The sequence below is a fragment of the Wolbachia endosymbiont (group A) of Cephus spinipes genome (assembly GCF_964026895.1).
In the GTDB taxonomy this organism is placed as follows: Bacteria; Pseudomonadota; Alphaproteobacteria; order Rickettsiales; family Anaplasmataceae; genus Wolbachia; species Wolbachia pipientis.
The window spans coordinates 1,268,773-1,326,443 of sequence record NZ_OZ034713.1; the positions used below are offsets into that span (position 1 = coordinate 1,268,773).

General features: G+C 36.0%; 43 protein-coding genes, 2 tRNA genes and 2 pseudogenes (2 of these 47 only partly in view). 23 read left to right on the forward strand and 24 right to left on the reverse strand.

What is annotated here, in order from left to right; genetic code table 11:
- The 4 genes from dnaK to AAGD59_RS06075 all read left to right on the forward strand — a co-directional run.
- Nucleotides 1-977, forward strand: the 3' portion of a protein-coding gene (gene dnaK, locus AAGD59_RS06060) for a molecular chaperone DnaK (protein ID WP_012673300.1). Its footprint begins 946 nt before the window's first position; only the last 977 of its 1,923 coding nucleotides appear in the window; its start codon lies beyond the left edge, outside the window; its stop codon occupies nucleotides 975-977.
- 70 nt (nucleotides 978-1,047) lie between these two features.
- Nucleotides 1,048-1,332 carry a BolA family protein gene (locus tag AAGD59_RS06065; RefSeq protein WP_341812916.1) on the forward strand — a complete coding sequence of 95 codons (285 nt, stop codon included), beginning with the start codon at nucleotides 1,048-1,050 and terminating at the stop codon, nucleotides 1,330-1,332.
- Between the two features lie 7 nt (nucleotides 1,333-1,339).
- Nucleotides 1,340-2,581: a cystathionine beta-lyase gene (gene metC / locus AAGD59_RS06070; protein WP_012673299.1), complete on the forward strand. Its 1,242-nt coding sequence runs from the start codon at nucleotides 1,340-1,342 to the stop codon at nucleotides 2,579-2,581.
- Nucleotides 2,556-4,001, forward strand: coding sequence for a Mur ligase family protein (locus AAGD59_RS06075; protein WP_265027887.1), 1,446 nt, complete (start codon nucleotides 2,556-2,558; stop codon nucleotides 3,999-4,001). The genes metC and AAGD59_RS06075 overlap by 26 nt, the downstream gene beginning before the upstream one ends.
- Here AAGD59_RS06075 and AAGD59_RS06080 read toward each other — a convergent pair.
- The 5 genes from AAGD59_RS06080 to AAGD59_RS06100 form a co-directional block, all read right to left on the reverse strand.
- Nucleotides 3,972-4,682: a ComF family protein gene (locus AAGD59_RS06080; RefSeq protein WP_015589276.1), complete on the reverse strand. Its 711-nt coding sequence runs from the start codon at nucleotides 4,680-4,682 to the stop codon at nucleotides 3,972-3,974. The two genes, AAGD59_RS06075 and AAGD59_RS06080, sit on opposite strands and share 30 nt — an antisense overlap.
- Before the next feature lie 115 nt (nucleotides 4,683-4,797).
- Complete coding sequence (locus AAGD59_RS06085; RefSeq protein ID WP_141457257.1) at nucleotides 4,798-5,442, reverse strand: hypothetical protein; 645 nt, start codon at nucleotides 5,440-5,442, stop codon at nucleotides 4,798-4,800.
- 54 nt (nucleotides 5,443-5,496) lie between these two features.
- Nucleotides 5,497-8,292, reverse strand: a complete 2,796-nt coding sequence (uvrA, locus tag AAGD59_RS06090) for an excinuclease ABC subunit UvrA (protein ID WP_341812917.1) — start codon at nucleotides 8,290-8,292, stop codon at nucleotides 5,497-5,499.
- A gap of 634 nt (nucleotides 8,293-8,926) precedes the next feature.
- On the reverse strand, nucleotides 8,927-9,439 hold the full coding sequence (locus tag AAGD59_RS06095; protein ID WP_015589273.1) for a hypothetical protein: 513 nt from the start codon (nucleotides 9,437-9,439) through the stop codon (nucleotides 8,927-8,929).
- Between the two features lie 95 nt (nucleotides 9,440-9,534).
- Nucleotides 9,535-12,549 (reverse strand): AIR synthase-related protein, encoded by a 3,015-nt coding sequence (locus tag AAGD59_RS06100; protein WP_265027886.1) that lies wholly within the window; start codon nucleotides 12,547-12,549, stop codon nucleotides 9,535-9,537.
- A gap of 99 nt (nucleotides 12,550-12,648) precedes the next feature.
- On the opposite strand from AAGD59_RS06100, the gene AAGD59_RS06105 reads away from it, so the two are divergent.
- Nucleotides 12,649-15,312: a PD-(D/E)XK nuclease family protein gene (locus AAGD59_RS06105; RefSeq protein ID WP_174516936.1), complete on the forward strand. Its 2,664-nt coding sequence runs from the start codon at nucleotides 12,649-12,651 to the stop codon at nucleotides 15,310-15,312.
- A 290-nt stretch (nucleotides 15,313-15,602) separates the two neighbouring features.
- Here AAGD59_RS06105 and AAGD59_RS06110 read toward each other — a convergent pair.
- Both AAGD59_RS06110 and AAGD59_RS06115 read right to left on the reverse strand, forming a co-directional pair.
- Nucleotides 15,603-16,483 (reverse strand): annotated as a pseudogene (locus tag AAGD59_RS06110) (IS110 family transposase).
- An 829-nt stretch (nucleotides 16,484-17,312) separates the two neighbouring features.
- Nucleotides 17,313-17,385 (reverse strand) — tRNA-Gly (locus AAGD59_RS06115).
- Nucleotides 17,386-17,558: 173 nt separating this feature from the next.
- On the opposite strand from AAGD59_RS06115, the gene AAGD59_RS06120 reads away from it, so the two are divergent.
- From AAGD59_RS06120 to radA, 10 genes and pseudogenes are all read left to right on the forward strand, one after another.
- On the forward strand, nucleotides 17,559-18,179 hold the full coding sequence (locus tag AAGD59_RS06120; RefSeq protein ID WP_015589270.1) for a ribonuclease D: 621 nt from the start codon (nucleotides 17,559-17,561) through the stop codon (nucleotides 18,177-18,179).
- A 116-nt stretch (nucleotides 18,180-18,295) separates the two neighbouring features.
- Nucleotides 18,296-18,619 (forward strand): thioredoxin, encoded by a 324-nt coding sequence (gene trxA / locus AAGD59_RS06125; RefSeq protein ID WP_006279168.1) that lies wholly within the window; start codon nucleotides 18,296-18,298, stop codon nucleotides 18,617-18,619.
- Between the two features lie 42 nt (nucleotides 18,620-18,661).
- Nucleotides 18,662-18,738: transfer RNA gene (locus tag AAGD59_RS06130), tRNA-Ile, on the forward strand.
- A 70-nt stretch (nucleotides 18,739-18,808) separates the two neighbouring features.
- Complete coding sequence (locus AAGD59_RS06135) at nucleotides 18,809-19,465, forward strand: CADD family putative folate metabolism protein (RefSeq protein ID WP_141457380.1); 657 nt, start codon at nucleotides 18,809-18,811, stop codon at nucleotides 19,463-19,465.
- A gap of 39 nt (nucleotides 19,466-19,504) precedes the next feature.
- Nucleotides 19,505-19,891 (forward strand): dihydroneopterin aldolase, encoded by a 387-nt coding sequence (locus tag AAGD59_RS06140; protein WP_007548841.1) that lies wholly within the window; start codon nucleotides 19,505-19,507, stop codon nucleotides 19,889-19,891.
- Nucleotides 19,888-21,168, forward strand: coding sequence for a dihydropteroate synthase (gene folP, locus AAGD59_RS06145; RefSeq protein ID WP_141457249.1), 1,281 nt, complete (start codon nucleotides 19,888-19,890; stop codon nucleotides 21,166-21,168). The genes AAGD59_RS06140 and folP overlap by 4 nt, the downstream gene beginning before the upstream one ends.
- Complete coding sequence (locus AAGD59_RS06150; RefSeq protein ID WP_015589265.1) at nucleotides 21,165-21,644, forward strand: dihydrofolate reductase; 480 nt, start codon at nucleotides 21,165-21,167, stop codon at nucleotides 21,642-21,644. Before folP ends, AAGD59_RS06150 begins: the two co-directional genes overlap by 4 nt.
- A 1-nt stretch (nucleotide 21,645) precedes the next feature.
- Nucleotides 21,646-22,383: a putative folate metabolism gamma-glutamate ligase gene (locus AAGD59_RS06155; protein WP_015589264.1), complete on the forward strand. Its 738-nt coding sequence runs from the start codon at nucleotides 21,646-21,648 to the stop codon at nucleotides 22,381-22,383.
- A gap of 116 nt (nucleotides 22,384-22,499) precedes the next feature.
- Nucleotides 22,500-23,488, forward strand: a pseudogene (locus AAGD59_RS06160) (IS630 family transposase).
- 1,049 nt (nucleotides 23,489-24,537) lie between these two features.
- Entirely contained in the window at nucleotides 24,538-25,881 is a 1,344-nt protein-coding gene (gene radA, locus AAGD59_RS06165; protein WP_141457221.1) for a DNA repair protein RadA, read from the forward strand.
- On the opposite strand, the gene ftsY is transcribed toward radA, so the two are convergent.
- Nucleotides 25,868-26,779, reverse strand: a complete 912-nt coding sequence (ftsY, locus tag AAGD59_RS06170) for a signal recognition particle-docking protein FtsY (RefSeq protein WP_015589234.1) — start codon at nucleotides 26,777-26,779, stop codon at nucleotides 25,868-25,870. The genes radA and ftsY overlap by 14 nt on opposite strands.
- A gap of 203 nt (nucleotides 26,780-26,982) precedes the next feature.
- On the opposite strand from ftsY, the gene iscU reads away from it, so the two are divergent.
- From iscU to hscA, 4 genes are read left to right on the forward strand one after another with little or no spacing between them, the layout of a single operon-like run.
- Nucleotides 26,983-27,366 carry a Fe-S cluster assembly scaffold IscU gene (iscU, locus tag AAGD59_RS06175; RefSeq protein ID WP_007548853.1) on the forward strand — a complete coding sequence of 128 codons (384 nt, stop codon included), beginning with the start codon at nucleotides 26,983-26,985 and terminating at the stop codon, nucleotides 27,364-27,366.
- A 5-nt stretch (nucleotides 27,367-27,371) separates the two neighbouring features.
- The gene (locus tag AAGD59_RS06180) at nucleotides 27,372-27,785 is read left to right on the forward strand and encodes a HesB/IscA family protein (protein WP_015589236.1); all 414 of its coding nucleotides are present in this window, start codon (nucleotides 27,372-27,374) and stop codon (nucleotides 27,783-27,785) included.
- Complete coding sequence (locus AAGD59_RS06185; protein ID WP_015589237.1) at nucleotides 27,778-28,236, forward strand: iron-sulfur cluster co-chaperone HscB C-terminal domain-containing protein; 459 nt, start codon at nucleotides 27,778-27,780, stop codon at nucleotides 28,234-28,236. Before AAGD59_RS06180 ends, AAGD59_RS06185 begins: the two co-directional genes overlap by 8 nt.
- Nucleotides 28,214-29,962: a Fe-S protein assembly chaperone HscA gene (gene hscA, locus AAGD59_RS06190; protein WP_141457223.1), complete on the forward strand. Its 1,749-nt coding sequence runs from the start codon at nucleotides 28,214-28,216 to the stop codon at nucleotides 29,960-29,962. Before AAGD59_RS06185 ends, hscA begins: the two co-directional genes overlap by 23 nt.
- A 7-nt stretch (nucleotides 29,963-29,969) precedes the next feature.
- Here the strand turns inward: hscA and lepB are convergent, their stop codons facing one another.
- The 6 genes from lepB to AAGD59_RS06220 form a co-directional block, all read right to left on the reverse strand.
- Complete coding sequence (gene lepB, locus AAGD59_RS06195; RefSeq protein ID WP_010962911.1) at nucleotides 29,970-30,716, reverse strand: signal peptidase I; 747 nt, start codon at nucleotides 30,714-30,716, stop codon at nucleotides 29,970-29,972.
- A 939-nt stretch (nucleotides 30,717-31,655) separates the two neighbouring features.
- Nucleotides 31,656-32,543, reverse strand: a complete 888-nt coding sequence (locus tag AAGD59_RS06200; RefSeq protein WP_015589239.1) for an aspartate carbamoyltransferase catalytic subunit — start codon at nucleotides 32,541-32,543, stop codon at nucleotides 31,656-31,658.
- Between the two features lie 220 nt (nucleotides 32,544-32,763).
- Nucleotides 32,764-33,789, reverse strand: a complete 1,026-nt coding sequence (locus AAGD59_RS06205; protein ID WP_341812918.1) for an extracellular solute-binding protein — start codon at nucleotides 33,787-33,789, stop codon at nucleotides 32,764-32,766.
- A 677-nt stretch (nucleotides 33,790-34,466) separates the two neighbouring features.
- A complete protein-coding gene (locus AAGD59_RS06210; RefSeq protein WP_007548764.1) occupies nucleotides 34,467-34,874 on the reverse strand; it encodes a transposase in 408 nt (135 codons plus the stop codon).
- A 19-nt stretch (nucleotides 34,875-34,893) separates the two neighbouring features.
- Nucleotides 34,894-35,094, reverse strand: coding sequence for a hypothetical protein (locus AAGD59_RS06215; RefSeq protein WP_010082383.1), 201 nt, complete (start codon nucleotides 35,092-35,094; stop codon nucleotides 34,894-34,896).
- Nucleotides 35,078-35,407 carry a transposase gene (locus tag AAGD59_RS06220; protein ID WP_007548762.1) on the reverse strand — a complete coding sequence of 110 codons (330 nt, stop codon included), beginning with the start codon at nucleotides 35,405-35,407 and terminating at the stop codon, nucleotides 35,078-35,080. Before AAGD59_RS06220 ends, AAGD59_RS06215 begins: the two co-directional genes overlap by 17 nt.
- Before the next feature lie 703 nt (nucleotides 35,408-36,110).
- Here AAGD59_RS06220 and AAGD59_RS06225 point away from each other — a divergent pair.
- Genes AAGD59_RS06225 through AAGD59_RS06235 form a run of 3 tightly spaced genes read left to right on the forward strand, consistent with a single transcriptional unit; the run spans nucleotide 36,111 to nucleotide 38,598 of the window.
- Complete coding sequence (locus AAGD59_RS06225) at nucleotides 36,111-37,664, forward strand: Mur ligase family protein (RefSeq protein WP_015589241.1); 1,554 nt, start codon at nucleotides 36,111-36,113, stop codon at nucleotides 37,662-37,664.
- Between the two features lie 6 nt (nucleotides 37,665-37,670).
- Complete coding sequence (locus AAGD59_RS06230; protein WP_010082414.1) at nucleotides 37,671-38,261, forward strand: COQ9 family protein; 591 nt, start codon at nucleotides 37,671-37,673, stop codon at nucleotides 38,259-38,261.
- Between the two features lie 4 nt (nucleotides 38,262-38,265).
- Nucleotides 38,266-38,598: a hypothetical protein gene (locus tag AAGD59_RS06235; protein ID WP_006279274.1), complete on the forward strand. Its 333-nt coding sequence runs from the start codon at nucleotides 38,266-38,268 to the stop codon at nucleotides 38,596-38,598.
- Here AAGD59_RS06235 and rsmD read toward each other — a convergent pair.
- The 8 genes from rsmD to AAGD59_RS06275 all read right to left on the reverse strand — a co-directional run bounded on the left by rsmD (nucleotide 38,556) and on the right by AAGD59_RS06275 (nucleotide 54,106).
- Nucleotides 38,556-39,104, reverse strand: coding sequence for a 16S rRNA (guanine(966)-N(2))-methyltransferase RsmD (gene rsmD / locus AAGD59_RS06240; RefSeq protein WP_141457227.1), 549 nt, complete (start codon nucleotides 39,102-39,104; stop codon nucleotides 38,556-38,558). The genes AAGD59_RS06235 and rsmD overlap by 43 nt on opposite strands.
- 122 nt (nucleotides 39,105-39,226) lie before the next feature.
- Nucleotides 39,227-39,859 (reverse strand): hypothetical protein, encoded by a 633-nt coding sequence (locus AAGD59_RS06245; protein ID WP_010082417.1) that lies wholly within the window; start codon nucleotides 39,857-39,859, stop codon nucleotides 39,227-39,229.
- Nucleotides 39,849-43,409 carry a type IV secretion system protein gene (locus AAGD59_RS06250; RefSeq protein ID WP_015589245.1) on the reverse strand — a complete coding sequence of 1,187 codons (3,561 nt, stop codon included), beginning with the start codon at nucleotides 43,407-43,409 and terminating at the stop codon, nucleotides 39,849-39,851. Before AAGD59_RS06250 ends, AAGD59_RS06245 begins: the two co-directional genes overlap by 11 nt.
- A gap of 89 nt (nucleotides 43,410-43,498) precedes the next feature.
- A complete protein-coding gene (locus AAGD59_RS06255; RefSeq protein WP_174516844.1) occupies nucleotides 43,499-46,444 on the reverse strand; it encodes a type IV secretion system protein in 2,946 nt (981 codons plus the stop codon).
- Nucleotides 46,441-48,828 carry a type IV secretion system protein gene (locus AAGD59_RS06260; protein ID WP_174516845.1) on the reverse strand — a complete coding sequence of 796 codons (2,388 nt, stop codon included), beginning with the start codon at nucleotides 48,826-48,828 and terminating at the stop codon, nucleotides 46,441-46,443. Before AAGD59_RS06260 ends, AAGD59_RS06255 begins: the two co-directional genes overlap by 4 nt.
- Nucleotides 48,829-48,837: 9 nt before the next feature.
- The gene (locus AAGD59_RS06265) at nucleotides 48,838-51,402 is read right to left on the reverse strand and encodes a type IV secretion system protein (protein ID WP_265027885.1); all 2,565 of its coding nucleotides are present in this window, start codon (nucleotides 51,400-51,402) and stop codon (nucleotides 48,838-48,840) included.
- On the reverse strand, nucleotides 51,395-53,800 hold the full coding sequence (locus tag AAGD59_RS06270) for a VirB4 family type IV secretion/conjugal transfer ATPase (RefSeq protein ID WP_265028067.1): 2,406 nt from the start codon (nucleotides 53,798-53,800) through the stop codon (nucleotides 51,395-51,397). Before AAGD59_RS06270 ends, AAGD59_RS06265 begins: the two co-directional genes overlap by 8 nt.
- 9 nt (nucleotides 53,801-53,809) lie before the next feature.
- Nucleotides 53,810-54,106: a type IV secretion system protein VirB3 gene (locus AAGD59_RS06275; RefSeq protein WP_007548615.1), complete on the reverse strand. Its 297-nt coding sequence runs from the start codon at nucleotides 54,104-54,106 to the stop codon at nucleotides 53,810-53,812.
- Nucleotides 54,107-54,214: 108 nt separating this feature from the next.
- Between AAGD59_RS06275 and AAGD59_RS06280 the strand changes: the two genes are divergently transcribed.
- Nucleotides 54,215-55,750 (forward strand): lysine--tRNA ligase, encoded by a 1,536-nt coding sequence (locus AAGD59_RS06280; protein WP_015589250.1) that lies wholly within the window; start codon nucleotides 54,215-54,217, stop codon nucleotides 55,748-55,750.
- A gap of 715 nt (nucleotides 55,751-56,465) precedes the next feature.
- Here the strand turns inward: AAGD59_RS06280 and AAGD59_RS06290 are convergent.
- Both AAGD59_RS06290 and alaS read right to left on the reverse strand, forming a co-directional pair.
- Nucleotides 56,466-56,609, reverse strand: coding sequence for a hypothetical protein (locus AAGD59_RS06290; protein ID WP_153801319.1), 144 nt, complete (start codon nucleotides 56,607-56,609; stop codon nucleotides 56,466-56,468).
- A 186-nt stretch (nucleotides 56,610-56,795) separates the two neighbouring features.
- Nucleotides 56,796-57,671, reverse strand: partial view of an alanine--tRNA ligase gene (alaS, locus tag AAGD59_RS06295; protein WP_141457239.1) — the end only. Its footprint extends 1,758 nt past the window's final position; the window shows 876 of its 2,634 coding nt (coding positions 1,759-2,634); its start codon lies beyond the right edge, outside the window; its stop codon occupies nucleotides 56,796-56,798.

The window sequence follows — 57,671 nt, forward strand, 5'->3', positions numbered from 1 at the left end:
AAGCTCTTGAGGATGCTGGTTTATCTGCTAGTCAAATTGGCGAAGTGGTTCTTGTTGGTGGCATGACTCGTATGCCAAAAGTCATAGAGAAAGTTAAAGAATTCTTTGGCAAAGATCCACATAGAGGAGTTAACCCTGATGAAGTTGTAGCAATTGGAGCTGCAATACAGGCGGGGATCATTCAAGGTGATGTAAGAGATGTGTTACTACTTGATGTGACCCCACTTTCTCTTGGTATTGAAACTCTAGGAGGAGTATTCACTCCACTTATTGAGCGTAATACTACAATTCCTACTAAAAAATCTCAGGTGTTTTCAACTGCAGAAGATAACCAAACAGCTGTTACAATTAAGGTGCATCAGGGTGAAAGAAAACTGGCAGTTGATAATAAGCTACTCGGTCAGTTTAGTTTGGAAGGGATACCTCCTGCTCCGCGCGGAAGGCCACAAATTGAAGTGACATTTGATATAGATGCAAATGGAATAGCACACGTTTCTGCAAAAGATAAAGCTACTGGAAAAGAGCAAAAAATACGCATTCAATCTTCAGGCGGTTTATCTGATGATGAAATAAATCGCATGGTAAAAGAAGCTGAAGAAAAAGCGCAAGAAGATGAAAAGCGCAAAAAGTTTATTGAAGTGAAGAATCAAGCGGATAGCTTAGTCCATTCTACAGAAAAGTCTCTGACAGAGTATGGTGATAAAGTTTCACCAGAAGATAGATCTGCTATTGAAAATGCAGTTAACGAATTAAAAGAAGTTAGTAAATCTGATAACATTGATGACGCTGATTCAATACAGCAGAAAGTCACTAATCTTTCTCAATTATCTATGAAACTTGGAGAAGCTATGTATCAAGCATCTCAACAAAATAGTGCTGAAAATGGCTTTTCATCAGAAGGAAATCCAAATGATAAAGAGGAAAAAGTAGTAGATTCTGATTATCAAGACATAGATAATAAAGAAGAGAATAAGTAATTGCGATTGTCATCCAAGTAGCTGATACTGGGATGACAAGAGGAGCATATTGTTGCTTAAAGAAACCATTATGAATATTATTAAAACGATAGAAGAAAAGATACACGATTCGATAGATGTAATTGATATCAACATTATCGATGAATCAGCAAAGCATGCTGATCATTATTTTGCTTCATCTTCAACACTACCTTCACATATCAAGCTAATATTGATATCTGACAGCTTTATCGGAATGAACACTCTCAAAAGGCATAAATTGATCTATGAATTATTAAAGAGTGAGATAGAGCTAATACATGCAATTTCTCTTCACTTGTATACGCAAAACGAGTACAATTTAAAAAATAAATAATAAAAATGTGAAGGAAGAGTCTTTATTAGTTAAAGCAGGAAGAAAATTTAAGGACTATAAAGGTTCTATGAACCCGCCAGTTTATCATTCTTCTACCATATTATTCCCTACTTACAAGGACTACTTAAATGCAGCAAATGGAGAAAGTATATACGATGTAATCAACGATGATGTTGCAAGAGATTACAGCTATAGTAATGTTGGTACTCCCACTGTTCATTATTTTTCAAATGCACTGGCTGAAATTGAAGGGAGTGGACAAGCGCTTATTTTTCCTTCCGGACTATTTGCACTTACTTTTGCTATTTTGACTTTCACTAAAGCAGGTTCTCATGTTTTAATTCAGGATAACAGTTATTACCGACTCAAGAGATTTGCCGAAAATGAGTTACCAAACAGGGGAATAGAAGTAACTTTTTATGATCCAACACAGGATATAACTGATTTAATTCAGAGTAATACTTCATTGATAATGATCGAGACTCCTGGTTCTGTAACGTTTGAGATTTCGAATATAGAGCATATAGTAAAAGTTGCTAAAGAACGTGGAATCGTAACCGTTTGCGACAATTCATGGGCCACTCCTTTGTTATTTAAGCCGCTTGATTATGGAATTGATGTTGCACTATATGCGGTAACAAAGTATCTAGCCGGTCACTCAGATTTATTGATGGGGACTATGATTGCTGAAGGTGAAATTTTTAAATTGCTTTATGAGAGCTATAAAAATTATGGAGTAACCATTCAATCGCACGACTGTTATCTTGCACATAGGGGACTAAGAACACTGCACACACGTATGAAAAAGTACCAAAATACAGCAATGGAAGTGGCAAAGTGGCTAGAAGCACAGCAAAAAGTTAGAAAGGTTTTATATCCAGCACTTCCCTCCCATCCTCAACACGAATTATGGAAAAGTTACTTTAAAGGAGCAAGCGGCGTATTCAGTATAGTATTGGGTAGAGAATATTCATGTGAAGAACTAAGCTGCATGGTTGATCACATGAAAATTTTTGGTATCGGTGCTTCTTGGGGAGGGTGCGACAGTTTGATATTACCAATAGATCGTAGATCTATGTCAAGATCTGTAATGAATTCAGATTATGGTGGAAGTTTTATACGGATATTTTGTGGACTGGAAGATCCTGAAGATTTAATCTTTGACCTTAATGACGCACTAAAAAGGTTACCATGTTTAGACTTTCAAAACGATGAAGTAGGACATGAAACTGAGAGAATTACTGCATAACATTATTGATGTTAACTTTGATATTGAAATCAAAGGCGTCACATGTAATCCCAAGAAAATCAAGGAAGGTTATCTTTTTGTTTGTGTGTCAGAAAGGGATAGGATTTACATAGATCAGATATTATCTTGTGGAGCTAAAGCGATAATTGCAAGTGATTGCATAACAGAAGCTTCAAGCCTTGGTATCATTCCAACGCGTGATGCTGGAATCTGTATCTTCCACCCAAACCCTCAAGAAATATACAGCGAAATAGTCAGCAGGTTTTATCAATTCAAACAGCCAAAATATGTTGCTGCTGTAACAGGCACAAATGGCAAGACTTCAGTAGTAGAATTTTGCCGCCAGATCTGGCAAAACTCTGGCTATAATGCTGCGTCTATTGGAACAATTGGAACATGCATCAATAATGGCAGAAAAGGTAATAGCAACAGCCTTACCACTCCAGGTGCAGAAGACCTTTACGCAACATTGCGTGGTATAAGTGTAGAACACTTAGTGTTGGAATCATCAAGTCATGGGATTGATCAATACAGAATCCATGGATTAAAGTTGAGTGCTGCAGCTTTTACTAATTTCTCGCAAGATCATTTAGATTACCATAAAAGTCTTGGTGGATATTTAGAAACTAAAAAAAGGTTATTTTACGAAGTATTACCAGAAGGAAAAACAGCGATTTTAAATGCGGATATAGATGAATACGGCGCATTGCTTAAAATAGCTGAAAAACGCAGTAATAAAGTTGTGACTTATGGAAAAAAAGGCTCTGATATTACTTTATTAGAGCAAATACCAACTCCAAGTGGTCAATACCTTACAGTAAAAGTTGATAACCAAATTTACAATACATTTTTCCCAGTTTTAGGAAAATTTCAAGCATATAATCTGCTATGTGCAATTGGTATATCTGGATTAAATTACAGAGAAATATGTGTGGATAAACTCATTTTCCCGTCAGGAAGAATGGAGAAAGTGAAACCTTTTGCATTCGTGGATTACGCTCATACTCCAAGTGCGCTTAAACAAGCCCTATTGTCTTTAAAATGGCACTTCAATAAAAAAATAGTTCTAGTTTTTGGATGCGGTGGCAATCGTGATCAAACAAAACGCGCAGAAATGGGTAAAGTAGCACAAATATATGCAGACAAAGTGATAATCACGGATGACAATCCGCGTGATGAGAATCCTGCAGAAATTCGTCGTGGTATTTTACTACATTGCCCTGATGCGCTAGAGATAGAAGATAGAAGAGAAGCTATAGAGAAAGGAGTAGATATTGCCTATAATGAGGGTATGATTCTGCTAGTTGCAGGAAAGGGGCATGAAGGATACCAAATCGTGAGCGGCCAAACTTTTGAATTCAGTGATGTTGAGGTTATTAAAAATCACGTTTTAACATGCTACCGTTCTTGCAAGCGATAGCACTCTCACTTCTCTTGCACCAGAATTTAAAATTTCTTGAGAGCAGGACCTTACAGTTGCTCCAGTTGTTACTACGTCGTCAACTAATATCACGATTTTATTTTCGATAATTTTCTTGTTGCTTATGCTAAAAGCCTTCTTTAAATTTTTTTCACGCTGCTTAAGTGAAAGACCAGCCTGAGGGATAGTATGGCGAGGACGTTTTATTGCAAATGGCGTATAGGATAAATTGGATAACTTAGTCAACTCTTTTGCAAGCAGTGCTGCTTGATTATATTTACGTTTAAACAAACGCATTTTATGTAACGGTATAGGAATTACGACCTCTGCGTTCTGAAACGTATCCTGATTAGCTTGGTGTATCCACTTTGCATAGATTTTTACGTAATTCAAATTATCAAAAAATTTGAAATTTATAATCATGTTTTTACTATGTTGATCATAAGCAAAAACTGATCTTAATACTTTAAACGGTGGAGGATTGATGATGCACTTACCACACGTATAAATATTGTCTGAGATTACTACGCCACAAACATTGCAGTAATGCTTAGTTAGAAAATTGATTTTTTTGTTGCATTCACTACACAGATTAAGATTTTCATCAATGATACATTCGCAACTTACGCATACGCTTGGAAATATGAGATTTGTAGCTTTTTTTAGTAAGAGAAGGTTCACAACTCATTAAATATATTATAAAATAATTTATATAGTATAGCTAAAGTAACTTAAGCTTACACTCTTTCACTTTTTATTCCATTTCAATATAGTTCATGCTGCTGAAAAGCAGAACTTATAACTCAGTTTGTGGTATACCATTGACTGAAGTAGTCTTTGAATTATCCTTAGATAAAAATTGATGTTTTTCTGGCTTCTGTACTTCACTCAACTTACTTTGCACTTTGTCACAAGCCCACACAAGTGGCGTTATGATTGACGCGGCAGCCCAAATGATAGCAGCGCAAGCATAACTTACAATCTTGTTAAATACTCTAGCTACTGCATTAGCACAATCTTGCCCCATTTCTAAAAATATGTTTGAATAATTAACGAATGATTTTGTATCCGTTTTAAAACAATAGTCCCCTGTTATTTTTGACAATAACTTGACTGGAAAGTATGACAAACATGCCACTATCAAAAATAAAGGTTGCAATATTATGTTGGCTGCTAAAATAGCACTCAGTGCACACAATGAATACACTTTCTCTGCTCTGTAACCCACGTATTCACAATTATCATTGTTTTTATAATACTTGTTATAATCATCTTTACTCTCAACTCCACAAATTACATCTTTCACAGGTCCTAGCACATTATCAACGTAATGTACGGACTTATAGAAACTACTTTCTGGAACTAGTGTGCAATCTTCTGCTCTCTTAGCAGGTACAACTCCATATTCAACGTACCTTTTAAAGTATCGATATACTGACATTACCCTCTCCAAATCATAAATATGCAACATAGTCAATAATGATTAAGAAATAGTTTATAATAAATATGTTTTAAGATACCTGCCTGTAACACTTTCTGGAATTTTTACCACTTCTTCTGGAGTTCCAGTAGCAATCACTTCTCCGCCTTTTATTCCGCCCTCTGGTCCGATGTCTATTATATAATCTGCAGTTTTTATAACGTGCAAATTGTGCTCGATAACTATAACAGTGTTTCCCAGATCGACTAATCTATGGAGTATTTTTAGTAAGTTATTTATATCTTCAAAGTGTAATCCAGTTGTTGGTTCATCAAGAATATACAATGTTCTTCCGGTAAATCGTTTTGATAGCTCTTTAGATAGCTTTATTCGTTGTGCTTCCCCCCCAGACAACGTTGTTGACGACTGTCCGAGTTTTATATAGCCAAGTCCCACTTCCTGCAAAGAAACCAACTTTTCTTTTACCATTGGAAGGTTTTCAAAAAAAACACAAGCTTGATCTATCGTCATATCAAGCACATCAGAGATTGATTTTTCTTTATAAGTAACTTCCAATGTTTCCCGATTATACCTTCGCCCTTTACATTGCTCACACTTCACATAAACGTCCGGTAGAAAATGCATCTCTATCTTTAAGTGCCCATCACCTTTACAAGCCTCACACCTTCCCCCTCTGGTATTAAATGAAAACCGGCCTATATTATATCCCCTTGCTTTTGACTCCGAAAGACCTGCAAACCAATTTCTTATATGAGTGAACATACCAACATATGTTGCTGGATTTGACGCAGGAGTTCTACCAATTGGCGACTGATCAACTTCTATAACTTTATCTATATATTCAAGGCCTTCTATTCTATCACACTGACCATACCTTGCAGACGAATGATGTATCTTATGTGCTGAATATTTATATAACGTTTCTATGACTAAACTTGATTTTCCCCCTCCTGATATTCCAGTAACACAAATAAGATTCCCTATAGGAAATTTAACGTTCACATTTTTTAAGTTATTTTCACATGCATTTATTACTTTTATGAACTGAGTTGCTTGCTTTCTTCTCCTTGGAATTAAAATTTTTTTCTCTCCACTCAAATATTGCCCTGTTATGCTCCCCGAATTTCTTTGCACCTGGTCTGGTGTTCCTTCTGCAACAACTTTTCCACCATTTACGCCAGCTCCAGGACCAATATCAATCGCATAATCAGCAGCCATTATTGTATCTTCATCATGCTCAACAACGATTACAGTGTTACCCATGTCTCTTAAGTTTTTTAGTGTGGCAATTAACCGATCATTATCACATTGATGAAGGCCAATCGAGGGTTCATCAAGAACATATAAAACCCCCGTTAATCCTGAGCCAATTTGCGAAGCAAGTCTGATCCTCTGACTCTCGCCGCCAGAGAGAGTGCTAGATTCTCGATCAAGCGTTAGGTAATTCAACCCTACATTCTTTAAAAATGTTAGCCTCTTGATTATTTCACTTAGTATTTTATTTGAGATTTGCTTCTGTTGTTCTGTGAGCTTGTCTGGCAAATTTTCAAACCACTTAAGGGATTCATCGATACTAAGCCCTGATATTTCACCTATATGTTTGCTATCAATTTTTACTGTAAGCGCTTCTTTTCTCAATCTATAGCCAGTGCATTCTCTGCAGTGAGTAACAGAGCAATATCGCTCAACAAGCGTTTCATCATAATCCATCTGGTTTTCTAAGATACTGACCAAACCTTGAAATTTACCGAAGCCAAAGAGTATCATATCTTTTACTTCTTGATCTATGTTCTTCCACGGAACATCAAGGCTAAATTTACAATTTTCAGCCAGTGATAGAATTGCACTTTTTAAAAATCCATAACCTGTGTGCACTTGACGGAACATTGATCCCACTGGCTTTAAAGCGCCTTCAGATATTGAAAGAGTTTCATCTGGCACTATCAGCTTCACATCAATAGCCAGCTTTTTACCAAGCCCATTACACGAACCACATGAACCGTAAGGGCTGTTAAAAGAAAATAATCTTGGTTCTATTTCCTCAAGAGTGAAACCAGACTCGGGGCATGCAAAATTCTCTGAAAAAGTCAGAATTTGACCATTTTTATACTCGGAATGATGGTTGTCAGGTAGGTTTACTATTTCTACATACATTAGACCATTACCAAGTTTTAGTGCGGATTCTATACTACTTGGCAGTCGATTTCCTATATCGCCCAATATTGATATTCTATCTGCAACCACAAAAATGTCGTGTTTCTTGTTCTTATCGAGTTTAGGCAAGTCATCTACATTGTACACTTCACCATCTATTTTGAACCTTACGTAACCTTGTCTTTTAATTTCCAATATCTCTTTAAGATGTTCTCCCTTTCTACCACGCACAACAGGGGCAAGTATATATATCTTAGTTTCTAAAGGTAACGCAATTATAGTATCTACAATTTGAGACACCGTTTGTTTTGTTATTGGTAATCCAGTTGCAGGTGAATAAGGAACTCCTATTCGTGCATATACTAAGCGCAAGTAATCGTAAATTTCGGTAACAGTTCCAACTGTTGACCTTGGATTTTTTGAGATCGATTTCTGGTTGATAGATATTGCAGGAGAGAGACCTGTAATCGACTCAACATCTGGTTTATCCTGAATGTTGAGAAATTGACGCGCGTAAGCTGACAGGCTTTCAACGTACCGGCGTTGGCCTTCTGCATAAATCGTATCAAATGCAAGGCTAGACTTGCCAGAACCACTTAGCCCAGTTATAACAACTAGCTTATTTTTCGGTATATTGACGTCTACACCTTGCAGATTATGTTCCCTTGCGCCCTTAACTCTGATAAAATCGTCCATATTATACCATATAGCGTATTAACCATTATAGCCTCAAAATACGTGAATTTATAGTGATATATTGATTTTCTATTGATTTTTTCAACTGTTACGGAGAATTAAGCAGCGTTTGATAAATCGTCATTCCGCTACTTGTTAGCGGCTGAGATACCGCGACGGTATGACGGTTAAGTAGGCCAGTGCCCCTATGATGTCATCCCAGTGTCAAGCACATAGCTGTACGAACGTTGTAGTTTAGGAGCAATTCCCACCAGTGGGCCAGTGCCCAGACACTGGTTCTATGCAACTTAATTAAAAACGTTTGTTTTAGCGTAAGACAACTACCTTTAGCTCATCAGCTCAGTTATAAGCAAAATTTCTGGATTCCAGACTGGAATGACACCATTTGCTGTGCAATTTACCTTCAAAAATGAATGTTCGTACAGCTATGTGTCAAGCACTGGGATGACACCATTCTTTTTTCTGGATTCCAGTGTCTGGGCACTGGAATGACACCCCCCTGATAGGCTCAAATCATAGTGTTTGTACAGTTGTGGGTTTAGGCTACCTATAAATTCTAAACTGTTGTTACGTATTAGGACCACCAAATACACCCCCAGGACCCAAAGTCAGTTTAGCTATATCAGAAAACAGGTTATGTGGAAATCTTAAAATACTTCTTGTTCGCCAAGCAAAATAAATACATTCCTACAAACAAGCAGATGCTCAATACTGACACATAAGAAAACTTAAAAATTAAATCTCTAATGTATATTGATAAGCATTTACCTGCAGAAAATTTGTATAGTAATCCAACACATACAACGGCACTATCAACCACTGATGCTATAATTAAAGTAATGAAATTTGCCATATGAAAATTCAACTTGGACTTCAATTTTTCAAAAATAATTATGCTTGAGAGAAGAGATACTAAAATTGCAGTATATGAAATCAATATCATCAAATTAAAACTTTGCCATTTAAAAACACAACATAGCGCTATACACACTATTAAGTTGTACGTAGCTTTGCTTCTGCCATAAAATTCAACCATTGAATTTACAACTAAAGCAGCTCCCACAAATAAGGCAGCACATATCATCAATTTATTTGAAGTGTTGAGTAAAGAAAGACTGATAAACAGGAGTATCGATAAAATAGACATAATTACCTACCCAAAATTAATAACATACATTCATTCTAAATAAACATTACATATAGTAAAAGAGTTATTTAGCATAATAAGAAAAATATTTTATATTAGCATGCCACATCTTTCAGATCTACTTTTAAAACATCCTTTATGTTTAGCACCTTTTTCTCTGTTACTTTGCCAATACATGAATAAACTGCACCTTCAAACAATTCTTCAAACCTCTTCTGATTTTGTGGTGCAATAGTAACCAAAATTCTACTTTGCGATTCAGAAAACATTATTATCTTGTTTATTATGTCTGTATTTTGTATTTTTCCTATTGGCACTAGTGAAAGATCGATTTCAGCACCAAGGTCTCCTGCAATTAGCGATTTTGCCAGAGCAATAACTAATCCGCCTAAGTTTGGTGCAATTGCAGAGGCAATTATGCCATCTTTTATTGCTTGGTTGTAACGCTCATACAACTTCCTAGCGCTCTTTGCATCAACTTTTGGTACGTTGTTATTACCTATTCCACTATATAACTGATATTCAGATCTACCAAGTTCATCAAGTGTTTCTCCAAGCACGTATATTAAGTCTCCCGGCATTTTCACATCAAGCGATACCGCATTTTCAATATTTTCTATAATTCCAATTGCTGAAATGAGTAATGAAGGTGGTGCAGATATCATCACTTTCTCGCCATTTTCATCATATCCCTTAAAGTCGTTAAACATACTATCTTTTCCGGATATGAATGGTGCTTTAAATGCGGTTGCGTAATCATAACAAGCCTCTGCAGCTCTCTTTAGCTGCCATAGCCTTTCTGGATTATAAGCGTCACACCAGCAAAAGTTATCGAGCAACGCTAGATGGTCTATATTTCCTCCTGCGGCTACATAGTTACGTATGGCAGTGTCGATCGCACATGCTGCCATATGGTAAGTGTCAATTTCCCCATAACTCGAGCCAAACCCTTGCGATTTTACAACACCTTTATTTGAAGAAAGGATTGGCCTTGAAACAATAGCTTCACTGCACACTCTTCCCTTGCCCTGCAGTGGTTTCAGCACTGACGACCCTTGAACCTCATGGTCATATTGCACCACTATGAACTCTTTACTGCATATGTTTGGTCTGCTCAGCATTTCTTTTAGTTCAACATCTATTGAACTAAGTGGGAGCTCAGAAGCTCGGTCTGGTGTCATGCAAGTAGCTATCCACTCTCCAGTCCACGGCTTTGTCTGTAAATGCATTTTAGGATTACCGTCATGCAGAAATTCAGTTTCGATGTCCATTATTACTTTCCCTTCAGGACATTTAACAACAGCTTTACCACTCTCATTGAACTCTCCAATCACACAAACCTCCACATCATGTTTTTTCATAATTTGCTTAAACATAGGAAGATTTTCTTCTGGCACTGCTAAGGTCATTCTCTCTTGTGATTCTGATATCCATATTTCCCACGAAGCCATACCATCGTTTTTAAGGAGAACCTTGCTCAAATCAACTTCAAATCCGTCTTTTCCCATTTCACCAATAGACGATGATAGACCACCTGCTCCGTTATCCGTTATTGCATTATAAAGACCAAGATCTCTTGCTCTTATGACGGCATTGGATAGTTTTTTTTGTGTTATGGGGTCACCAATTTGCACAATTGTTGAAGGGCTGTTTCCCGACAAAGCCTCTGAGGAAAACGTTGCGCCGTGAATTCCGTCCCTTCCAACTCTTCCACCAATAATTACGATTTTATCGCCATTTTTTGGTCCTTTAATGTGTGAAGGTGCGTTATTTATGTTGCGCGGAATAATTCCGACACTGCCAACAAAAACCAGCGGCTTGCCACAAAATCTATCGTCAAAATATACCGATCCAAGTTGTGTTGGAATACCAGAGCAATTACCAGCAACATTAACACCATGGATCACTTTTTTCATTATATATTTTGGCGGTAAGATCTCATCAGTGCGCTCTTTATCCCTATAAAATTTGCCTTTTGCTTCTTTGGCAAAGCAAAAGTAATAGGTATTCATTATAGGCTCCGCGCCTTTCCCGAAACCAACTACATCACGATTAACTCCAAGCACTCCGGTCATTGCTCCACCAAATGGATCAAGAGCTGAAGGGCTATTGTGGGTTTCAACTTTATCTACAATCAAGTAATCGTCATCAAAAATTATTCCTCCTGCGTTGTCAGAGAAAACTGACACACATATGTCAGAATTTATCTCACGCGTTGCACGCTTGATATAATGTGCGTATAGGCCATCTTTTATTTCATCAATGGGAGAGCAAAAGATATTGTGCTTACAATGTTCAGACCAAGTCTGTGCCAGAGACTCAAGTTCAATATCATATGGATTTCTATTAAGTTTTTTAAAGTAATCCTTTATAGCTTTCATTGCTGCCAGAGAGAGCCCTAAAGTGCCATTACCATCGATTCCATCTCTGCTGATTTTCTCAAGTTCTTGGTCACTTACATTTAGGTTAACAGACTTAGCCCCATTACTACTTGATATCACTCCAGTGCTCTCTTTTGTCATTCCTGTTTCCCCCTCTGTCATTCCAGTGCTTGACACTGGAATCCAGTTTTCATTATACAATTGCTTGAAATTTTCTGGATCCAAGTAGTCAAGCACTGGGATGACGCCTTTTAACTTACCGTAATGCCTCCAATAGTAATTGCCGTTTTCTTTATAAACAAGCGTGCAATACTCAGTGATAGGGTTGAATTCTTGCTTTATATCATCTTCAGTTGCTTGACTTAGAATCAATTTTGAACTTCTTGCTTTTATACAAACATTTTCATCAATGTAGTCCTTGTTTATTAAATATTCTCTAACAATTTGTTTCGCTGTGTTGCCTACATTATCGGTCATGCCAGGTAAGAAGCTTATTTCCAAGCCCCACTTTGCTTGTGGTTCTATGAAATCATACGGAACTTCTTCAAGGTTTTCATTGTAGGAATAATAACGGCAGTCTTGTATGACTTTATTATAAAATAGCCCGCAAATTTCTTCATATAATTTGGATGGTAATCCTTTGCGTATGTAAATCGAGTAAACGTTGACTAACCATCTGCATCCAATTTGCTCGCATTTATTTAAAACTTCTATTCTAATGTTTGCCATGTAATGTTATAAAAAATTTTAATATATAATAGCATACAAGCACGTTTATATTTTGAATAATTTCTATACAATAAAATATTGTATTAATTGTTACTGTTAGTGGGAAGAGTTTTTACCGTTAATGTGGATGAATCCCTTTTTGATGTGCTGGTTCAGCACATATTTTCTGAATATGAAAGAGAAAAAATTCCCGAGATAAAGGTCATACTTCCTTGCAAGAGGGATGTGATAGCGTTACTCAATGCATTCAAGAATTATAACGCTGAAAAATGCATAATTTTGCCAGAGATAGTTTCGCTAGAGAACATTGATGAGGAAGATTTAATATTAAATCTTGATAGAGTTAAAGTTATAAGTCCAATAAAAAGGACGCTGCTACTCATTCAATTCATATTGGAATGGAATAGAAAAAATAACGACAATTTCCCAGTTGATTTAGCTTATAGCCTGCCATCACTGCTTGATAAAATTCAATCTACCCAAACAACGGATTATGATCAATTTAATGAGCATTCAAAAAAAATAGAGAATTTCATAAGCTTACTCACTGAGACTTGGAGTAAAACTTTAAAAGGTTTAGAAGTAGTAGATATATTAAAACATAAGAGTGATTACATAAACAATATGATAATCTCTTTACAAAAAGACCAATATATAATCTTTGTTGGAATTGGAAAGGATAAGTCGTTAATTAAGGCTATATATGACCTGCCATTTGGAAAAATAATTTTGCCTAACCTGAATTTGAAAATTAAAGAGAAAGACTGGAAATTGCTTGATAAAAAACACTATCAATATTGTCTGAAAGATCTGCTCGATTATTTAAATGTAGATAGAAGGGATGTTAGCTGCTTGAACACTATAGAGAATGAAATAACTGACTATGTCTTTGATACAACTGCCGATCTAAGCAAAGTTAGTAGTGGACATGTTGGCAATATTGAAGTCATCACTTGTGATTCCAGAGAGGAAGAAGCACAAGTGACATCATTAATTATAGAAAATGAAGGTTATGAAAACATTTCTTTGGTCGTCTTTGATAAATTACTTGCAGCTCGTATAGCATGTTTATCAAGGCAACACAGTGCCATACCGGAAAATTACCCTTATATAACGCTTCTGCTTTATAGTATCGAAGTTTTGACCTCAAATTGGAGCAGTGTGTCATTACTTTCGCTCCTTAAACATAGGCTAGTGACTTTTGGTTACACTCAAGAAGAGTACACTCGGATTTTATCTGAATTTGAAATAGAGGTATTACGCAACTTTAGTACAAATGGCCTGAGCGATATTATAAATGCTATCAATGCCCATAAAAAGCTAAAACATAAAGAAGATATATTACTTATTATCAGTAAGTTAGAGGTTGTATTTAATCCTTTGCTTAACATTATAAATTGCCCTATTTCTGATGTGGTGGCAACTCATTTGCAGTGTGTTAATATGCTATCTGGTATAAATTTTTCAGAGCTAAATGGTGAAATAGGTAATTTCACCTGTAATTTCTTGAATGCATGTGAGGGTGTAGAAATTAAGTGCTCCTTAGAGTTATATAACCAAATTCTGACCTTATTTTTAGAGAAAGAGTTTTTCTCTGTAGCAAATGACTTAAATAAATTCAGCTTATATCACAACAAGGTTGTAATACTCGCTGGGTTTAATGAAGCGCCAAGCTTTCAAAGTCCGCTTTTGAATGCACTTACGAGAGAAAAATTTAGTCTTCCTTCTGCGCAAGAAGAGCAGGGGTATTTTTTTTATACTTTACACAATTTGTTTTGTGCAAGTAAGGTTTATATTACAAGATCGCTAAGCCATAGAAAACCAATTCTATTGCAGCGTTTGGAAATTATGTTACAGGGGTCAAAATATCCTTATCGTGATTGGCTAAGGATATTAAATACGCCTGAATGTACTGTTCCATGTACTCAGCCTATGCCAAAACCTCAAACCGAAGTTAGAAAAGAAAAAATGCAGGTGATGTCTTGCAGTGCAATAGAAAAGCTAATTCGTAATCCTTATTCATTTTACGTTGAATATATACTGGGCCTTAAACAATTAAGAGACTTGAATTTTAAGCCATCGATGTTGGAATTTGGCACTATGGTGCACAACATTCTTGCAAGATATTTACGCAACAAAAAGTCGCCAATGAGCATTGCACGAGAAACATTCTCGACTAGTCAGTTTAATTTTTCAAATATGTGGTGGATAAGACTACAGAGGGTAATTCAATCTTTTGTCGAACTTGATGAAACTCGAAGCAACTATGTTGAGTTGGAAAAGAGCTTTTCCTGTCCGATATTTCATATTCCAGTGCGTGATGCTGGTTCTTGTGATCAGTATGAAACTGCTGGGATGACAAATAGGCCACAAGAAATTTCACTGACAGCAAGATGTGATAGAGTTGAGTATCTACCAAGTGGGCAAGTGGCAATTATAGACTATAAGCTTGGTACACCACCTTCCAATGAAGAAGTAATGTCGGGATTTTTTCCGCAATTAATTTTACAAGCCTTAGCGGTAGAACATATAACAAAAAGAGAAGTCTCAGAACTTGCTTATTGGAAACTTGATTATGATAAAATAAAAGTTATTTCTATACAAAATTATAGATACAAAATGCAAGAATTAAAAAATGATCTGCCTGGTTTTTTATCTAATTATTTAAGTAATTCCACACCCTTTATTGCCTCTCCATATTTTGATAAATTCCTGAGATTTAACAGCTATAAACAGCTAGAAAGGGTAGGAGAGTGGTTGTAAATGGTGTCATCCGAGTAGCTGACACTGGGATCACCGCGAACCGTCATACCGCCACGAACCGTCATATCAACTATGTTTTTTTTAAATTTTTTGAATTTAGTTTTATTACAACTCTTGTTTATAATTTTGTATTTTTATTCAATTAGAAAATGCATTTTTGACAATAAACACCCTAATTTATCATAGAAAAATTTTATATCAAACAACAGTTACTGCTTAGATTTTATGGTTTGTGCTTTAAGTGTGTGTGGACGCACATATTCGTTAACTTATTTCCTATGCAGATTTTTTTAATTCATATTAACTGCTTCTTTAAGCCTGGCATTAGCAATAACCATAATTTTACGCATTAGAGCTTACCATCTTCTTCTTACCACTTTCAATGAGCTTGGAATAAAATGCACCAAGTGCAGATTTGAGCAGCCATTGCAGCCGTTAGTACGAACATTGCTTCTACCGCCTGTTATTCTTCGATAACCAATAGCTTTTCCACTTTCTTTTGGATGCGCCAGCAAGACTTGCTACTTCTTTTCTGTTTAAGTAGCCAAGCTCTGGCATTAAACACAGAAAGTCTTGAGATAACTTTTCCAGGAACTGTTTTAAGGATTTTTTGACGTTGTTGTAACTCACGGCTTTCATCAATAATTTTTTGTATAGTATTATTGAGTTCATCTATTTGACTATTAAAGAATCCGATAGTTTTTTGACAACTTTCTTTTATATGGTCGTTTTCAGGTGCTTCCAGTCTACATTTTTCCTGAGTTCTCATTTGCGTAATGTCATCACGACGTTGACAAAGTGCAACCAAGGTTGATTGTTTTTCAGAAGTGGGGAGAGAGAGTTCCATGACGCATATTGAGCAAGAGCCCTTGCATCTGATTTATCGGACTTTGCTAAAGTTCCGTGTGACAAGATGAAGCTTTTTACTTTACGGGTATTAGCTCGATGTACAGCGATATTCTTGTCAATAAGAAAATGCGATAAACCAATTTCCTGTATTTTCTAAAGTTACTAAAGAATTAGGTAAGATATCTGAAAACTTTTTAAACAATTGTTGCCAACCAGAAGCATTATTATCAAATTCGACAACACTCTTCTGTGTGTGAACCGCAATAACATTTTTAAATTTTCCGATGTCAATACCAATAAAATTTTGATAAGATGTAACCATATTAATAACCTCGATAGTTTATTGATTTAAGATTGTAAACGGGTGCATACATATGTCCCATGCAACTATTCAAACGTATCGAGGGATAGCCTTGATATAAACGGTTGTCAACGCCGCGTCGGTCGCACACGCCCGCTATTCCTATAGTGAGTAGTTCCCTCTTGTTTCTTTTATAACATATTTTTAACTTACAGCCGCCGCGGTATCTCTTAGCCGCTAACACGTAGCGGGATGACGAGCTTATCGTCACGCCGCCACGAACCGTCATACCGCGATTCATTCGCGGTATCTCGGCAATAGATCCCGCTAACACGTAGCGGGATGACGGTTGTCGTTTAGCCATAAATATTAAGAAATTTACCAAATAAAAAAAAAGGCAAAAGAAGCCCTGGGGTTATTATCTGCTTTAAAATATTGGCGTTTTTTATGTTTTAAACGCTTGACAAGCAAGATTTAGCTGCTTTTAATTGCAACTAACCTACGCTGCAAATGTTTAAGAAATTTACTAAGCAGAAAAAAAGACAAAGAATCCCCGAGTTAGCTAGTCTTTTACTATCTCTGTCGAGTATTGGCATTTTTTGATGTCTTGTAACGCTTTATAAGCGCGTTCAGCTTATTTAGATAAAAATCTAGATGTAGATGAAGTTTTGTAAAGACATACAGTATCTATATACTGCAAAAAATTGAACATAAGACGCCGATACATTAAGTAATCCTTACCTTTTAATCTGCAGATTGGCGAAAGCAAATACAATAGCTTCAGTTTCATGATAAGGGGGCTAGCGGAGTTTGTCAAGGGATTTTTGACGAAATGATTTTGAAAGTAAAGAGCGGGAGAAGGGGTTCGAACCCTCGACCTCAACCTTGGCAAGGTTGCGCTCTACCAACTGAGCTACTCCCGCAATTAAATTAACCTAAATTTACTTAATTATAGGCATATACAGCAATTTGTAAACCCCCGTGTACACGAAAAATGTGAGAGCCCATAAACTTGTGTGGTTCCTTCTATGATCTTTTCGTATACTTAAGGCTTATTTTTGATTATCATAAGTTTTTAATTATTCCACAAAGCTTTATGGGAATATTTTTATATAAAGACGACTTGCCAGCTAGTTCAATACCAGATGATGTAAGGTCTATAGCTGTTGATACCGAGGCAATGGGGCTACTTCATAGCAGAGATAGATTATGCCTTGTGCAGCTCTCTTTTAATGATGGCAACGCTCACTTAGTTCAACTCAAGAACGATTATACAGCGCCAAATTTGAGAAAAATATTAGAGGATAAAAATATAACTAAAATATTTCACTTCGCGCGATTTGATGTGAGCATAATACGTTATTACTTGGAAACTTGGGCACTTCCGTGCTATTGCACAAAAATAGCTTCACGTTTAGTTCGCACTTACACAGATAATCATAGCTTAAAAGAGTTGTGCTTAGAGCTGCTTGATACCAAACTAAATAAGCAGCAGCAATCTTCTGATTGGGGAAATGAAAATTTAACAGACAAACAAAAAAGTTATGCTGCATCTGATGTTTTGTATCTCCACAGGATAAAGGAAAAGCTAGACTTAATGCTGGAACGTGAAAATAGAAAAGAATTGGCCCAAAAGTGCTTTGAATTTCTTCCTACTCGTATTGAGTTAGACTTAATGGGTTGGGAAAACGTGGATATCTTTAACCACCAGATGTAATAGAAGTTTTTTGTTTGTGCAAAACACTTTAGGGCAATTTTTCAAGCTCTGCGGTAAGAATTTAGTTGATTAACTGCTAATAGATATGCTATATTTTACAAAAATTTAGGTATTTTATGAGTGATGATATTACATCGGTAAATGATCAAAATTTCAAATCTGAAGTCACTGACTATAAAGGGTTTGTTCTGATAGACTTTTGGGCAGAATGGTGTGGGCCATGTAAAAGTCTAATGCCACGTATCGAACAATTGGCTAAAGACAGAAAAGGCAAGATTAAGATCTGCAAATTCGACATAGATGAAGGGACTGAAGTGCCAAGTAAGTATGGAGTGCAATCTATACCCACTTTAATCATATTTCAAGATGGTAAGGAAATTGCACGCAAAATTGGTGCAACAAATGATTTGTCAAGTTGGGTTGATAGTGAAATAAGCTAATAGACAAATTTGCTTTTGTGTGTATTATAAATATTGATAAAAGGGATTGTAGCTCAGTCGGTTAGAGCAGTTCGCTCATAACGAATTGGCCGTAGGTTCGAGTCCTACCAATCCCACCATTGTTAGCATGATCGTAACAATGAGAAAGCTGTAGTATATGAACTATATGTTGATATAATGGAGGAAATAATGAAATTTACTAAGTCTCTAAATAACAAGTTAGATGAATTGCACTTACTAAATCATCCATTTTACCAGTCATGGAATACAGGAAGCTTAAGCTTGCAAGCTTTACAAACCTATGCTAAAGAATATTATCACCACGTTGCTGCGTTTCCTCGTTACATCAGTGGTATACATTTTTTGTGCCCAGATCTAAAAATGCGACAGGTTTTACTTGGTAATTTAATAGAAGAGGAACAAGGTGATGAAAATCATCCAGAATTATGGCAACGTTTTGCTGAAGGGCTTGGCGTTGCGCGATCTGATCTTCGTGAAAGTGCACAGATTAAAGAGACACAGGAGTTAGTTGATGGTTACTTTGATATTGTAAGATCAGGTTTTGCGGCAGGTCTTGGAGCCTTATACGCTTACGAACGTCAAACTCCAGAGGTTTCTAAGTCTAAAATTGAAGGTTTAAAAAAACACTATTCAATAAGTGATGAGTGTTCTCTTCAATTTTTTACGGTTCATATGGAAGCTGATGAGTGGCATTCTGAGGAGTGTGCAAATCTTATTGAAGATCTAGATGAAAAAGAGCAAGATAAAGTTATGCAGGGTGCTCAAAAGGGAGCAAAGCTCTTGTGGGGTTTTCTTGATGGGATGATAAATGCCAGTGTGTGTTAGTAGTTGTAAGTAGCTTAAACTCAGTGATGTTGGAATGCAATGTCTGCATGTAATCTTCTTATATCTGACTTACGGCTTTGGGTTCATTTAGGCTATAGTGCAGAAGAGAAGTATCATTCTCAATTAGTTAGTGTTAATATTGATTTTACCTTTAAATCCCCCCCTTTAGGACTTACAACTGACCGGCTTGAGGATACTATATGCTACTTGGAGGTAGTTCAGAGTATTCAATCTCTCGTTCAAAGCAAGCAATTCAACTTAATCGAGCATTTAACTCATGATATATACAGGACCATTAATAACCTTGTGATGCAAAAAAAGCTTATTATTTCTTCTATAGGCGTAACTATTCACAAAGTTGCACCACCTGTCCCCAGTGTGCATGGAGGTGTTTTCTTTACTTATCGTAATGCGTTGCAAGAATGATTTACATTTCTATTGGCTCAAATATGGGGAATCGCTTTTCCCATTTACAAAAGGCTGCTCAGTTACTGCAGGAACGCTATTTTAAAAATTTAAAATCTTCAATTATTCTGGAAACTAAGGCTATTTTACCAAATGATGCTCCACCTGGGTGGGACAGGCCATTTCTAAATATGGTTGTGTATGGAAGTTGTTCTTCTTCTCCTGAAGAGCTGTTAAAGGGCCTTAAACAAATTGAGTGTGACATTGGCCGCCCGCAGGTCTATGAAAAATGGGCACCTCGCGTTATTGATTTGGATATTTTGTTATGGGATAACCTGACACTTGATACATCCTACCTTAAGATTCCTCACCCAGAATTGATAAACAGACCATTTTTGCTTCACTTGATGGCAATGCTGAGTCCCATGGCAGTAGTTAACAAAACGTTTGGTACTATTAACCCTAACATTAAGGATTGCTTTTTAAGGAGTTTTACGCTTTCACCAGAGCTTGTAGGTATTGTTAATATTACTCCTGATTCATTTTCAGATGGTGGTCTTTATTATGATGCAGATCAAGCAACCAAGCAAGCACTGCAACTGGTATCAGACGGTGCAAGTATAGTTGATCTTGGTGCTCAATCAACAAGACCTGGCTCCTCAATACAAACTCCAAAAGCAGAATATGCACGCTTAAAACCAGTGCTTGATAATCTCAATCAGTATATGAAAGTTGGTGATATTAAAGTCAGCATTGATAGTTTCTGGCCAGACGTTATTTTAAATGTTTTGGAACACTACAACATTGCCTGGATAAACAATCAGAAGGGAGATCTAGATGATAATACCTTAAAAGCAGTTGCTAGTAATGGTTGCAGCATCGTTATTATGCATTCACTTTCAATACCACCACATAGAGACAACATTATTCCAGACGACACTGACCCAATTGATATCATAAATAATTGGGCAGAGAAGAGCATTAGCAGGTTACTTACCCTAGGTTTTGATCAAAGCTCGATAATTATTGATCCTGGTATTGGTTTTGGAAAATCTCTATATCAGAATATCTGGCTTTTATGCAATATAGAAGCATTGCAAAGTTTTGGCTGCAAAGTTCTGGTTGGCCATTCTAGAAAGTCATTTATTTCTTCTTTTTCTACAGAACCTGTCTTTAACCGAGATTTAGAAACAATTGCTTTATCATCTGCATTGCACAACAAGGTTGATTTCCTTCGAGTGCATAATGTGCGTGATCACATGCGATTCTTTGTAGCTCAAGCTGCTTTACAGGGATGATAGTTATCGGAATTATGGCTGTTGATCCCAAGGGGGTAATTGGAATAAATAATGGATTGCCCTGGCATTATCCAAGTGAGTTAGATCATTTTCGTCAGGTGACTGACAAACAAGTTATTGTTATGGGAAGAAAAACATTTGAAACTATGTCTCAAAACATATTAAAGGATCGTATCCCTGTTGTTTTTTCTCGTGACAAATTAAATTCTTGTTTTAACAGAGGAGTAAAATGCACTATTATTTCTTCTATGCAAGAGTTTTTGTCAATCCAAAGTAATTCTAAAGTCTTCATGATTGGTGGAGCACAAATAGCGCATCTTTTTTTGGAGTATGATCTAATCTCAGAATTTATCATAACAGAAATTCACAAACCCTATAAAGGTGATGTATATTTCAACTTAACACTTCTTGATGGATGGCATAAAACTATTCTCACCAAAACGAAAGATTATACTATATGTAGGCTAATACGTTAATATGCATGTTAAAGCAATTTATACCCACCGCATTGAATGTGGGGAAGTATTAGAGCAGGTTCTTGATCGCTATGTTTCAGAGTTGCTAGGAGAGGAAGTTGTTCTTGCTATCACATCAAAAATCATTTCTATTTGTCAAAAACAAGTGGTTTGCAAAACTGCTTGTTCTAAAGAAGAGCTAATCAAAAGAGAAGCTGATGCAATTGTTGATGTAGACCATAATTCTTACGGCATCTATTTAACAATCAAAGACAATATCTTAATTCCATCTGCTGGTATTGATGAATCAAATGGTAATGAAATGTATATTTTATACCCAAAGGATGTTCAGAAAACAGCTCTATCAATATGGAACTATCTCAAGACAAAACACTGCATAAAACATCTTGGTATTTTGATTACAGATAGTAACATAACACCTATGCGCCTTGGGGTTACGGGCGTTGCTCTTGGTTGGTGTGGATTTGAACCATTTTATTCCTATATAGGCAAGCCAGATCTTTATGATCAACCACTGCAAGTAACACAAGTCAATCTTCTTGATGCGCTGGCAACGTCTGCTGTTTTAGTTATGGGAGAAGGGGCGGAGCAAACACCAATGGCAATAATTAGTGGCGCACCAAAGATTCACTTTCTTACTCGTCTGCCAACTACAGAAGAAGAAAAAAGTGTGAAGATATCTATGGAAGAGGACCTTTACTCTCCTCTCCTCATGCGAGCCCGCTGGTTAAAGAGTTAAAGAGGAACTTAAAAATTTGCTATTAGACTTCTTATACCAATTCCTGCTACACAAGTAACGGATAGACAATAATAGAAAAAAAGCCATACTGAAGTAAGTAAAGTAGCGAGGTTTAAATGGCATTAAGATCAAAATTATTGGATGAAAAAGTGGTGGAATCAGCAAAAGAAATGCTGAAGAAAGTAAGAAATAACGCATATGTTGCAAAAAAACTAAATGCTGTAATTGCAGCAAAAAAGCACAGTATAACAGCCGTAGCAAAGATATGCTGCATTTCAAGAAAGGCACTTACTGCATGACCTAAAATTTGGCAGAGAAGAAAAATTATTTGCTCCGCCTCAACGCCGTAGAAAAACTATATTGAATCAAAGTCAACGTGAACAAGTTGAGGTGTGGATAGAGGAAAACCCCAATATTACTATAAAAGAAATGAAAATAAGAATTCAAGAAAAGTTTGGTTTGAATATCAGCAAATCTACAGTACACCGTAATATGCAAAGAATGAAATTCTCATATATCACACCAAGACCAGTGCATAACGGACAAGATAAAAGTAAACAAGAGGAATTTAAAAAAAAATCTTAATGAAACTATTGTCATGTATCCTGAAAAAGAGCTATTTTTCTTCGATGAATCGCGGTTTGGCACACATTCAAAGATTGGACACGGGTGGTTTAAAAAAGGCATTAGGACACAGGTTAAGGTAAAACTAGGTAGGCAAAATTTTTATCTCTATAGTGCAGTTAATCCCAGAAATGGAGAAAGTTCTAGCTCAAACGTCAATACTGATTGTATGAATATATTCCTTGAGCAGATGTCACAATATTTAGGAACAAGGGAGGCATTTCTTATCATGGATTGTGCTAGTTGGCATAAGTCAAAAAATTTAAAAGTACCTAAAAATATCGACATTATATACCTACCACCATACTCACCTGACCTCAATCCTGTTGAGAGGTTTTGGTTATATATAAAACAGAACATTTTGCGTAACAAAATCTACGACACAATTGCTTTGCTTGAGAGCGCTTTGTGCAAATTTATTACCTCTCTTTCTCACTCCACAATTAAAAAACTCTGCAATGCCGCTTATTTGATTCACTAGTAATGAGAATTGGTATTACATAACCATATAACATTGGGAATAGAAACAAAAAACTTGCTTGACACCCTTCGCCAGCCCCCTTATCATAAAACTGAAGCTATTGTATTTGCTTTCGCCGATCTGCAGATTAAAAGGTAAGGATTACTTAATGTATCGGCGTCTTATGTTCAATTTTTTGCAGTATATAGATACTGTATGTCTTTACAAAACTTCATCTACATCTAGATTTTTATCTAAATAAGCTGAACGCGCTTATAAAGCGTTACAAGACATCAAAAAATGCCAATACTCGACAGAGATAGTAAAAGACTAGCTAACTCGGGGATTCTTTGTCTTTTTTTCTGCTTAGTAAATTTCTTAAACATTTGCAGCGTAAGTTAGTTGCAATTAAAAGCGGCTGAATCTCGCTTGTCAAGCGTTTAAAACATAAAAAACGCCAATATTTTAAAGCGGATAATAACCCCAGGGTTTCTTTTGCCTTTTTTTTCATTTGGTAAATTTCTTAATGTTTATGGCTAAACGACAACCGTCATCCCGCTACGTGTTAGCGGCTAAGAGATACCGCGGCGGTATGACGGTTTGCGGCGGCATGACCTCGTCATTCCCCTACGTGTTAGCGGGATCTAGAGATACCGTGACGGTATGACGGTTCGCGCGGTGGCATGACCTCGTCATCCCGCTACGTGTTAGCGGGATCTAGAGATACCGCGGCGGTATGACGGTGTAGATGATGGTTAAGTATCCCGCTACGTGTTAGCGGGATCTAGAGATACCGTGACGGTATGACGGTTCGCGCGGTGGCATGACCTCGTCATCCCGCTACGTGTTAGCGGGATCTATGCTTTGAGATACCGCGAATGAATCGCGGTATGACGGTTCGCGGCGGCGTGACGATAAGCTCGTCATCCCGCTACTTGTTAGCGGGATCTAGAGATACCGCGAATGAATCGCGGTATGACATAGGGAACCCTTTCTTGGGTTAGCTATAGATTTACTTCGCATATTCAGCTAATTTTTATTACAATTACAACAAAATAATTTTGGCTTTGATGAAAACTGTATATGTATGTCAATCCTGTGGTCACAGCACTGGTAGGTGGGTAGGGAAGTGCATCGCATGTGACAATTGGGATACAATTGTTGAGGAAATAGCAGTAAAAACGGGCAAAAGAAGTATATCTGCACCAATTTTAATAAAGACGTTATCGGGTAGCGAAATTATCACTCCAAGTCGTTTTTTAACAGGAATAGAAGAATTAGATAGAGTTTTTGGTGGGGGTATCGTTCAAGGTGCTAGCATTTTAATTGGTGGCGAACCTGGTATTGGAAAATCCACCCTTTTGCTTAGAATTGCAGCTAATGTTGTGCAACTTTCCTCTTTTGAATGTCTTTATGTATCCGGCGAGGAGTCTTTAGAGCAGGTGAGTCTCAGAGCAAAGCGTCTTAAGATAAATGAACCTAAAATTAAGCTTTTATCTACAGTGTCTTTAACTGATGTAGTAGCAACAATAAAGGAAAACAAAAGTATTAAATTCTTAGTAATTGACTCTATACAAACAATGTATGATAGCAGAATTACATCGGCACCAGGAACTGTAACTCAGGTTCGTACTTGCGCACATGAATTAACTATTCTTGCGAAACAATATGGTGTTTCTCTTTTAATAGTTGGTCATATAACTAAGGATGGACAAATAGCTGGACCCAAAACTCTGGAGCATATGGTGGATACGGTATTATATTTTGAAGGTGAAAATAGCAATCAATATCGCATTTTGCGTACTATTAAAAATAGATTTGGCCCTGCAAATGAAATTGGTGTTTTTGAGATGTCTGAAGCAGGACTTGTGCCTGTTGATAATCCATCATCATTGTTTCTGATGGCCCATGACAGAGAAGTAGTTGGCAGCGCCGTATTTGCAGGAATTGAAGGTTCAAGACCAATTTTAATGGAAGTGCAAGCATTAATAGCAGGGACTAATATGGCAACCCCAAGAAGGGCAGTAGTTGGGTGGGATATTAATCGATTGGCTATGATCATTGCGGTGCTAAATGCTCGTTGCAAAATGTTTTTGCATGATAAAGAGGTATACCTAAACATTGCAGGGGGACTCAAAATACAGGAACCATCGGCTGATCTTGCTGTTGCTGCTTCCCTTATTTCAAGTGTAGTAAATTTACCGCTGCCAACTTCTTCAATAATCTGCGGTGAAGTTGCACTTTCAGGAGAAATTAGGAATGTCTCGCATGCTGATCTCAGACTAAAAGAAGCACAAAAGTTAGGATTCAAAAAAGCAATTATGCCTAAAAATGGCAATTATTCTTCTCATGATATTGAGATAATTAAGCTTGGTCATGTAAGGGAATTAAGAGAAGTCTTTAATTACAATTAAATAATGCTTCAGCAAATTCTTTACTAGTAAACTCCCTTAAGTCCTCTATATTTTCGCCAATTCCTATAGCATGTAACTTTACCTTATAAGCTTCTGCAAGTCCAATTACTACTCCGCCCTTAGCGGTGCCATCTAGCTTTGTTACGATTAGCCCGGTAACATGGACCATCTTACTAAATGCCTCTAATTGGCTATAAGCATTTTGGCCGGTAGTTGCGTCAAGAACTAAAATAACGTCATGAGGGGCAGTATCATCCAATTTCTTTATCGTTCTATATATTTTTGATAACTCCTCCATAAGGTTCACATTATTTTGCAGCCTTCCTGCTGTGTCAATTAGAACAACATCAACGTTATCTTTTATAGCTTGACTTACAGCTCTATATGCCACACTTGCAGAGTCGCTACCGTACTCTCCAGTAACAATCAAGCAATCAGAACGTTCTGCCCAAATGTTTAACTGCTCACTAGCAGCAGCTCTAAATGTGTCACACGCAACAAGCATAACGGATTTTCCCATCTCCTTATATTTATATGCAAGCTTACCTATAGTCGTGGTTTTACCATTACCGTTTACTCCGCATACCATTATTATATGTGGTTTTTTATTTAAAATTAACGGCTGTACAACTGGGCTCAATATAGCTTCTATTTCGTTCATTAACTGCTGCGAGATAATATTATGTTCAACTTCCTTGTCAAACTTGATGCTTGTGAGCCTATCGATAATCAACTTAGAAGTTTTATGACCAATGTCCATGCTAATTAGCAATTCCTCTAATTCATCTAAAAGCGACTGATCTAATTTTTTTTTGCCAGAAAAAATACTTTTCACCCCGTCGCTAAAGCGAGAAGAAGTTTTTAACAAGCCTTTATAAAGGTTACTAAACAAACTCAAGGGAATACTCCTTTTTAAATTATAAACTTAATGACAACATAGAGACGCTGATTGTAAAGAAATACACGTATTATGTGTATTTGTAAAGTTAAACAGTCGTTTTACGGGAATTTTGAAAGTAAAAATCACGTAAAACGATTGTTTTCCTTTAGTTTTTAACCTAAATATGTTATAATGTAAAATAGCAGTTTATAGGTAATTTTATGAGTTATAATGAGAAAATTTTAGATCATTATGAAAATCCAAGGAATGTTGGCTCTCTGGATAAAAATGATCCAAATGTTGGTACTGGTTTAGTTGGTGCACCATCGTGCGGTGATGTAATGAAATTGCAGATAAAGGTCAATGACAAAGGTGTTATTGAAGATGCAAAATTTAAAACTTTTGGTTGTGGTTCTGCCATTGCTTCAAGTTCCTTGTTAACAGAGATGATAAAGGGAAGAACCATCAGTGACGTTACACAGATAAAGAATACTCAAATAGTGGAAGAGTTGTCTTTACCTCCAGTGAAGATACACTGTTCGGTACTTGCTGAAGATGCTATAAAGGCTGCTATTCATGATTATCAAAGTAAGCAAAAGAATTAAGAAGCATGAGTGAATATCAAGAAGTAGGCGGAGGTGAAACTGTAAAAAAGAATAGAAAACTTATCACTATAACTGCGGAAGCAGTAGAAAGGATAAGGTATTTATTGGACCAAAAGAAGCATACTAACCTTGAGAAACCGGAAGAAGCAATAGGAATAAGAGTGCTAATTAAGCAAAAAGGATGTTCTGGTTTAAAATATGATATTGAATATGCGTATGATACTCGTCCTTTAGAGTCGATAATTGAGGAAAACTGCAGTGATGACCAAAAAGTTAAAGTGTTGATCGATCCAAAATCCGTCATGTTTATTCTTGGCTCTGAAATGGATTATGTAGAAGAAAAATTTTCATCGGGTTTTGTTTTCAAAAATCCTAATGAGAAAGGAAAATGTGGTTGTGGAGAGAGTTTTCATGTCTAGCAGCTATTTTACATTGTTTGAAATTGAACCAACTTTCAATATCAGCTTTGATGAGTTAGAGAAAAAATATATTGAGCTAAGCAAAACTGATATAAATGAAAGACAGTCCCAAAACATGGAAAATATTAACAGAGCTTATCAGATACTAAAGTCACCGCTAAAACGTGCCGAGCATTTGCTAGATTTTTTTGATGTGAAAAGCCAAAAGGACCACTTAAATTCTGAAATATTAAGTGAATCAATGGAAATAAGAGAATATTTGCTGGACTGCGATGATTTACAATTTGCAAGCAGGATGATTGATGAAAAAATAAAAGATTGCGTTAAAAACCTAATTAACACTTTTGCTATAAAGAATTTTGATGGAGCTGCTACACAAGTCTTAAGATTGAAATATTTATATAAGTCATTTGAGGAGGTGAAAAAGAATGCAACCAATTCAAATTTCTGAACCAAATTCAAGTGAAGTAATTTTTGGTATAGATCTTGGTACTACCAATTCTTTGATTGCTATGGTAAATAAAGCTGGTAACGTGGAGATATTTGAAGATGAACAAGGAAGAGAACTGCTGCCTTCTGCTCTTTCATATGAAAATAATACATTAAAAACTGGCTACGATGTCGGTCAAAATGCAATCTACTCAATAAAGCGTTTAATGGGTAAAAGTGTTGAAGAATTAAATAAAGAAGGCGTCAATTTTGAAATAGATCATGAAAGCGAAAAAGTTATTAGAATAAAATGCGCAGAGGAAAAGTATCTTACTCCTGTTGAGATTTCTGCTGAGATATTAAAAGCTTTATGTGAGAGGGTAAAAAAGTCTAAGGGACTGGAAGTAAAAAAAGCAGTGATTACTGTGCCAGCTTACTTTGACGATTCAGCACGTAACGCAACTAAATATGCGGCAAAATTAGCTGGAATAGAAGTTCTTCGCCTCGTTAACGAGCCAACCGCTGCAGCGCTTTCTTACTCCATTGAAAAGAACAATAGCAGTGGAATATATGCAGTGTATGACCTTGGTGGCGGAACGTTCGATATTTCGATATTGAAATTGCATCAAGGAGTGTTTCAAGTTCTTGCAGTTGGTGGTGACACCAAACTCGGCGGTGATGATTTTGATCATTTGCTGAGTTCAATTGTGATTGATAAGTATAGAGAAAAGACGGCCAAGCAACTAAATTCCTTACTTATCGAATCACGCTCTGTGAAGGAATATCTGAGCAAAAACACCTCAGGCATTTTTGAATTCAGCATTAACGGCAAGCCATTTGAATGTGAAATTACCAGAGAAGAATTCGAGCAGGCAATCAGTTCTTTGGTCAATAAGACTATCAATATAGTCACTCGTACTATAAGCGACATAGATCTTAAAATTGATAATATAAAAGGAGTAATTTTAGTTGGTGGTGCAACTAGAACACCATTGGTTCAAAATTCACTAGTCAAACTCTTTGGAAATAAAGTGCTGAATGACGTGGATCCAGATAAAGCAGTTGCCATTGGGGCAGCTCTGCAAGCTCATGATTTAACTTCGAGCTCAAAAGATAGGAATATTCTCCTGGATGTTCTACCTTTATCACTTGGCATAGAAACTATGGGAGGCATAGTTGAAAAAATCATACCAAGAAATACGCCACTACCAGTTTCAGAAACAAAAGAGTTTACAACTTATTTTGATGGGCAAACAGCAATGAAAATTCACGTTTGTCAGGGAGAACGTGAAATGATAGAGGATAACAAATCTCTAGCGCAGTTTGAACTAAAAGGTATACCGCCACTACCTGCAGGTTCTGCAAGAGTTGAAATAGAATTTACAGTTAACGTTGACGGAATCTTGACTGTTACTGCAAGAGAAAAAACTACTGGAATCGAGCAGACAGTTGAAGTAAATTCAAGTTTTGGCTTGAGTGAAGCTGATGTTCAAAATATGGTTAACCAGTCAATAAACAGCTTTGATGAAGATATGAAGGCTCGTTCCCTTGCAGGCGCTAAAATTAATGGAAATAAACTCATACACTTGGTTGAAAACAATAATAACCTTTCCACTGATCAAAAGTTGAAAAACCTATTACAAAATGCAAAAAACGCTTTACAAGGCAATGACTTGAATGAAATTAACAACACTATCGCCGAGTTAGAAAATTCTTCTTTAGAGTTGTGTGAATTAACAAATAGGTAGAAAAAGCTTACACAACCTTGTGCAATACCCTATTTAATCTCAAAGCAACAGGTAACCTGAAATTAAATGGTAACCAATCGACCTTCCCCAGTTTAAACGATAAACCAACTATACTTACACGCCCAATGATATTTTCCATTGGTACAAAACCAACTTCAGGAAACCTGCTATCCAAAGAATTATTTCTATTGTCTCCCATAACGAAAAATTGATCGTTAGGTACATAATAAACCGGAGTGTTATATGATAGCTTATTAGAAATGTCATCTACCAAAATCTCATGTTCCTTGCCACTTAAAAGCGTTTCTATATATCTTGGTATGTTACGATTTGACTCATAATCAAAAAAACTTTCAATTTGCCTTCGCTCTACTTTCTGATCATTTAGGTATAATTCTCCCTCTATCATTTGCACTTTGTCACCTGGTGTTCCTATTACTCGCTTAACAAACCTGATGCTGTCATTTCTTGTGGGTTTGAAAACTACTATGTCGCCACGCTTTGGAGGGGTATAAAAAATCCTGCCGCTAAAAATGTTTGGAGAAAATGGAAATGAGTGTTTACTGTAACCGTATGAATATTTACTAGTAAAAATGTAATCCCCTTCAAGTAGGGTGCTTTTCATTGAACCAGAAGGTATATGAAATGGCTCGAATAAAAAACTACGTATTGACAGCGCAATCAACAGTAAAAAAAACAATGAAGATAAAAATCTTCCCGTTCTTATCACCCAGTTTTTGCTTAGTTCTTCCAACTTTGTTTTTCTTATAGATTAAGCTTATTATAATACATAAATTAAAAAATGGTAATATGAAATTTTACTTGTGAATGTTATTCCTCTATTCAAAACGATTTTGAAAAGGCGGTTCATTTCTTTCAACGGTGTCATCCAAGTAGCGTGACACATAACTGTACGAACATTGCAATTTGCAGGTGGCAGATGAAAGTAGCTGATGCACATCTGTACGAACATTTGCTTTTGTTAAGGTAATATGGTGTTATGAAAGTAGCTGACACTGGAATGGCTTTGTTGCATCGCTACTTATGAAAGGCTAACTATAGTTAGGATTATAAGCAACTTATTGAAAATCTTGTTTTTTTGCAATCAATCTGATCAAATTTAAGAATAGTAATTTGTTATTTATATTAATAAATTTAATTCTATTGAAAATAGCTAAAGCATTGAAATTCTTGAATTTTAGCCGGATTGGTAAATGGTAGTGAAATTTCTTTTACTCAAATTTAGGTATTCATTGACCGTTCTTGTTATAAATACCAGAATAATAAGCTAATGATATTCCCTATCTTTTTTATCTTTAATCCATCATAGCTAGCGATGCAACAAAGCCCACTGGAATCCAGGTTGTAACCGTTCACGGATTGTGAGAATGAATAAAGAACTAAGCAGTCGTAACTTTTGGAAGGGATTTTGGCCATTGAGACGTGATGTCAAAAATATCGACAACATTCTTTCCACAAATCTTTCTCCATGTTCCGACCAGGTGAAAAAGCTGTTTTTACGATAGCCGTCTAATTTGCCGTTCTGCAAGGTTGTTGATTGACTTCAGGCTTTCGTAAAAACTTCCACACCATATCCTCGGCCTTAACATCTTAATGGCCATTCTCAAACCATTTACAAGCCTTGTCATTTCATGCCCCCCCTTTTGCATTAGTTGTGTAGCATCTTTTAATATTAGCAAGGCCTATAATAGTGCAACACTGCCTTACGTATTGCCAATCCAAATTCTACTTGCTGTAAAATAACACAATCTGCTACATCGCTGCTAATCTCAATCCCTCTATTTATTGGCCCTGGGTGCATAACAATCGCATCTGGTTTTGCGTATGATAGCTTTTGTAAATCAAGTCCATACAAATGAAAATATTCTTTCTCTGAAGAACTATTATTCATGCGCTCTTTCTGCAATCTCAAAAGCATAATTACGTCAGCATCCTTTATACCTTCAATTAATGAATAATGGACTGAATCTACTTCAGGAAAATGCTTACAAATCAAAGTTGGTGGTGCGACCAAGTTTATCTCTGCTCCAAACATTTTTAGCAATCTTATATTTGATCTTGCAACTCTACTGTGCAGAATATCTCCACATATCACAACTTTGAGGTCCTTTATTTGCTTTTTGTGATTGCTGATTACAAGATAGTCTGCAAGAGCTTGAGTTGGATGTTCACTACTTCCATCGCCTGCATTGATTAGCGAGCAGTTAACATACTTTGCCAGTGTATTAATGATACCACTACTTTTATGCCTGATTATTATGTAATCAGGATTCATTGCATTTAATGTTTTGATCATGTCTTTTAGATCTTCTCCCTTGTTAATAGAAGAAGATCTTATTGGCAAAGTTACAACATTTGCTCCAAGGCTTTTTGCTGCTATTTCAAAAGACGCAAGTGTACGCGTTGAATCTTCAAAGAATAAATTTATTACTGTCTTATTTTCCAAGATATGACTATTTGCAACTTCTTTTTTAAGGTACTGGTTGGCCAACTTAGTTATATTTTCTACATCATCGACTGTAAGGTCTGAGATGTTTAACAAATTCCTTCTCTTGTTCATAATTTCCTTTTAACATGCAATTGTTATCCAACTACTTGAACCAATTCTACTTTCTTATTATCGTTTTTCAATAGACCTCTTGTGCAGCAATTGTTTTGGTGGAAGAACGGAAAAAGATAGTAAAGTCAAAATTAAGTTAGAAGGAAGAAAAAGTTCAGCAAGTTAAGAGTAAGGTACATTAGCATAAATCTTTCATCCCAATGTTTAGTGGCACTGGAGATTACTTCCACTTACACTCATCTGCTATCATAACAGCCTCAAAAAGATGCTTCTCAAGTTCACTTAGAGGCAAATCACTTTGTGAATAATTTCCCCAAGATTTTAGTATATCGGAAGTTTCAACGCCTTCAATAATAGGATATTCTTGGTTTTTTTTAGCGTATAACTCTTGAGCCTGCTTGCTTACTAAAAATTCCAATAAGACTATAGCATTTTCCCTGTTTTTTGCGTTTTTTGTTACTGCTGCACCACTGATGTTTACCATTACACCGTGATCGTTGCGATTAGGAAAAAAAGCCCCTAGCTTGTCTGCAACATTCTTTTTATTTTCTGATGAAAGAATTCTCGCAAAGTAGTAGCTGTTTACTATTGCAACATCTCCCTCACCCGCTGCTACGGCGTAAATTTGATCAGTATCACCACCACTTGGTTTTCTTGCCATATTGCTCACAATTCCGCTTACCCATTCTTTCGTCTTTTCAAAACCATTATTTGCAATCATAAAAGCAATTAACGATCTGTTATATGGACTTGTAGAAGAACGCACTAATATTTTTCCTTTCCATTTTTCATTTGCTAAATCTTCATAAGTACTTAAGTCCTTAGGGTCTACTGACTCTTTATTGTAAACCAATATCCTAGCTCTTTTTGTAAGACCAAACCAATAATCTTCACTGTCTCTAAATCTTGCAGGTATAACACTTTTTAAAACCTCTGAATCTACTTGAGATAAAAGTCCTCTTTTTTTTGCTAGAATTAAGTTGATTGCATCAGCAGTCAAAAATAAGTCAGCTTCACCACCGTTTTCCATTCGTGAAAGTAGCTGAGAATAATCATCAATGATGTAACGTACTTTAATACCTGTATTTTTCGTGAATTCATCAAACAAAGTACGTACTAATTCTTCTTTGCGCGATGAATAAACATTTACCACTTGTGAGTCATTAGTTCCGTCGTTTCTGTATAAATAAGTAATAACTATCAATATAATTGCTATTAAGGATGTGGATATAAAGGCTTTTTTCATATTGGATAAAAAATAACTTCTTTCAGTTAAAGTTACCAAGATGGTACAACTTTAGCAAGTGTAAAGTTCGTTAGATAAATCATAAAAACTTCCTTGACAAGCTTCGCCAGCCCCCTTATTATAACACTGAAGCTATTTATTTATCTTCGCAATCTCTGCAGTGGATTAATGACAAAAAACTTAATGTATTTGGCGTAAATCATGCTTAATTTTTTGCATTATGTGCACCTTATGTCTTTATAAAATTTCTAGGTTTTTACCTATATAAGCCGAAACGCGCTTACAAAGCGTTTAAGACAGCAAAAAACGTCAAATTGACAAGGGAGAATTTGAATGCTAGCTACTACGGGGTTTCTTTGCCTTTTTTCCTGCTTAGTAAATTTCTTAAACACTTGCGGTGTAGGTTAGTTGCAAGTTAAAAGCAGCTAAATCGCTCTTAATCAAGCGTTTTAGAATAAAAAAAACGCCGATATTTTAGTACATGGTAAATAGCCAACCACCACGGGGTTTCTTTTGCCTTTTTTTTCATTTGGTAAATTTCTTAATGTTTATGGCTAAAGATTACACGAATGTTGCAATTACAAAAGCGTTTCTACTAGGAGGGTGTCATCCCAGTGCTTGACACTGGGATGGCTTTGTTGCATCGCTCTTCGGATAGTAGGTAACGCACAATAAATTTATGAAGCTATCTCAAATTTAGCCATACCAATATCAGTGAACTTATTGAGCAAATAGCATTTAACAAGTAGTTCCTTCTCTCTATTTGTCTCAGATTTATTCCTAAAACTAAACCCGAATGTTTGTTTCAGTCGCGAGAAAAAACTTTCTATATAAGATCTTTTTCCATAACTCATCTCTTTTTTCCACTTCTTTATACCATCTTCATCATATGACTTTATGAGCTTGACTGCAGAATTTCTCTCAGCCATATAGTCTAACTTTGGATGCTCTGCTGCGTTGTTTTTCGGAGGAATTTTCGTTTTTATACCATATTGATTACACAGCTTATAGAGCTTTTCTCTGTCATATGCCCTATCTGCATATAGTACTTTTATGACATACTGAAAATCGACTTCTTTTAGCAAATCACAAGCTCCATAGTGATCAGCCGTTACTGTATTTTACAGCTATGGCTTTTTTGCTGTTTGTATTCAACATTACATGCAATTTTCTTGTCTGTTCATAGCTGCGATACTTTCTATCTTCGCTATTTTCTTTGCTATGACCAGGAGTGTTGTTGTATATACTAATTCCTGTACTGTCTATAGCAATTTCGATATCTTCCATATTATTTTCTGCAATCATTGATCTTAATATTGAGTTTCTTAAACCTTCTTGATGATTGTGAATAGCTGATAACTTGCAAATTTTTCCCAATTTGCTCAAGGTATCCTGCTATAAACCCAACTGTTTGCCTCAGGCCTATTCTAAATAAACAAGTTATTATGTGCACCAAAATTACAACTTTATCGCTATAAATATTGTTGCCACCTGGTATTTTTGGACCATTCTCGTACCACTTTTCTATGGCTTCGTTGATATAATGAAAAATATTTCCTCTTTTTTCTAGAAATTTGTTATATTCGCTATGGTTACTGACCCTCATTTTTTGTGGCATATTTTTTCTTTCAAGGTTAAATGGCTATTTTATAATGAATTTTGTCAGTAGCCACCAGATTTTTTCAGTTGCTATGCAACAAAGCCATCCCAGTGTCAAGCACTGGGATGACACCCTCCTAGTAGAAACGCTTTTGTAATTGCAACATTCGTGTAATCTTTAGCCATAAACATTAAGAAATTTACCAAATGAAAAAAAAGGCAAAAGAAACCCCGTGGTGGTTGGCTATTTACCATGTACTAAAATATCGGCGTTTTTTTTATTCTAAAACGCTTGATTAAGAGCGATTTAGCTGCTTTTAACTTGCAACTAACCTACACCGCAAGTGTTTAAGAAATTTACTAAGCAGGAAAAAAGGCAAAGAAACCCCGTAGTAGCTAGCATTCAAATTCTCCCTTGTCAATTTGACGTTTTTTGCTGTCTTAAACGCTTTGTAAGCGCGTTTCGGCTTATATAGGTAAAAACCTAGAAATTTTATAAAGACATAAGGTGCACATAATGCAAAAAATTAAGCATGATTTACGCCAAATACATTAAGTTTTTTGTCATTAATCCACTGCAGAGATTGCGAAGATAAATAAATAGCTTCAGTGTTATAATAAGGGGGCTGGCGGAGTTTGTCAAGGAAGTTTTTTGTTTCTATTGAATGACAGTTGTAACCTACGAAAGAAGTCTGTTGTAATTTGTACGATATCTTTATAAAATGGTTCGCATAAGTTATCTAGCAGTGCAACTAAACAAATACAAAAATCAAAACGTCGCGGTTTTTGGTCTTGGTAAAACTGGTTTATCCGCCATTAACGCTCTAACAAAGAGTGGTGCAAGAATATATGCATGGGATGATCATGAAGAGCAAATAGCAAATACAAAAATGATGTATAAAAAATGTAATTTTATTCATCCCAAGGAATACAATTGGCATGAGATCAGTGCATTGGTTTTAAGCCCTGGAGTGCCAACAGAGCCACATTGGATAGTAAAACTTGCAAGGAGATTTGATTGCAAAATAAAATCAGACATTGAGCTATTTCTTGAAGCTAAAACTACGAACCAGAAGGTAATAGGCGTCACAGGAACAAATGGTAAATCAACCACTACATCACTAATAGGGCACATATTAAAATCTGCAGGGAAAAAAGTAGCTATTGGTGGAAATTTAGGCGTTCCTGTTTTGGATCTAGAAAGAGATGCAGAAATTTATGTAATCGAACTCTCCTCTTTTCAATTGGAGTTGATGAATGAAATTAACGTGGACATTTCAGCACTGCTCAATATTACACCAGATCACATAGATAGGCATGGAAGTATGGAGAACTACATAGCAACTAAATTAAAACTGATAAACGGTAGTGAGGTTGCCGTAATAGGATGTGACAATGAGATTACTGCTGATATATTCAACAAATTCACTGGAGACAAAATTCCAATCTCAGTAACATATTCCCCGATGTCATTCCAGCGCGTGACGCTGGAATCCAGAAAAGAAAAACCATTGCCAACTACTCAGATGACAGAGGGTGGTGCAAGAGATCTAATATCATTGGCAGGTAACAATTTGCTTGATTATAGTGAACAGATTACTGGTATAGATCGAAATTATCTGGATCCCAGTGTCAGCTACTTGGATGACAAAAGGGGCACTGGGATCCAGAAGATCTCGTTAAAACTAGAGAATCATAGCTTATCAGTAAGCGACGTGAAAATAAACCTAATATCCAACGCAGAAAACATAGCAGCCACATATGCCGTATGTAAGGTACTTGGAGTAGATAGCAACACTATTATCAATGGAATCAAGTCCTTTTCAGGACTGAGGCATAGGAATGAACTGCTTGGCAAAATAAGAAATGTGTTTTTCGTGAACGATAGCAAAGCAACTAATGCAAAATCGAGCGAAAAGGCGATCTTATCTTATGAAAACATAAATTGGATCGCTGGTGGAAGAAGCAAAAAAGGTGGAATAGAATCATTAAGCAAGCATTTTACAAGGGTTAGAAAAGCTTTTCTTATTGGAGAATCAACCGAAGCTTTTGCAAATGTTATGGAGAATAAAGTAGATTATGTTAAATGTTGCAATCTAGAAGATGCATTCAGATTGGCTTTTGAAGAGGCCTTAAATAGCGCAGAAGAAGTAACAATATTACTTTCTCCCGCGTGTGCTTCTTTTGATCAATGGAAAAATTTCGAGGAACGTGGTGAAGCATTTTGTAGAATGTTTGAAAATCTCAGGTACAATCACACATGCTGTTTAGTATGATGTTGCGTGGAACAAAAGTTAATAATAGATAAGCTAATTAGGGTTATTCCATTTGAAGGGATAAGCGATGAAACCCTATTAAAGGTGTGCACTGACCTTAATCTAGCTAATAGCTTTTGCAAATTTCAGAATGGAATATATAGCGCTTTGGAGCACATAGCAGAGGACTTAAATAGCTCAATGGAAGCTGAATTAAGAAATTCTAATTTAGAAGATATGAAAGTGCGAGAGCGAGTAAAGTTAGCTATTCAAATACACCTTTCAAACTATGCTAAGCTACCGAATTATAGAGAACTTTTAAAAAATGTTTTATCATTCTCCGTATCACCAAAAAATACATATTTTTCTAGTAAACTTTTATACAGAACTATTAGTGCGATTTGGTATGGCATTCATGACCAATCAACAGATTTTAACTACTATACAAAAAGAGCAATATTAGCTGGAGTGTACTTAAGTACGATACTTTTTTTTATCAATGATTATTCAGAAGATTTTGTGGATACTTTATCGTTTCTTGATAACCGTATCAACAATGTCATGACATTTCAAAAATTCAAAACTCGCTTAAAAGGAATCATAGGAAATTTCTTATAAGCTATTGATTGTTGGTAGAAAAGTACTTGAGCACGATCCTGAAAAGGTTTGTGAAAATAAAAATATTCATGCTGATCATAAAGAACATTTAGTTTATCGTGAGGATAATAATGGTACAACAAAATACACCAGTTACGAAGAAAAAGAAAATAAATTTATTGAAGAAGCACATGAATATTTAATAGACTCTGAATTTAATAAAAATTTTGATCTAGGGCAGTACAGAATAAGTAATTTCTCCGGAAACTTGACGAAAATAGAACTGGAACTCATCAATGAAAAGTATATGCAAGTTCAAGTTAATAGAGAAAGAAAAATTATTCTCGCTATACCGTAGGTGCGTTCCAAGATTATACTGAAGTTTTTATTGCACTCAAAATCTTCGTTTTTCCTAATCTCTAGAATTATCAATGCATCATCACTTAACCAGCCTGAGTGAGCTAGTCCATTCAACGTTGATTCAACTAGATTGCTATTGTAAGGTGGGTCTATAAAAACTATGTCACATTTTGAAATAGGTTGTGGTAAGCAGTTAGCACTGCAGCAAATTAGCGTAACATTGTCCGTAATTCCAAAATCTTCTGCTGTTTTTTTAGGCAATTGCAAATTGTAATAATCTGAATCTACCATAAATGCATGTTTAGCGCCGCGAGAAAGCGCTTCAAATGAAAAAGAACCACTACCACAGAATAAATCAAGTACATTCAAGTTATAAATAGGTTTTCTTGAGGAAAGCATATTAAATATTGCTTCTCGGACAATACTCATAGTTGGCCGTGCAGCTAAATGCTTACCTGTAGTTATTTTTCTTCCGCGATATTTGCCTGCAATGATGCGTAGCATATTAAATAAGCTCCAAAATAATTAATTATTTATACTATATGATTAATGTCAATATGGCTTTAGCAGTTTAATAGAGAGAAGCTATCGAGTCGCTTGTAAGAAAAACACAAACACAAGACTCATCAGTTATCTTTTTCTGATTTGCCTGCTGCATTAATTGCTTGACCAATCTCATCTTGTAAATCATCATGATCATTTTTTTCATCATGATTTAGCCCTTCAATTCTGCTTTCTAACTCTAACTTAATTATAGTATTGATTTTATCTATATTATCAAGAAAGCCTCTACATTCTTCTTCACTATACTCTTCACCAGATGCTTTTTTTTCAATAAATAGGTTTTTAAATCCTGCTAGATCAGAATTCTGATCGGTATTTAGTACAACATTTCTCTCTATGAAGCTAAGATCTGACAGCAGTAAGCTAACCTCTAACAGATCTTCACTTTTCACGCTTTTAAGGTCTTCAAGACTTTCTAAAATACTAAACACCTTAATCCTTTCTTGTACAATCTCTTTGTCTTCCTTATCAAATTCAGACAATAAACTATGATTATCTACAAATTTCTCACTCAAAGCTTTATTCAATTTAGCAAAATTGACATCCTTGTCAAGTGATGTGTTATCCCGCAACAAGTCTACCCTTGCCCTACGCGCATTTAAAATGTCGTCGTAGTCATTTAACTTTATGTTGCCATCTTTGTCTTGCTGCAATTTATAATAATCAAGGCCTTTGAAATTTTTATTAGTCTTCATCTTCAATCCTCTTCTCATCTCCTTTTGCATCTGGTTTCCTCATTGGTTCCGGTAATTTCCTTTTACTGTCTTCTCGATTTCTTTTTTCCTCTCTTTCAGCACGTTTTTCTACAGCTTCTGGAGTGTTCATTTCAAAAAGTGGTGAGAGGTTATAAACTTTATCTTGATTTCTTCTGCCTTCTCTTTCAGCACGTTTTTCCATACCTTCAAAAGCAGATCCAAAATCATCAATTTCATCTGAACCTTTTGGTTCCGTGCCTAAATTTCGTGTCACTTCATTTGATTGATCAGGCTTATCTTCTTCTGTTGGCTGATCATGCTGTAGTTGATTAGGCTTGTCTTCTTGTTCTGTGCTTAGTTCTCGTACTACCTTATCTGGCTGACCTCCCCCTCGTAGTCGAAGAGGGTCGCCTTCTTCTAGTGGCTGATCATGGTTATCTCTTACTAGTTCCGTGCCTAACTCTCGTTCTACCTTATTTGATTGATCAGGATTGTCTTTTTCTGGTTCTCTCTTACGGCCTATGGTGTCATCATGAAGCTTATTCAAGAAATCTTGCCTATGCGATTTTGCTCTAAAAAGTAAGTTATTTGGATAACCATCTTTTTCTCCTGTACGACGGCTAACTCCTATAGAATCAAGGCCATGCTCCCAAGTAAACTTCATAGCATCTTCTATTGTATAGCCCAAATGTGATCCTACGTATCCTTTATAATAATCTAAATATTTACCGATCCTTCTGTGTGTAATATCTTCCTTATCAACTCCAAATGCCCTGTAGATCTTTTCCTCAAGTTTATCAACGTCATTTTTAGGTGATGTTGCAAATTTTGTTGCTTCAATAGTAGCACCTACAAATTTACGTGGCACATCAATAGCGTATTTCAGCACTCCTCCAACTCTTGGTACTCTCCCCAGCAGATTAGCTGCACCTCCGGCTAATCTATCCGGTAAATGAGTAGCCCAACTGCCTAAAGACTCAAGTCCTCTACCAGCAAAATTTTGCCACTGCTGTTTGAATTCTTCCATTATGCCAGTCAAAGGCGATGCCTGATACATACTAGATATATTGTAAACGCTGAATCCACCACCAGCGATACTTGAGCCCATTTGTTGTACGAACTCGCGTAAAGAGAACATTAAAAATGAAAGCAGGAATAATACAAAGATTTCCCCTGCATTGATTAAATAACCTCTCTGTATGTCTTGCACCCTTTGGTAATCACTATTTTCTTGATAGTTTCTATTTACCTTATAAAAATTCTGTGATTGGCAGCTCCCATCTTGTCTAATTATATCTTGCACTAAAGACTTTATTTCACTTTTTAAACTTGGCTGTAGAATTACTTTTTCTATGATTTCCTTGTAATTAGTACACCTGCTTTCATTTCCTGGCTGCTTACAATAGATTTCTGTCTTTTTACTTATATTATTAATCAATAATAAGATATCAGCTTTTTCTGATGCATGGGATAAACTATTTGTTAAACGCACTAAATCTTTTACACTACAGCTATTATCTACTACCATATCACTTTCTGCAATATAATGGTCTGCTGGATTCTCTTTAGTACCAGGAATTGGGTTAAAGAAAGGATAATCTATATAACGAAACCCTTTTTCAATGTAATCCGGTGGAAGAGGGATATACCCAGCACCGCCAGTAAATTTTATTGTACCACCTTCTCTGCTTATCTTTTCTATACCTTCTATGTTCTTATCTACGTTCAGCGGAGAAGCTTCTCCAAGAGTGTAAGGTACGAAAATTTGCCCTGGGGTCCAACCAAAGTACTGCTTATCAACGATACAAAAACCACCAAACACCCATTTTGGAGCACATAACTTTACCTCGAACCATTTATTGTAGCATACAGTAAAACCTAACTGCCTATAAAAGGTATTCATTATAATGGAAGCCAGTAATGACAAGAGAGCAAATATCATAATCGACTGTAAACAAAAGCTGATGCAGAATTTTATCCAACCTTCAAATAGACTTTTCAGCGGTGAAAATAAAATAGAAATTAGAAACAGTGGCATAATGGCTATAAGAAAAGCTATACCCATAAAACCAGAGAGAAATATTATGTAAGCATATAAGCACAGCAAGAAGTATAGCACAATCCCTATGAAAATTGCCGGTATCATAAGAAGGCTTGCCCACATTTGGTAATGTAAAAACGCTGCAAACTTTTTCCAAACAGAATAAGCAAAAAACTTATTGAACATGTCCTCCATGAAGCTAAACAACTTAGCTTCATCTCCTTGAACAATACTTCCGGTGTTCATGTTGGGAGCAAAATTAGTAATTATACTTATCAATTGTTCAAGACCTTTAACAAATAAAACAAGAAAATGATCATAGAAAAATCTAAAACTTCCAGGAGATATAAGCACTATTACTAGAGTGATTTTCATCATTCTGATGAGCATATCATGCTTAGTTTCTTGTATCATGCCAAAAAGATAAAGAAGCGATGAAATCATTACAAATAGAACAAGCAAGGAAAGAACAAAATTGTGAAAGCTCGTACTTTTTTCAGCTATATTTTCGAACATAGCTTGTGCAACTGCAGGATCATTGCTATTAAAATGTTCTTTGCAATTTTCGTTAATCAATAATACACATTTTAGATAGTTATAAATATAATCAAAAAACTCAACCCCACTCGGTTGCCGCACTCCACTTAAGAACTCAAAAGAGTAGCCACCTACATTATCTAAGTAATATCTATCTAATATTTTTACATATATTTTCCATCCCTTTTTTAATTTCACCGGGTCACAATTTCTGTCCTTTAATTTAGTGCTATCTCTGTCTAAAGCAAAAAGACCGCTCCCATTCTCTGCCACGGAGTTGTAACCTAGATGTACAGTAGGAGATGAAGGATTGCGCATAGATTTCAAATCTTTGTTAGGACTATCGTCACCAGGCCTTTGAAACAAAAGATAAGCACCATGACCGTTGGTAAACCAACATGGAGCACCACGTGATACTGTATTTGCGCTATCATCTTCATTAATGCACTTGCACTTTACAGTGCAACTTGCATTAGACTTACTTGAAATTTTCTGTGGCGCACTAGGTTTGTAATCATTACAAACTAAGTGAAAGTCAGGTAGACTATTATCACCTGACTTGCCTTCAAATTTAGTTGCATATTTTAACTGCTCCAAGCTTTGTAAGGTATAACTGCCTTTTTTAGATTCCTTCTTGTTATTATTACTCCAAGATGTCCATGCACCATTCACTCGCACTTTTAAACTATCTCCATTGGTTTCGAGCCCGGTATCCTCCCACTCCACCACTTGGTTATGGTGAAAACCATAATTAATTTCACCAGTTTCAGGATCAACAACTTCTCCATCTCCTGGAATAAACGCATCGTGGTCGCTTGAAAAATGAGCGCTTACTGCAATAGGTTTAGGACCAAAATAGTCAGCAGATATACACCTTGGAAAAGGCATATCGTTTTTACTACAACCTGTGATCAGCACATAAGCTGCAAGAAGTAATACCCTAAACCAACATTTGCCTAAACGTGATTGCATATCTAAACTTTTTCCAAATACAGAATAAATTTCTAAAACTTTACTTAAAATATCTTTTTAATTAGTTACTCCATAATATCATTTATATCTTACTCCTCTCCATTTTCTTCCTTGTTTTTAGCTTTAGCACTAGGATCACTTCTTATTGTTTCATCAAAATTTTTTTGCTGATCTGATTGTTTTAATGTTTTAGGTCTATCACTCGTTGTTTTATCAGAACTTCCTTTAGAATCTTCTTTTTTGTCTGGTTGCTTTGGTGTGTTAGGTAATTTAGCCTCAATTTTTCCCCGATCTTTACTCATTTTCTGCTTGATACTCTGTATCATACTTTGGGTCTTATCATCAAGGCCAACGGTTGACAGCATAGCTTGCGATGCGCTCTTAGCAACTGTACCAACACCGCCAGTAACTCCATAACCAGAGCTAAATAGTGTTTGTACCATAGTTTCCGATATAGAAACAAAAGCTTCCATTGCACCGGCAATAATGAGGTATATAAACGCCTGGATTAGGTCTATAGGTAATGCTGCAAAGTGTCCACCAGCCCTTTCTCCGGTACTGAGTGCAACATCAACGCTAGTGCCAGGACTGTATCCAAGAGGCAGTATTGATTTCATCAAGCACAGATCATACGATAAGAAATTTACGCTAATTAAACATTGATAGCATGCAGAAAAATTTGTGAGGTTATATAAAACTGAATACATCAACTGATTTAAAAGAGATAAAAATGAAAATAAAATGACTGGTTCTAATGAAACATGAGCCAACGTTTTTATCCAATTATCAAACAAGGGTTTAGTCTTTTGAAATAGAATAAATACGATAAATAAAGGTGTTAATGACAGTAAAAACGCTACTAGAACAGTAGATATTACATATTTCAATGTAGCACTAATAATGCATTTTAAAAACGCATAAGTAGCGCAGAGTATTGCCAAAAATGCAATAACGCCAAAAGGACCAGAAAGCATCAACGATAAAAACTTTAGCCAAGTTTCTGCTGTGAATAATACTCCTGCTGTCAAGTCTAAGAATGCAAATTTTCTCTCCCCTTCTCCTACATAGCCAGAAAAACTATCAACTAAATAAGTGCTACCATCTATAAAAAGTCTGGATAAAGTTGTACCAAAAAGTTCCCAGCTTCTATCGCTAAAGGCAAAAGCTATAAATGCTATCTTGAACATTCTTACAATGAAATCAAATTTACTTAGCTGTATTGTTCCAAGCATATAGCCAACGACAGTAAATATAACGTATAGAGTAAGCAAAGCTCTTACCCCTTGAAGAAGACCTCTTGCATATCCTTTGTATGAATCTTTAACGCTGTCCCCAATTACTTCTTCTTTTATAAGTTTAAATACCCCGTTTACATTCGATGAAATAAAATCATTAATTTTTCTTTTAACAAATAAAGTTACTGTGTACTTATTATTTTCATAATATTTGCCATTTTTATCTGTAATGTCATCTCTCTCTACGTTGCTTACATTGATGCCGAAATATATCTTCTTAGATTCTTCGTTCTGAAAGTGTTCTCCGCTTATTACATCTAATATGGTGTACTCATCTTTTCCGTTTACTCTTTCTCTCACTCCTACCACTTTAAAATCATTAGTTCCCACACCATGCAAATCTTTAGGTGGCTCATCACCTAAATATACATATAATTTTTCGCCATTAATATATTCACATGATCTAGTCACCTTAACATGGTACCCTCCTCTATTATAGTAATAATGACCATAATCTGCGATAGCGAGCATCACACTACTACCGGGCGTTACCTCGTCATTTACTGGATAATCATTGTTCAATTCCAGAGAAAAATCCTCGAATTTATTGTTATCGCCAATTTGCAAACACATATTATCCCCTTTTGCACCCTCTTTCTTTGGAAGACATTGAATACCTTTAGCGATATTTTTATCATCAGGATCACCAATTTTTGCAACAAGAGCCTCAGCCCAAGATTTATCATCTTCAGTAAAACTACCTGCTTTAACATTCCCTTCCATTTTTTCTAGATAAGAATACATATCACATTTATTTCCTTTATCGTACTTCTTATACCTTATAGAGGAGACACAGTTCCGTTCTCCTGCTTGACCTAAACCATAGTTCCATATACCCTTCTCAGTATAGCATATATTTTGATGGTAACAGTTAAGCTCATAGGAGGAGTACTTTTTTCTCTCATCAAGACTACAGTTTTTTCCATCACATAACTCGTTCAATCCTATTTTAGCGCGGCGTAAATCAAGTAGTGAACCATATACCCATGGTTCGTTGTCTTGAATATAACCTTTATTAAAATGCACCTTATTATCATATGGGGTATACCCATTGCCAACTAGCACTTTGCTTTCCTTTGCTTTTGTTTTATCAAGAGGTAAAAATTGTATTTTATTTTTTGTACCATCTTTACCATCACAAAAAAACTCTCCCCCCTGATGTACTTCACTCACTGTAGCTTTCTTATATACAGTTTCCTTACGGTCATTTTCTACAGCTTTATAACAATTGTCATCAAAATTGATGCCTTTCCCTTCTGGATTGTCGTAATCAATTGTTATTTTTCTGGGAACTAAGCTGAAGCTTAACTTGTCACCAGGATTTACTTTAATTCCAGTGTCCACATAACGTCTATTGCTGCCAAATCCTTTGCCACCACATAGTTCGTTTTTACTTTCATTAACACCATAATTGTTAGGTACACTATTAATATCCGCAGCCTTACTATAATTTGGTTCTGAGCCATCAGCACAAAAGCTAGCTGGCACAAGTACTTTCCTTGGATTTTTGTCTTCTTTAAAAGGGCAAAAATTTACTGATCCATCGAGGGTGAATTTGATTTTCTCACCCTGACTAATTACCTGACCAGAATCAACCCAATGAATTTTATCGGCTTTACGAACTGGAACATCCACATTAACGCTGGTGTTTTTGCTCTGCAACCCAGGCTCGACACAATCCATATTACAACCAGTGATTGCAAGACACAGTATCAATAATAGTGATCTTTTACTTATCATTGCTGTCTTCCTGGTTGTGGTATCTGAGGCGTTGACCTTTGAGTCCCTTGTGGTATTTGAGGTCTTGACGTACCTGACTGTTGAGAGGCATCTCCTCTTTCTCTTCTTTGAACGCTTCGTTCATCTAACCCTACTGTTCCCATTAAGCTTTGTTGATACTGTCTTCCAGGTTCGCTTGCTACATAAGCACCAAACAACGAGTCAGATATTGCCGAAGAAGCTTCAACTAAAGCTTTCATAGCGTGTCCCAAAATAACAAAAGCCATCATAGCGGTAATATTAGGTGTATATTTGGAAGCATAACCATAAAAAATACAAGGGTTAAAAATCTTTAGGTTAATATTAAGTATACATGTAGAGCAGACCTCAAAATCAAATACTGAATACACAATATAATCCATAACCTGACTTATCAGTGATATAAAAATTAAAAGGACCACTGGATGAATTGCAAATCTTGCTAAATTTTTAACCCAGTTTTGAAACATCTGCCTAGTATACGCAAATAAAAGACAAATAATAAAAATAGGTGCTAAAGAAAGTAATAACGCAACTATTGCTATAGATGTAATAAAAGAAAATAAGGCATTAAAAATAGATAAGCTCACTGTGATTAAACCCCAAATCACCAAGCAAAAAGATACAATGCCCAAAGGGCCAGAAAATATAAGAGATACTATTAACAATACTGAATGCGATGACAAGAACCTATTGAGCGGCAAATCAAGAAACTCAAAAACATTTGAAGTAGTGCCTCTAAAATTTGCTATTTCTATTAGTTGTTTTGGAGTGTTAATAAATATAGAGAATGCGTTGTTATAAAAAAAGTCCCAGCTATTATCCTGCAATAGCTGAGCGATGATTCCTATCTTTACGCATATAATTAAAAACTCATATATAGAAATATGAGTTAATCCAAAAAAGTAATAAAGAGTATATAAGATTATATATAGTACTAATAGTGATATTATAGTAGATCTAATGGTATTTGTTCTGCTTGATTTTATAAAACTTTCGTAAAGAGACTTTACAGGACTAGTATCAGAGTGAATTGCGTTAGGGTCTTTATAATTAGAGCCGAAAAATGCAGTTTTCACTTTTTCATCAAAGAAATTATATATTGCACTAAAAGTTTTTGTAGGTGGCTCTTGAGTTGTTAGGTTAATGCTAAACTGACCTTCATTTTTGTAATCGCAGCCATGGTCTCTTATTCCGTAATATATGGTGCCTGTTTTGTCTTTTAATTTTCCTTTCAAGTTTTCCATGTCATGAACTTTGCTGATATCTACAGATATATCCGCTTGATTTTCACCAGGCTTATGCTCAGGGAATTTATCGGAAACACTTATATACAAGCTATTTTCCAGACTATGGTTCTTCGTTACTCTTATGTTGAACCCGCCTTTGTCATTTGTATTGTAGCAGCTCTTGTCATTTCTGCTACATAGACTAAAAGTTAAACTTGGTATTTGATGGTCATTCTCCATCTTATGATCACAACTAGTACATAAACCACCACCTGGAATGTGTTCAAGAGTTTCATTATCCATACCAACTTTTAGAAATGTAATGTCAGTTTTTACCTGTTTTCCCTTTAATACGTTACTAATAATTTCAGCAACAACAGATTCACCACTAGAATTTAAAGCATTGAATAGCTCAATTTCTATATTATTATATTCAATATACACGCAATCCTCGCCTCTACGACCAGAAGAAAATTTACATATACGTCTACAGAGTGAATTTAAAATGTGCGTATCTATCTTACTTGCACTGCTCTCTGAAAGCTTGCTGCAATCTATATTCTCTCCTTGTTTTATAGAGTTAATAATATTTTCAATTTCCTTTTTTCTTTCATCTTGATCTAACTTCGAAAACCAGTACTCTCTTCCACTCAACCATTGCGCATCGCCTATTATATATTTATTAGGACATATCCCATCCTTGCCACCTTGGCATTTCTCTTGATTTAAAACATGTGCAAAATGTTCCGTTTCTTGCTCGCTACACTTTTCGTCGATTTTCAAATACCTGATTTTTGTCTCACTCTCTTTATCTTTACACACTTTACTTCCAATCACACTAAAGCTTATCGTATCGCCTTTTTTAAGTGCAAATGGTAATGCAACGTCATTTCTCCCAGGCCCAATTGCAAAATCTGCATACTGCTTAGGACAAAAATTAACCTTACTAGGCACTATATCAATCTCTGTTACTCTTATTCTATCTGAGATATTAACACCAGAATCAACCCATTTCTGCTCTGTTGACACTATATCTAGTTTTTCACGCAAACCTGATAAATTTTCTGGCTTAATACAGTGATGTTCCCCGCAGCCTGACAGAAAAAAAAACGGTATTATCAGCAAAAATTTTAGCATAAATCCAACTCATTCAGTGCTTTTGTTAACACTCTCGGAGCTACTAGAACCAGAACCTCGAGATTTACTCTTGTCTCCACCACTCAACTTCTTAGCAGCAGCACCAGCAACTCCAGCAACACCCCCAGCAGCAGCTTTGGCAGCAGATAAAGCTTTGCCCACCATTTGTCCAGGTGTCTGACCTGAGCCAAGTGCTGCTCTATGGTTACCAGCAAGTTCAGCAGCCATGCCAGGAAGAATGTTTAAAAAGTGGTAAAAGAGGAATAATACTAAACACAATTTTAATAATTCTCCGATGAGAGAGCTGCCAAACTCCATGTATGTAAAGTCGAATAGACCAAGTATGCTGCTCTTTTTAAAGCTATAATTTTGCATCATACATGCAAGAGTAGTTTCATTTTTATCACATTCCCCATCTTTCAATTTAAACCACTGTTTTTTCTTACTATATGAGATTTCTGCTTGTTTCTTTTCATATGACTTGTCCGGTTGTTCATTTTTATATGACTCGTCCAGTTCAAAATTTAAATTTTTAAAATAGATTTTATCACATGCTATGAACATAAAGGACAAAAACGCAAAAAGGATAACCGGGTATAAGCTATAGGTAATCAACTCTTTCACCCAGCCTTCAAAATATCCTTTGGTGTGTTGGAATAAAACCATAGGAATGAACAAAGGTGATAAAATGATGATTACACTTAAAGCAACTAGAGATAAAATAAATACATAGCACAGCCACAAAATAACCATCATCATCAGAACGGCCATAAATATACAGACAAGAGCTACTAAAATTTGTCCACCAGCAAAAATAATACCGATTACCGAACCTGCAACTAATAAGACAGGAGCAGCACCAAGCAAGACTGCTAACGTTGCAACACCTCCAGTACCAATTTTGCCACCAATTCCATCTAAAGGGGCACCTAAATAAAATAAAATTCTACAATCAAGCCTATCCCAAGGTGCAAGATAACTGTAAGATACCCTCTTTCCTGCACGAGTATATTCATAATCTGTACCTGCTTTATAATTACATATGCCTTTACTTTCAGATGATGCTTTTAGCACTATCTCTGACAAACCATTTGAGAGACGAGTTAATTCTCCATAATAATGAGACATGGTACTGCCTGTTGTGAAGTAAATCACTAAAGCGAATTTTATGATCAACATATACATTTCTTGAGGCCTCTGAACTCCACCAGACATGGCTTTTATAGAGAACAGTATTAAAGCTAAAACTAAAACAGCAGTTACAGTGTTTTTCAGCCTTTTCTGTGCTACAGATATAAAACTCTCACCATTTGGTGCACCTTTACCTGCAACTAAATTATCTAATGATTCCTTAATGCATTGCACTATCATAGAAGTTACGGGAATAGGAGCTAATGATTTACTCCCTGCCTGGTTATAACAAGCTTCAGAAACATACGAGCTAAAACAGCCAGCATTATCATAACCTACAAAAATTTTCCCCCCTTGTCCGTTGAGTCCTTTTTCTTTAGATCTGATAATAGTTTTATAGTCATCATTATTACCAATAGTAACTTTTTCCTCTCCTGTACCATCTTTATCTTTGAATATCATCACAGATTTTTCACACATAGGAGCAAGTGGGTCAGGTGGCAATTCCGTGCACCCCATATCAACCCCTTGCGGCCAAGGAGTCATTTCGATACCAAGCATGCTAACACTGGCTAACTCCACACATAATCTGCCCGTTTTTCTCACTGCTTTGAATGTAGCTCCATGTATGGGTTCGCTCTGTCCTGCTTTGAGAACTCTACATTCCAGACCACCATCAACCTTCGAGGACCATGACCCATCTACGTATCCAGTGTCTTTCTCCCTGACATCAAAGTCTATGTATCCAGGTTTTCCTCTGGAATTAAAGTCTACCTTATTAAAAAGATTACCAAAAGTTAAAGGGTTTCGATGACATACTTCTATATATTCACTGTATTGCACACCATTTTTTGGCCAGTAATAACTCTCTGTACTCTCCTGAACGTTAGAATTTAAGGCTTCTTTTTCTGCTCTTTTCCCGTCATAATCTTTTTTGTTCACGTCTTCCCGAGCTTTATTTTGCAAACAAGAAAAATATTCCTCTTCTGTTTGGTAATTTTCATTGGTGCAGCCACTATAACCTGTGTCTTCTAATTTAAAATTTTTGTATTTTCCATCATGGTCACGTGCAACTGGGTGTTTAACAAAACTATGTTCACAAACAACAAGTCCTCCTATAGCTTTCCAGACTCCAACAATTGCAGCTATCATTCCAACAATAACAAGAGCGGTAAACAAACCAGCAGAAGAAACGATCAAAACAATGCCAGTAAATATTGCGCCAACAGCAATCGCTATTCCAGCAAGTGCTGCAGCTGTTTTAAACGCTCCACAATCAGGATTAGAGGCACGACTAAAACTGCCAGTGGAATTAAATCTGCTAACAAATTCTGTCTTGTCAGTACCACTTACTCCATCTGCAAGCACTGGATATGAGAGTAAAAAGTCTATATTTAGTAAAAATATCGCAATTAATAGCAATGACAGCTTAGTCTTAAACATTTTTTACCTTCTGATAAAATATAGGCAACCATACTTTTGGGTTGTCCCCAACTTCATTTAATATATCGTGTAACAATAGAACACTTTCTGCACGTCCGGATAATACGTTGATTATATCATCCAGGCCTTTTAAGTCTATTCTAGCTACTACAGCATTGACTCCTTGTTTCACCAAAAAGAATCTAGTACTCGGATCTGTGTGCTTAATTAATATATATTCACGTTCAGTTAACATAAAAACATCCCGATAGACACTAGTAGCTTTCAGATTTGGTAAAAAAATCTGTGTCGCTGTTTGTTGTACAAGCGTATCGCTAATAGTACTTTTACTTGCATCCTCAACACTCTGAGTAGCAAAAATCACAAAAGCATTTAGTTTTCTCAGTACCTTCAACCAGTCTTTTATCTTGGGTGCAAAAACTGGATTATCTATTAACGCCCATGCCTCATCAAGAACGATAATAGATGGAGTGCCATCAAGAGATATACTAATCCTATGAAATAAATAAATCAAGACCGGTCCAAGAGCAACAGGATCTTTGAGCAAGCTAGCCATCTCAAAACCAAATACTCTTGCTCGTGAAAAATCTAGCAAATCTTCTTTATTGTCAAATATTGCAGCATGAGAACCATTATCATGCCACATAGATATTGCCCCAGCTAGAGTATCAGGACCTGCAAGCCCTAAAAACGGTACGAGGTTTCTCAAGAATCTGTCTTCTTTTCTTAATTTAAAATTTCCTTCAATTGCATCATTAATTCGTGCAATATCTTCTGAAGTAAATTTATCATTATATACCGAAATTAAAGACTTTATCCACTCCATTAAAAATGTTCTATTATCAGAGGTATCATCAAGTTGTAAAGGATTAAAATTTGTTTTAGTTCTTGGTTCTATTACAGTATAGATACCACTAAGTGCTCTTAAGAAAATCTCTGCACCGCGATCTTTATCAAAAAAGAATATCCTTGGAGAAAACTTCATCGCTTGGGCACACAGGAAATTCATTAAAACAGTTTTACCAGCACCAGTTGGGCCAATTATCATAGTGTGTCCAACATCCCTTATATGAAAGTTGAAAAAAAATGGAGTACCAGATGTCGTGTCAAAAACTGTAACGGCATCTCCCCAGTGGTTATTGAATTTATTACCAGTAGGATAATTATGTTGAGATGCAAATCCAGCCAAATTAAGACTACTTATTGTAGCTTTTCTCACTATATAATCGAAATTACCAGGAATTTGCGCCCAAAATGCTGGTTCAAGGTTAACTCTCTCACGTATAGGGTAAACACCGCAATTAGAAAGCTCTGATTCTACCAACGACAGAGCGTTATCCAATGATTTAGGACTTTTTTCTATACATAAAATAGTCAGGTGATGTTGACCAAACGCAATCTTACCACTCATTGCTTCATCAAGCGCTTGAGAAATTTCTGCTATTTGAGAAATAGCTTTATCTGCAGACTGTATCATTCGATTTTGCTGTATCTGCATTTTTCCAATCGCCATTTGCCTGTTTATAAATTGAAAAGATTGCGTAATTATAAACTCGTAAGGAAGTTGTAAAAACGAATCAAGCATTCCTGCAGAAGTATGATTTCCATATTCTTTGATACTAATTATTCCAGCATATTTACTCTCATTATGAGTCACAACCTGTATCATCTTACGGCCAAAGAATAACCTATGTACTGGTAAGTATCTTGATATTTCAGTTCTTAGCGGAAAAAGCGTATTTGTAACGAAGCCACAATTTACGATTCTAGATAGAAACTCCATTATTTCGCAGAACAAACCATCTGGAGTTTCTTTTACTCCAAGAATTTTAGGCGAATAATTTCTAAGGCTTGTCACTACACGATTTGTCGTTTCCTCTAAATCTTCATACGTGGCACGTATATCACTTTCCCAAGCATGTTTTGAAGTTACATGTCCGAATTTTTTTAGTAGATGTGACAAAAATTCTACTCCTTTTGTGTCCGCTCTACGGATAATCGTAATGTATAGGTCATTAATAAATGATTGCCTTGTTGCGTGTTTTTCTCTCCATTTTAGATTTACGTGATTAGCGAAAAAATTCGGCAAACCTTGACTTGCAAATTCATCAGAAAAAATATTTTTCTTACGTCTGATAGTATGAAAATACAAACTAAATGCCGGAGATGAAATGCTTCTTAGCATCTGATTCCTGATGTTGTTCTGTATGACTAAATCCTCGTCATCGGCAGTTTCAAATGCAAAACCACTTAATTTTATAACCTTAACCAACCAATTTTCTTTTGTCATCAAGGTTGTGCTATTCCAATAGCAAGAATAAGGAATAAATTCAGCAGCGTGAACTTCCCTGTTCAGAGTAGATTTATTCTTTGATTGAATAGCCCTAAACCTCAGCATCACACAACGTTAAGCAATATCATAAGAATTGGCTCCATGGTAAAAACGATTTAAACATTTCGAGCACTTTCCCAATTTTACCATAAATAATTCAATAAACAACGGTTCTTTTGCAGAAGCTATATAACCAAGTCCATGTATACCTGGTAACATTAAGAGAATCACTCTTAAATCATTTGAATTAATGAAAATTAGCATGCAAATCAGGACGTTTAATATTGCAAACATATAACTCACACCAAAGAGCATTGCAGGTCTTGTAAGACCTTTAAATAATTGATCTGTTTGTATACTACCTGTGGACATATCTTTAACCTTCTAATAATAGCTCTAACACTAATACTATATCATTATATTAAAAATCCATTGAAACTAGTAGCACTTTAAGTTAAGATACATTATTTAATCCCGATAATGACAAGTTGGCCATTTCAAGAAGCAGAAAAAATATTGCAAGAGTTTCCTAATAAAAAAGAAATAATATTTGAAACTGGTTATGGACCCTCTGGTTTACCCCACATAGGAACCTTTGGAGAGGTTTTCCGCACTACAGTTATTGTAAATGCATTAAAAAAAATAGCTCCTGGTATAAAAACCAAAATCATTGCAGTTTCAGATGATATGGATGGTTTGCGAAAAATACCAGATAATGTGCCAAATCAAGAGATGCTAAGAGAGCACTTAAATAAACCATTGACTATGATACCTGATCCATTTGGCACTCATCAGAGTTATGGTCATCATATGAATTCATTGTTGTGTAAATTTCTTGATATGTTTGAATTTGAATACGAGTTCAGGAGTGCAACAGAGTGTTATAAATCTGGCGTTTACGATGAAAAACTTTTACTCTTACTGAAAAATTATGATAAAGTGATGGACGTAATGCTTCCATCATTTCGGGAAGAAAGACAGCAGACTTATAGTCCATTCTTGCCAATATGCCCAAAAACTTCTCAAGTTTTACAAGTTCCAGTAATTGAAACAAATACAGAGAAAGGAACAATCACATATGAAGACCCAAACGGGGAAAAAATAGAAGTTCCAGTGACAAAAGGAAAATGTAAACTGCAATGGAAACCTGATTGGGGAATGAGGTGGGCCGCATTTGGAGTAAATTACGAAGCTCACGGAAAAGATTTAACTCCATCTGCTGTGCTTTCAAGTCAAATATGTGAAATACTTGGAGAAAAGCCACCACTTCTGTTTTGCTACGAGCTTTTCCTTGATAAAGAAGGAAAGAAAATATCAAAATCAAAAGGAAATGGCATTTCAATTGAAGAGTGGCTAACTTACGCACCAACAGAGAGCTTAGCATTGTACATTTTTCAGAGTCCTAAAAAAGCTAAACGTTTATATTTTGATGTGATACCAAAATCAACTGATGAATATTTAGAATTTGTAAAGCGTTATCATGAGAACAAAGAAAAGGATATAAATAATCCTGCTTGGCACATTCACCAGGGCAATGTTCCCAGTATAGAAACTTCAGGCATAAATTTCTCACTACTTTTAAACCTAGCAGCAGCTTGTAATGCTGAAAACAAAGAGATCCTATGGGGTTTTATATCCTCTTATGCACCAAACGTTACACCAGAAAATAATAAAATGCTTGATAGACTTTCAGACTTCGCAGTAAAGTATTATCACGATTTTATCAAGCCAACAAAATCATATAAAACTCCAAATGAAAAAGAAAAAGCAGCGTTACTAGATTTGAAGGACACTTTACATTCTCTATCTACAACTGCTACTGCTGAAGAAATTCAATCTCAGGTATTTTCTATTGGAAAAAAATATGATTACACCAACTTACGTGACTGGTTTCAGCTATTATATGAAACGTTACTTGGCCAAAAAACCGGTCCAAGAATGGGATCTTTCATAAAGCTTTACGGAATAGGTAATACGATTTCTCTCATAGAAAGCGCTACTAAATGTATACTTTAGAGTTTACCTCCTTTCATTTGAGCTCTTTAGTTTTAATAAGAATTCCTTGACAAACTCCGCTAGCCCCCTTATCATGAAACTGAAGCTATTGTATTTGCTTTCGCCAATCTGCAGATTAAAAGGTAAGGATTACTTAATGTATCGGCGTCTTATGTTCAATTTTTTGCAGTATATAGATACTGTATGTCTTTACAAAACTTCATCTACATCTAGATTTTTATCTAAATAAGCTGAACGCGCTTATAAAGCGTTACAAGACATCAAAAAATGCCAATACTCGACAGAGATAGTAAAAGACTAGCTAACTCGGGGATTCTTTGTCTTTTTTTCTGCTTGGTAAATTTCTTAAACATTTGCAGCGTAAGTTAGTTGCAATTAAAAGCGGCTGAATCTCGCTTGTCAAGCGTTTAAAACATAAAAAACGCCAATATTTTAAAGCGGATAATAACCCCAGGGCTTCTTTTGCCTTTTTTTTCATTTGGTAAATTTCTTAATGTTTATGGCTAAACGACAACCGTCATCCCGCTACTTGTTAGCGGCTGAGATACCGCGAATGAATCGCGGTATGACGGTTCGCGGCGGCATGACGATAAGGTTTATACCTTGTCATCCCAGTGCTTGACACTGGGATCCAGCTTTCTTTATAAATTCACCAAAAGTGCTTCATTCTATAACGCAAAACCCATACTCACCAAATCCAATGCATTACTTGCAATTAAGTTTCCTGGATCCCAGTGTCTGGGCACTGGGATGACACCATCATAAAGGAATCAGTGTCAGCTACTTTCATGACACCATTCTTTTTCCTGGATCCAAGTAGTCGAGCTACTTGGATGACAGCTAGCCTGACAACCGTCATCCCGCTACCTGTTAGCGGGATCTATGCTAAGAGATACCGCGAATGAATTGCGGTATGACGGTTTGCAACGGTATGACGGTTCGCGGCGGCATAGTAATTCGTCATCCCGCTGCTTGTTAGCGGGATCTCTTGTTAGCGGCTAAGAGATACCGCGAATGAATCGCGGTATGACGGTGTAGACGATGGTTAAGTATCCCGCTGCTTGTTAGCGCCGCGGCGGTATGACGGTTCGTGGTGGTATGACGTAGAGTGCTTAGAAGCTGCTATTTTGCTACAAATGGCTGTAATGGCATCATCTATTTTATTGCTATCACAGCCTGTTTGTGCAAGTTCAGCGTTCCCACCACAATTTTTTTCAACTGCTATTGATACTAGTTCTTTTGCACTAATTTTATTAGCTAAGTCTTTACTTACTTTAATAATCAAGACTGTTTTATCTTTTTCTGTTGCCGTGAAAGCTATTATCGTTTTTGGTTTTTGTTGCTGCAAAACAAACTCTCTTATTATATTCGCTGGAATATTGGTAAAAGCATGACTTACAAAATTTATTCCATTTATTTCAGTGCTTTTTATGCTCTCTGCGCTTATAAGTTTTTTATATAAATTTTTTATTTTAGCTTCAGATTCTTTGCGCTCTTGATTTAAAATATTTAATCGGTTTATTATTTCACTTGCTGGTGCTTTTACGAATTCTGCAACTTTTTTTAAGTTAATTTCATTATCACGTACATAATTGATTGCTTCCTGACCAGTTAAAGCTTCAATTCTTCTCACTCCAAAAGCAACAGAACTTTCTGTTACTATCTTAAATAAACCAATTTCTCCAGTATGTTCAACGTGCGTGCCACCACACAGTTCTCTTGAATCTCCAATCTTCACTACTCTTACTTGGTTGCCATATTTTTCACCGAATAACGCCATAGCTCCTTCGTCTATTGCCTGATTCATGCTCTGAATTTTTGTAGACGTAGAAAGGTTTTCTCTGATTAGAGAGTTTACCATATCTTCTACTAAGAATAGCTGATCCTGAGTAACTTGAGTGTTATGACTAAAGTCAAATCG

Coding starts and splice junctions, on each gene's coding strand:
- AAGD59_RS06065 (WP_341812916.1), top strand. CDS start 1,048: ATGAATATTATTAAAACGATAGAAGAAAAGATACACGATTCGATAGAT.
- AAGD59_RS06075 (WP_265027887.1), top strand. CDS start 2,556: ATGAAACTGAGAGAATTACTGCATAACATTATTGATGTTAACTTTGAT.
- AAGD59_RS06085 (WP_141457257.1), bottom strand. CDS start 5,442: ATGTCAGTATATCGATACTTTAAAAGGTACGTTGAATATGGAGTTGTA.
- uvrA (WP_341812917.1), bottom strand. CDS start 8,292: ATGGACGATTTTATCAGAGTTAAGGGCGCAAGGGAACATAATCTGCAA.
- AAGD59_RS06095 (WP_015589273.1), bottom strand. CDS start 9,439: ATGTCTATTTTATCGATACTCCTGTTTATCAGTCTTTCTTTACTCAAC.
- AAGD59_RS06100 (WP_265027886.1), bottom strand. CDS start 12,549: ATGGCAAACATTAGAATAGAAGTTTTAAATAAATGCGAGCAAATTGGA.
- AAGD59_RS06120 (WP_015589270.1), top strand. CDS start 17,559: ATGGGAATATTTTTATATAAAGACGACTTGCCAGCTAGTTCAATACCA.
- trxA (WP_006279168.1), top strand. CDS start 18,296: ATGAGTGATGATATTACATCGGTAAATGATCAAAATTTCAAATCTGAA.
- AAGD59_RS06135 (WP_141457380.1), top strand. CDS start 18,809: ATGAAATTTACTAAGTCTCTAAATAACAAGTTAGATGAATTGCACTTA.
- AAGD59_RS06140 (WP_007548841.1), top strand. CDS start 19,505: ATGTCTGCATGTAATCTTCTTATATCTGACTTACGGCTTTGGGTTCAT.
- folP (WP_141457249.1), top strand. CDS start 19,888: ATGATTTACATTTCTATTGGCTCAAATATGGGGAATCGCTTTTCCCAT.
- AAGD59_RS06150 (WP_015589265.1), top strand. CDS start 21,165: ATGATAGTTATCGGAATTATGGCTGTTGATCCCAAGGGGGTAATTGGA.
- AAGD59_RS06155 (WP_015589264.1), top strand. CDS start 21,646: ATGCATGTTAAAGCAATTTATACCCACCGCATTGAATGTGGGGAAGTA.
- radA (WP_141457221.1), top strand. CDS start 24,538: ATGAAAACTGTATATGTATGTCAATCCTGTGGTCACAGCACTGGTAGG.
- iscU (WP_007548853.1), top strand. CDS start 26,983: ATGAGTTATAATGAGAAAATTTTAGATCATTATGAAAATCCAAGGAAT.
- AAGD59_RS06180 (WP_015589236.1), top strand. CDS start 27,372: ATGAGTGAATATCAAGAAGTAGGCGGAGGTGAAACTGTAAAAAAGAAT.
- AAGD59_RS06185 (WP_015589237.1), top strand. CDS start 27,778: ATGTCTAGCAGCTATTTTACATTGTTTGAAATTGAACCAACTTTCAAT.
- hscA (WP_141457223.1), top strand. CDS start 28,214: ATGCAACCAATTCAAATTTCTGAACCAAATTCAAGTGAAGTAATTTTT.
- AAGD59_RS06200 (WP_015589239.1), bottom strand. CDS start 32,543: ATGAACAAGAGAAGGAATTTGTTAAACATCTCAGACCTTACAGTCGAT.
- AAGD59_RS06205 (WP_341812918.1), bottom strand. CDS start 33,789: ATGAAAAAAGCCTTTATATCCACATCCTTAATAGCAATTATATTGATA.
- AAGD59_RS06215 (WP_010082383.1), bottom strand. CDS start 35,094: ATGATTGCAGAAAATAATATGGAAGATATCGAAATTGCTATAGACAGT.
- AAGD59_RS06220 (WP_007548762.1), bottom strand. CDS start 35,407: ATGCCACAAAAAATGAGGGTCAGTAACCATAGCGAATATAACAAATTT.
- AAGD59_RS06225 (WP_015589241.1), top strand. CDS start 36,111: ATGGTTCGCATAAGTTATCTAGCAGTGCAACTAAACAAATACAAAAAT.
- rsmD (WP_141457227.1), bottom strand. CDS start 39,104: ATGCTACGCATCATTGCAGGCAAATATCGCGGAAGAAAAATAACTACA.
- AAGD59_RS06245 (WP_010082417.1), bottom strand. CDS start 39,859: ATGAAGACTAATAAAAATTTCAAAGGCCTTGATTATTATAAATTGCAG.
- AAGD59_RS06250 (WP_015589245.1), bottom strand. CDS start 43,409: ATGCAATCACGTTTAGGCAAATGTTGGTTTAGGGTATTACTTCTTGCA.
- AAGD59_RS06255 (WP_174516844.1), bottom strand. CDS start 46,444: ATGATAAGTAAAAGATCACTATTATTGATACTGTGTCTTGCAATCACT.
- AAGD59_RS06260 (WP_174516845.1), bottom strand. CDS start 48,828: ATGCTAAAATTTTTGCTGATAATACCGTTTTTTTTTCTGTCAGGCTGC.
- AAGD59_RS06265 (WP_265027885.1), bottom strand. CDS start 51,402: ATGTTTAAGACTAAGCTGTCATTGCTATTAATTGCGATATTTTTACTA.
- AAGD59_RS06270 (WP_265028067.1), bottom strand. CDS start 53,800: ATGCTGAGGTTTAGGGCTATTCAATCAAAGAATAAATCTACTCTGAAC.
- AAGD59_RS06275 (WP_007548615.1), bottom strand. CDS start 54,106: ATGTCCACAGGTAGTATACAAACAGATCAATTATTTAAAGGTCTTACA.
- AAGD59_RS06280 (WP_015589250.1), top strand. CDS start 54,215: ATGACAAGTTGGCCATTTCAAGAAGCAGAAAAAATATTGCAAGAGTTT.
- AAGD59_RS06290 (WP_153801319.1), bottom strand. CDS start 56,609: ATGACGGTTGTCAGGCTAGCTGTCATCCAAGTAGCTCGACTACTTGGA.